53 protein-coding genes, 3 tRNA genes, 1 other RNA gene and 2 pseudogenes (1 of these 59 cut by a window edge) are annotated in these 55,882 nt (G+C 74.2%); 27 read left to right on the top strand and 32 right to left on the bottom strand.

The genetic code is table 11. From position 1 onward, the window contains the following. The 5 genes from ACFQH9_RS26090 to topA all read left to right on the top strand — a co-directional run. On the top strand, positions 1–1,409 hold the 3' portion of the coding sequence (locus tag ACFQH9_RS26090) for a sodium-translocating pyrophosphatase (protein WP_379569971.1). Its footprint begins 889 nt before the window's first position; only the last 1,409 of its 2,298 coding nucleotides appear in the window; its start codon lies beyond the left edge, outside the window; it ends in the stop codon at positions 1,407–1,409. Between the two features lie 242 nt (positions 1,410–1,651). Beyond that, complete coding sequence (locus tag ACFQH9_RS26085; protein ID WP_379569969.1) at positions 1,652–2,206, top strand: hypothetical protein; 555 nt, start codon at positions 1,652–1,654, stop codon at positions 2,204–2,206. A 71-nt stretch (positions 2,207–2,277) separates the two neighbouring features. Next, positions 2,278–2,874 carry a hypothetical protein gene (locus ACFQH9_RS26080; RefSeq protein ID WP_379569967.1) on the top strand — a complete coding sequence of 199 codons (597 nt, stop codon included), beginning with the start codon at positions 2,278–2,280 and terminating at the stop codon, positions 2,872–2,874. A gap of 102 nt (positions 2,875–2,976) precedes the next feature. Further along, positions 2,977–3,966 (top strand): hypothetical protein, encoded by a 990-nt coding sequence (locus ACFQH9_RS26075; RefSeq protein WP_379569965.1) that lies wholly within the window; start codon positions 2,977–2,979, stop codon positions 3,964–3,966. A 251-nt stretch (positions 3,967–4,217) separates the two neighbouring features. Then, positions 4,218–7,067, top strand: coding sequence for a type I DNA topoisomerase (gene topA / locus ACFQH9_RS26070; RefSeq protein WP_379569963.1), 2,850 nt, complete (start codon positions 4,218–4,220; stop codon positions 7,065–7,067). A gap of 128 nt (positions 7,068–7,195) precedes the next feature. Here the strand turns inward: topA and ACFQH9_RS26065 are convergent, their stop codons facing one another. After that, positions 7,196–7,663 (bottom strand): GatB/YqeY domain-containing protein, encoded by a 468-nt coding sequence (locus ACFQH9_RS26065; RefSeq protein WP_379569961.1) that lies wholly within the window; start codon positions 7,661–7,663, stop codon positions 7,196–7,198. A gap of 46 nt (positions 7,664–7,709) precedes the next feature. Here ACFQH9_RS26065 and ACFQH9_RS26060 point away from each other — a divergent pair, with 46 nt between their 5' ends. From ACFQH9_RS26060 to ACFQH9_RS26050, 3 genes are all read left to right on the top strand, one after another. Beyond that, positions 7,710–8,645: a metallophosphoesterase gene (locus ACFQH9_RS26060; protein ID WP_379569959.1), complete on the top strand. Its 936-nt coding sequence runs from the start codon at positions 7,710–7,712 to the stop codon at positions 8,643–8,645. 35 nt (positions 8,646–8,680) lie between these two features. Then, positions 8,681–8,754: transfer RNA gene (locus ACFQH9_RS26055), tRNA-Pro, on the top strand. 83 nt (positions 8,755–8,837) lie between these two features. Continuing rightward, the gene (locus tag ACFQH9_RS26050; protein ID WP_379569957.1) at positions 8,838–9,032 is read left to right on the top strand and encodes a hypothetical protein; all 195 of its coding nucleotides are present in this window, start codon (positions 8,838–8,840) and stop codon (positions 9,030–9,032) included. Between the two features lie 95 nt (positions 9,033–9,127). Here ACFQH9_RS26050 and ACFQH9_RS26045 read toward each other — a convergent pair whose 3' ends face one another. The 3 genes from ACFQH9_RS26045 to ACFQH9_RS26035 form a co-directional block, all read right to left on the bottom strand. Next, complete coding sequence (locus ACFQH9_RS26045) at positions 9,128–9,958, bottom strand: excalibur calcium-binding domain-containing protein (protein WP_379569955.1); 831 nt, start codon at positions 9,956–9,958, stop codon at positions 9,128–9,130. Between the two features lie 134 nt (positions 9,959–10,092). After that, a complete protein-coding gene (locus ACFQH9_RS26040) occupies positions 10,093–11,100 on the bottom strand; it encodes a 2Fe-2S iron-sulfur cluster-binding protein (RefSeq protein WP_379569953.1) in 1,008 nt (335 codons plus the stop codon). A gap of 1 nt (position 11,101) precedes the next feature. Continuing rightward, positions 11,102–12,325 carry a cytochrome P450 gene (locus tag ACFQH9_RS26035; protein ID WP_379569951.1) on the bottom strand — a complete coding sequence of 408 codons (1,224 nt, stop codon included), beginning with the start codon at positions 12,323–12,325 and terminating at the stop codon, positions 11,102–11,104. A 153-nt stretch (positions 12,326–12,478) separates the two neighbouring features. On the opposite strand from ACFQH9_RS26035, the gene ACFQH9_RS26030 reads away from it, so the two are divergent. After that, complete coding sequence (locus tag ACFQH9_RS26030; protein WP_379569949.1) at positions 12,479–13,417, top strand: AraC family transcriptional regulator; 939 nt, start codon at positions 12,479–12,481, stop codon at positions 13,415–13,417. On the opposite strand, the gene ACFQH9_RS26025 is transcribed toward ACFQH9_RS26030, so the two are convergent. Further along, entirely contained in the window at positions 13,414–14,190 is a 777-nt protein-coding gene (locus ACFQH9_RS26025) for an ArsR/SmtB family transcription factor (RefSeq protein WP_379569947.1), read from the bottom strand. The two genes, ACFQH9_RS26030 and ACFQH9_RS26025, sit on opposite strands and share 4 nt — an antisense overlap. 116 nt (positions 14,191–14,306) lie before the next feature. Then, positions 14,307–15,482, bottom strand: coding sequence for an LLM class flavin-dependent oxidoreductase (locus tag ACFQH9_RS26020; protein ID WP_379569945.1), 1,176 nt, complete (start codon positions 15,480–15,482; stop codon positions 14,307–14,309). Between the two features lie 255 nt (positions 15,483–15,737). On the opposite strand from ACFQH9_RS26020, the pseudogene ACFQH9_RS26015 reads away from it, so the two are divergent. Together ACFQH9_RS26015 and ACFQH9_RS26010 are read left to right on the top strand one after the other, a co-directional pair. Continuing rightward, positions 15,738–15,815, top strand: a pseudogene (locus tag ACFQH9_RS26015) (TetR family transcriptional regulator); the annotation flags it as partial. Positions 15,816–15,874: 59 nt separating this feature from the next. Then, positions 15,875–16,318 carry a TetR family transcriptional regulator C-terminal domain-containing protein gene (locus ACFQH9_RS26010; RefSeq protein WP_379569943.1) on the top strand — a complete coding sequence of 148 codons (444 nt, stop codon included), beginning with the start codon at positions 15,875–15,877 and terminating at the stop codon, positions 16,316–16,318. A gap of 60 nt (positions 16,319–16,378) precedes the next feature. On the opposite strand, the gene ACFQH9_RS26005 is transcribed toward ACFQH9_RS26010, so the two are convergent. Continuing rightward, a complete protein-coding gene (locus tag ACFQH9_RS26005; RefSeq protein WP_379569941.1) occupies positions 16,379–16,813 on the bottom strand; it encodes a DUF1707 SHOCT-like domain-containing protein in 435 nt (144 codons plus the stop codon). A 197-nt stretch (positions 16,814–17,010) separates the two neighbouring features. Between ACFQH9_RS26005 and ACFQH9_RS26000 the strand changes: the two genes are divergently transcribed. Further along, positions 17,011–18,891 carry a S9 family peptidase gene (locus ACFQH9_RS26000; protein ID WP_379569939.1) on the top strand — a complete coding sequence of 627 codons (1,881 nt, stop codon included), beginning with the start codon at positions 17,011–17,013 and terminating at the stop codon, positions 18,889–18,891. 74 nt (positions 18,892–18,965) lie between these two features. Next, positions 18,966–20,033 (top strand): GNAT family N-acetyltransferase, encoded by a 1,068-nt coding sequence (locus ACFQH9_RS25995; RefSeq protein WP_379569937.1) that lies wholly within the window; start codon positions 18,966–18,968, stop codon positions 20,031–20,033. A 41-nt stretch (positions 20,034–20,074) separates the two neighbouring features. Here the strand turns inward: ACFQH9_RS25995 and arsC are convergent, their stop codons facing one another. Further along, positions 20,075–20,440 (bottom strand): arsenate reductase (glutaredoxin), encoded by a 366-nt coding sequence (arsC, locus tag ACFQH9_RS25990; RefSeq protein WP_379569935.1) that lies wholly within the window; start codon positions 20,438–20,440, stop codon positions 20,075–20,077. Between the two features lie 23 nt (positions 20,441–20,463). On the opposite strand from arsC, the gene ACFQH9_RS25985 reads away from it, so the two are divergent. Both ACFQH9_RS25985 and ACFQH9_RS25980 read left to right on the top strand, forming a co-directional pair. Continuing rightward, a complete protein-coding gene (locus ACFQH9_RS25985; protein ID WP_379569933.1) occupies positions 20,464–20,871 on the top strand; it encodes a thiol-disulfide oxidoreductase DCC family protein in 408 nt (135 codons plus the stop codon). A gap of 204 nt (positions 20,872–21,075) precedes the next feature. After that, entirely contained in the window at positions 21,076–22,161 is a 1,086-nt protein-coding gene (locus ACFQH9_RS25980) for an endonuclease/exonuclease/phosphatase family protein (RefSeq protein ID WP_379569931.1), read from the top strand. Positions 22,162–22,210: 49 nt separating this feature from the next. Here ACFQH9_RS25980 and ACFQH9_RS25975 read toward each other — a convergent pair whose 3' ends face one another. The 3 genes from ACFQH9_RS25975 to ACFQH9_RS25965 form a co-directional block, all read right to left on the bottom strand. Continuing rightward, positions 22,211–22,705 carry a beta-class carbonic anhydrase gene (locus ACFQH9_RS25975; protein ID WP_379569929.1) on the bottom strand — a complete coding sequence of 165 codons (495 nt, stop codon included), beginning with the start codon at positions 22,703–22,705 and terminating at the stop codon, positions 22,211–22,213. 147 nt (positions 22,706–22,852) lie between these two features. Further along, a complete protein-coding gene (locus ACFQH9_RS25970; RefSeq protein ID WP_379569927.1) occupies positions 22,853–23,932 on the bottom strand; it encodes an aspartate-semialdehyde dehydrogenase in 1,080 nt (359 codons plus the stop codon). Position 23,933: 1 nt separating this feature from the next. Then, a complete protein-coding gene (locus tag ACFQH9_RS25965) occupies positions 23,934–25,202 on the bottom strand; it encodes an aspartate kinase (RefSeq protein ID WP_379569925.1) in 1,269 nt (422 codons plus the stop codon). Between the two features lie 277 nt (positions 25,203–25,479). On the opposite strand from ACFQH9_RS25965, the gene ACFQH9_RS25960 reads away from it, so the two are divergent. Further along, positions 25,480–26,772: a hypothetical protein gene (locus ACFQH9_RS25960; RefSeq protein WP_379569923.1), complete on the top strand. Its 1,293-nt coding sequence runs from the start codon at positions 25,480–25,482 to the stop codon at positions 26,770–26,772. Positions 26,773–26,787: 15 nt separating this feature from the next. On the opposite strand, the gene ACFQH9_RS25955 is transcribed toward ACFQH9_RS25960, so the two are convergent. Beyond that, entirely contained in the window at positions 26,788–27,090 is a 303-nt protein-coding gene (locus ACFQH9_RS25955) for a hypothetical protein (RefSeq protein WP_379569921.1), read from the bottom strand. A gap of 280 nt (positions 27,091–27,370) precedes the next feature. Here ACFQH9_RS25955 and leuA point away from each other — a divergent pair, with 280 nt between their 5' ends. Continuing rightward, the gene (gene leuA / locus ACFQH9_RS25950; protein ID WP_379569919.1) at positions 27,371–29,176 is read left to right on the top strand and encodes a 2-isopropylmalate synthase; all 1,806 of its coding nucleotides are present in this window, start codon (positions 27,371–27,373) and stop codon (positions 29,174–29,176) included. 229 nt (positions 29,177–29,405) lie between these two features. Here leuA and ACFQH9_RS25945 read toward each other — a convergent pair whose 3' ends face one another. The 7 genes from ACFQH9_RS25945 to ACFQH9_RS25915 all read right to left on the bottom strand — a co-directional run bounded on the left by ACFQH9_RS25945 (position 29,406) and on the right by ACFQH9_RS25915 (position 36,540). Beyond that, on the bottom strand, positions 29,406–30,539 hold the full coding sequence (locus ACFQH9_RS25945) for an ABC transporter ATP-binding protein (protein ID WP_379569917.1): 1,134 nt from the start codon (positions 30,537–30,539) through the stop codon (positions 29,406–29,408). Further along, positions 30,536–31,537, bottom strand: coding sequence for an ABC transporter ATP-binding protein (locus tag ACFQH9_RS25940; protein ID WP_379569915.1), 1,002 nt, complete (start codon positions 31,535–31,537; stop codon positions 30,536–30,538). The genes ACFQH9_RS25945 and ACFQH9_RS25940 overlap by 4 nt, the downstream gene beginning before the upstream one ends. Continuing rightward, the gene (locus ACFQH9_RS25935; RefSeq protein WP_379569913.1) at positions 31,537–32,463 is read right to left on the bottom strand and encodes an ABC transporter permease; all 927 of its coding nucleotides are present in this window, start codon (positions 32,461–32,463) and stop codon (positions 31,537–31,539) included. Before ACFQH9_RS25935 ends, ACFQH9_RS25940 begins: the two co-directional genes overlap by 1 nt. Then, positions 32,460–33,464, bottom strand: a complete 1,005-nt coding sequence (locus tag ACFQH9_RS25930) for an ABC transporter permease (protein ID WP_379569911.1) — start codon at positions 33,462–33,464, stop codon at positions 32,460–32,462. The genes ACFQH9_RS25935 and ACFQH9_RS25930 overlap by 4 nt, the downstream gene beginning before the upstream one ends. Positions 33,465–33,606: 142 nt before the next feature. Then, complete coding sequence (locus ACFQH9_RS25925) at positions 33,607–35,256, bottom strand: ABC transporter substrate-binding protein (RefSeq protein ID WP_379569909.1); 1,650 nt, start codon at positions 35,254–35,256, stop codon at positions 33,607–33,609. Positions 35,257–35,461: 205 nt separating this feature from the next. Then, positions 35,462–35,647 (bottom strand): DUF397 domain-containing protein, encoded by a 186-nt coding sequence (locus ACFQH9_RS25920; RefSeq protein WP_379569907.1) that lies wholly within the window; start codon positions 35,645–35,647, stop codon positions 35,462–35,464. Positions 35,648–35,658: 11 nt separating this feature from the next. Next, positions 35,659–36,540, bottom strand: coding sequence for a helix-turn-helix domain-containing protein (locus ACFQH9_RS25915; protein WP_379569905.1), 882 nt, complete (start codon positions 36,538–36,540; stop codon positions 35,659–35,661). A gap of 396 nt (positions 36,541–36,936) precedes the next feature. Here ACFQH9_RS25915 and ACFQH9_RS25910 point away from each other — a divergent pair, with 396 nt between their 5' ends. The 3 genes from ACFQH9_RS25910 (at position 36,937) to ACFQH9_RS25900 (ending at position 38,460) form a co-directional block, all read left to right on the top strand. Next, positions 36,937–37,131, top strand: coding sequence for a hypothetical protein (locus tag ACFQH9_RS25910; RefSeq protein WP_379569903.1), 195 nt, complete (start codon positions 36,937–36,939; stop codon positions 37,129–37,131). A 156-nt stretch (positions 37,132–37,287) separates the two neighbouring features. Further along, positions 37,288–37,587, top strand: coding sequence for a hypothetical protein (locus ACFQH9_RS25905; protein WP_379569901.1), 300 nt, complete (start codon positions 37,288–37,290; stop codon positions 37,585–37,587). A 57-nt stretch (positions 37,588–37,644) separates the two neighbouring features. Then, a complete protein-coding gene (locus tag ACFQH9_RS25900; protein ID WP_379569899.1) occupies positions 37,645–38,460 on the top strand; it encodes an alpha/beta fold hydrolase in 816 nt (271 codons plus the stop codon). On the opposite strand, the gene recR is transcribed toward ACFQH9_RS25900, so the two are convergent. Next, complete coding sequence (gene recR / locus ACFQH9_RS25895; protein ID WP_345383142.1) at positions 38,457–39,077, bottom strand: recombination mediator RecR; 621 nt, start codon at positions 39,075–39,077, stop codon at positions 38,457–38,459. The genes ACFQH9_RS25900 and recR overlap by 4 nt on opposite strands. Before the next feature lies 1 nt (position 39,078). Beyond that, a complete protein-coding gene (locus ACFQH9_RS25890) occupies positions 39,079–39,423 on the bottom strand; it encodes a YbaB/EbfC family nucleoid-associated protein (protein WP_345383196.1) in 345 nt (114 codons plus the stop codon). Between the two features lie 70 nt (positions 39,424–39,493). Here ACFQH9_RS25890 and ACFQH9_RS25885 point away from each other — a divergent pair, with 70 nt between their 5' ends. Together ACFQH9_RS25885 and ACFQH9_RS25880 are read left to right on the top strand one after the other, a co-directional pair. Then, entirely contained in the window at positions 39,494–40,288 is a 795-nt protein-coding gene (locus tag ACFQH9_RS25885; protein ID WP_379569896.1) for an N-acetylmuramoyl-L-alanine amidase, read from the top strand. A 21-nt stretch (positions 40,289–40,309) separates the two neighbouring features. Continuing rightward, the gene (locus ACFQH9_RS25880; RefSeq protein WP_379569894.1) at positions 40,310–42,025 is read left to right on the top strand and encodes a S9 family peptidase; all 1,716 of its coding nucleotides are present in this window, start codon (positions 40,310–40,312) and stop codon (positions 42,023–42,025) included. Positions 42,026–43,605: 1,580 nt separating this feature from the next. Here ACFQH9_RS25880 and ACFQH9_RS32210 read toward each other — a convergent pair. Next, a pseudogene (locus ACFQH9_RS32210) lies at positions 43,606–45,174 on the bottom strand (DNA polymerase III subunit gamma and tau); the annotation flags it as partial. Positions 45,175–45,220: 46 nt separating this feature from the next. Further along, positions 45,221–45,317: signal recognition particle sRNA small type (ffs, locus tag ACFQH9_RS25870), an RNA gene on the bottom strand. Positions 45,318–45,390: 73 nt separating this feature from the next. Here ffs and ACFQH9_RS25865 point away from each other — a divergent pair. Continuing rightward, a tRNA-Ser gene (locus tag ACFQH9_RS25865) sits at positions 45,391–45,478 on the top strand. A 58-nt stretch (positions 45,479–45,536) separates the two neighbouring features. On the opposite strand, the gene ACFQH9_RS25860 is transcribed toward ACFQH9_RS25865, so the two are convergent. The 4 genes from ACFQH9_RS25860 to ACFQH9_RS25845 all read right to left on the bottom strand — a co-directional run bounded on the left by ACFQH9_RS25860 (position 45,537) and on the right by ACFQH9_RS25845 (position 47,841). After that, the gene (locus tag ACFQH9_RS25860; protein WP_379569890.1) at positions 45,537–46,520 is read right to left on the bottom strand and encodes an ornithine cyclodeaminase family protein; all 984 of its coding nucleotides are present in this window, start codon (positions 46,518–46,520) and stop codon (positions 45,537–45,539) included. 87 nt (positions 46,521–46,607) lie between these two features. Further along, a tRNA-Ser gene (locus ACFQH9_RS25855) sits at positions 46,608–46,695 on the bottom strand. 79 nt (positions 46,696–46,774) lie between these two features. Next, a complete protein-coding gene (locus tag ACFQH9_RS25850) occupies positions 46,775–47,242 on the bottom strand; it encodes a nucleoside deaminase (RefSeq protein WP_379569888.1) in 468 nt (155 codons plus the stop codon). An 80-nt stretch (positions 47,243–47,322) separates the two neighbouring features. Beyond that, positions 47,323–47,841, bottom strand: a complete 519-nt coding sequence (locus ACFQH9_RS25845) for a tRNA adenosine deaminase-associated protein (RefSeq protein ID WP_379569886.1) — start codon at positions 47,839–47,841, stop codon at positions 47,323–47,325. 78 nt (positions 47,842–47,919) lie between these two features. Between ACFQH9_RS25845 and ACFQH9_RS25840 the strand changes: the two genes are divergently transcribed. Genes ACFQH9_RS25840 through ACFQH9_RS25830 form a run of 3 tightly spaced genes read left to right on the top strand, consistent with a single transcriptional unit; the run spans position 47,920 to position 51,442 of the window. Next, positions 47,920–49,125: a M20 metallopeptidase family protein gene (locus ACFQH9_RS25840; RefSeq protein WP_379569884.1), complete on the top strand. Its 1,206-nt coding sequence runs from the start codon at positions 47,920–47,922 to the stop codon at positions 49,123–49,125. A gap of 21 nt (positions 49,126–49,146) precedes the next feature. Beyond that, a complete protein-coding gene (locus ACFQH9_RS25835) occupies positions 49,147–50,460 on the top strand; it encodes an amidase (protein ID WP_379569882.1) in 1,314 nt (437 codons plus the stop codon). A 40-nt stretch (positions 50,461–50,500) separates the two neighbouring features. Next, positions 50,501–51,442, top strand: coding sequence for a prephenate dehydrogenase (locus ACFQH9_RS25830; protein ID WP_379569880.1), 942 nt, complete (start codon positions 50,501–50,503; stop codon positions 51,440–51,442). Between the two features lie 27 nt (positions 51,443–51,469). Here the strand turns inward: ACFQH9_RS25830 and ACFQH9_RS25825 are convergent, their stop codons facing one another. From ACFQH9_RS25825 to ligD, 4 genes are all read right to left on the bottom strand, one after another. Continuing rightward, positions 51,470–51,859 carry a VOC family protein gene (locus ACFQH9_RS25825; protein ID WP_379569878.1) on the bottom strand — a complete coding sequence of 130 codons (390 nt, stop codon included), beginning with the start codon at positions 51,857–51,859 and terminating at the stop codon, positions 51,470–51,472. A 35-nt stretch (positions 51,860–51,894) separates the two neighbouring features. Next, positions 51,895–52,503, bottom strand: coding sequence for a putative glycolipid-binding domain-containing protein (locus ACFQH9_RS25820; RefSeq protein WP_379569876.1), 609 nt, complete (start codon positions 52,501–52,503; stop codon positions 51,895–51,897). A gap of 62 nt (positions 52,504–52,565) precedes the next feature. Continuing rightward, positions 52,566–52,709, bottom strand: a complete 144-nt coding sequence (locus tag ACFQH9_RS25815; RefSeq protein ID WP_379569874.1) for a hypothetical protein — start codon at positions 52,707–52,709, stop codon at positions 52,566–52,568. Positions 52,710–52,747: 38 nt separating this feature from the next. Then, positions 52,748–53,662, bottom strand: coding sequence for a non-homologous end-joining DNA ligase (gene ligD, locus ACFQH9_RS25810; protein ID WP_379569977.1), 915 nt, complete (start codon positions 53,660–53,662; stop codon positions 52,748–52,750). 73 nt (positions 53,663–53,735) lie between these two features. Between ligD and ku the strand changes: the two genes are divergently transcribed. After that, complete coding sequence (gene ku / locus ACFQH9_RS25805; protein ID WP_379569872.1) at positions 53,736–54,698, top strand: non-homologous end joining protein Ku; 963 nt, start codon at positions 53,736–53,738, stop codon at positions 54,696–54,698. Between the two features lie 51 nt (positions 54,699–54,749). Here the strand turns inward: ku and ACFQH9_RS25800 are convergent, their stop codons facing one another. After that, complete coding sequence (locus ACFQH9_RS25800; protein WP_379569870.1) at positions 54,750–55,724, bottom strand: LCP family protein; 975 nt, start codon at positions 55,722–55,724, stop codon at positions 54,750–54,752. Between the last annotated feature and the right edge of the window lie 158 nt (positions 55,725–55,882).

The raw sequence follows: 55,882 nt of genomic DNA, 5'->3' as shown, positions 1-55,882 counted from the left end.
CCCTCAAGGCGATCAACCGCAGCTTCTACATCTCCGCGGTCTTCGCCGGCGTGCTGTCGATCATCGCGGCGTGGTTCTACCTGCCGGGCAGCTTCGCCGACCTGACCAACCCGACGGACGCGTCGGTCACCACGCTGACCCAGGACCCGCGCCTCATCGCGTCGGTCGCCGTGGTCATCGGCATCGTCCTCGCGGGCGTCATCCTCTGGCTGACCGGCTACTTCACCGGCACCGAGGACAAGCCGGTGCAGGACGTCGGGCGCTCCTCGCTGACCGGCCCGGCCACCGTGATCCTGTCCGGCATCTCGATCGGCTTCGAGTCCGCGGTCTACACGGCGCTCGTGATCAGCGCCGCGGTCTACGGGGCGTTCCTGCTGTCCGGTTCGATCGTCGTCGCGCTGTTCGCCGTGGCCATGGCGGGCACCGGCCTGCTGACCACGGTCGGCGTCATCGTCGCCATGGACACCTTCGGCCCGGTCTCCGACAACGCCCAGGGCATCGCGGAGATGTCCGGCGACGTCGAGGGCGAGGGCGTCGACATCCTCACCGAGCTCGACGCCGTCGGGAACACCACCAAGGCGATCACCAAGGGCATCGCGATCGCGACGGCGGTGCTGGCGGCGACGGCGCTGTTCGGGTCGTACCGCGACGCCTTCACCCAGGCGCTCCTCAAGGCCGGGGTCGCGTTGCAGGACGCGGGCAACACGTTCACCGCGGAGGTGTTCAGCCCGAACACCCTCGTCGGCGTGATCATCGGCGCCTCCGTGGTCTTCATGTTCTCGGGCCTCGCGGTGAACGCGGTGACCCGGGCCGCGGGCGCGGTCGTCTACGAGGTGCGCCGACAGTTCGCCACCAAGCCCGGGATCATGGACGGCACGGACCGTCCGGAGTACGGCAGGGTCGTCGACATCTGCACCCGGGACTCGCTGCGCGAGCTCGCCACCCCGGGCCTGCTGGCGATCTTCGCCCCGATCGCCGTCGGGTTCGGCCTCGGCGTCGGCCCGCTGGCCGGCTACCTGGCCGGCGCCATCGCCACCGGCACGCTCATGGCGATCTTCCTCGCCAACTCCGGCGGCGCGTGGGACAACGCCAAGAAGCTGGTCGAGGACGGCAACCACGGCGGCAAGGGCTCCGACGCCCACGAGGCGACGGTCATCGGCGACACCGTCGGCGACCCGTTCAAGGACACCGCGGGCCCGGCCATCAACCCGCTGATCAAGGTCATGAACCTGGTCTCGGTGCTGATCGCGCCCGCGGTCGTCGTGTTCACCGTCGGCGACAGCGCGTCGGCCCCGATCCGGATCGCGATCGCGATCGTCGCGGTGATCATCATCGTCGCGGCGGTCACGGTGTCGAAGCGCCGCACGTCCTCCATCCAGGAGACGCCTGCGGACAGCCCCGTGGCCTGATCCGGCCGCGCCGACCGGGCATCCGGCCGGGAGATCGACAGGGCCGGGCCGATCGGCCCGGTCCGGTCGCCCGGGCGTCGGGCCCTCTCGGCGATCCAGGAGGCCGCTCGTCCCCTCCGGGGGCGGGCGGCCTCCTGCGTCCGCGCCGGGCTCGCTACCGTCTCAGCGCCCGGCACGGGGGCGACGGCGCAGGACCGGCGTGCGGGGATGACCAGCAGGGCCGACGTGGAGGACGGATGAGGATGCCCACCAGGGCCACCCGGCGGCGCGCCGCGGCGGTGGCGGCGGTCGCGACCGGGCTGCTGCTCGCCGGCTGCGGCGGCGCGAGCGAGCAGGAGACGGTCGACTGGACCAACGGCCTGTGCAGCTCCTACGCCACCTTCCGCGAGGCGGCGGTCGTCGGTCCGCAGCCGGCGCCGGACCTGCCCGCCCAGGCCCGCAACCTCTCCGCCTACCTCGGGAACACCGCCGCCTCGCTGGACAAGGCGCTGGCCGACCTCGACGGCCTCGGCGCTTCGCCCGTCTCCGGCGGCGACCAGGCCGTCACCAAGTTCCGCGACCAGCTGAGCAGCTACCGCTCGGCCTTCCAGCGGGCCAGGACGCAGGTCGACGCCCTCGACCTCGACTCGCGGACGCTGCAGCGGGACATCGAGGGCGCGGTCGCCCCGGTCCTGCAGCTGCAGGACACGACCCAGGACCCGTTGTCGGGCCTCGACCCCGCGGTCACCGACGCGGCGGCCAAGGCCCCCGCCTGCCAGGACCTCGGCCGGCCCGCCGGCCCCGCGTCCGGCGGCTGAGCAGGGCAGGACCCGCGGTTCGCGTACTGTCGGTCCCCGGCCCCGCTCCCCTCGCCCCCAGGAGGCGCCCCGTGCCTCGCCCGTCCCGGCTCGCCGTCGCCGTGGTGCTCGGCGGGCTGCTGTCCGTCAGCGGCTGCGCGACCGTCGTCGCGGGCACCCCGACCGCCGACCCCGCGCCGCGCCCGGCCGCCGGCCGCGGCGCCGACCCGGTGGCCTGGGTCGACAAGGTCTGCGGCGCGGTCCTCACCTACACCACCCCGGTGCTGGCCCAGCCGGCCTTCGACGGCGCCGACCTGCCCACGATCAAGCAGCGGCTCTCGGACTACCTCGGGGCGAGCCAGACCGGCCTGCAGCAGAGCCGTGACCAGCTCGGCACGGTCGGGGCCTCGCCGGTCGGCGGGGGCGACGACACCGTCGCGCGCATCTCCGCGGGCCTGGAGAAGCTGCAGGCGGACATCGGCGCCGCCAAGGCGAAGGTCGACGCCGCCGACCCGGCGAACGTCGACGCCTTCCGCGCGGCCCTCGACGAGACCAACACCAATCTCAAGCAGCTCACCGCGCCCGACGCGCTCGGCGACCTCAGGACCTCGCCGCGCCTCGACAAGGCCGCGCAGCAGGCGGGCAACTGCACCACGCTGGCCACCCTTCCCGGCGCCGCACCCCGGTAGCAGCGGGCCGGCACGCGTGTCGCCCGGCGTGTCGGCCTCCGGTCGGGCGAACCCGGCGCGCCACGCGATCATCGCTCGAACACATGTTCTAGGGTGCGCGACGTGTCCCAGCTCTCGCTGTTCTCCGCGGACGCCCGGCCGCCGCGGCTCGGCGATCTCGCCGGGCTGCTGTGCGGGCCGGCCAGGATCACCCGGTTCGGCGCGGGGGACACCGCGCGGATCAGCCTGCTCGTCGCCGACGCCGGGCGGGCGGCCGCCGTCCGGGCCGCGGCGGCGCGGTTCGGCATCCCCTTCGAGCTCGGCGAGCGGAGCTGCACGGGCCGCGAGCTGCGCACCGCCTACCGCCGGGACCTGGCCGGCCTCGCCCGGGCCTGGACGGGCCGCGACCGGCGCAAGACGGTGCCGACGGACTTCCAGCTCGACGGCACCGCCCTGCGGCTCTGGGTGCTCGCCTGCGGCCGCGCGGACGGGCGCGGGGGCTACCTCCTGCCCCTCGACGGCGCCGCGCCCGGGACCCACGACGCCCTGATCGCCGCCGCCACCCGCCTGGGCCTGCCGCCCGCCCGGATCGCCCTGCCGCCCTGCGCGGCCTGCCGGGAGCGCGCCGCAGCTCCGACGGTCGAGCCCGGGGACGGGACGCCGGCCGCCGCGGACGCCCAGGCGGACCCCGTCGCGGACGCTCCTGCGGAACCCCTCGCCGCGCACACCGCCGTGGCACCCGTCGGGGCGGAGACCGCCGTGGACACGGGCGCGAGGACCGGCACCGAGGCCCGTCCCACCGACCCCGCGCACGGCGCCCGGCACGACCTGCCCGCCCCGCCGTCGTCCTCCCGCACGAGCCGCCCCGCCTCACTGCTCCTCACGGACGGCACCACCGCCCTCGACCTTCCGGCGGAGCCCGTCCGGGCGCACTGCCGCAGCCACCATCTCGCCCTCGTCCCGGCCGTCGGGCCGGAATGCCCCGCGGCCGGGCCGGCGTTACGGATCACAGGAGCACGCCGCCTGCAACGGCTCGTGGAGCTGGTCGGCCCCGCCCCCGACGACGTGGACACCGCCGAGTGGCCCAGGTACTGGGGTCGGAGCGGGGCTTGACCCGCGGGCTACGCTCCCCCGGTCGATCCGGCGGCCGCGACGCGGTGTGACGGATGCGACATGCTCGGTCGATGTGCGACCGTGGCGGCGGGGGTCGGCGGTGGGGCAATACTGTCGATCCCGGGTCGAAGGGGAGTGACGAGGTGACCGGAGGTAACGGTCGGGCGCCTCACCCCGGACGAGACGCCCGGAAGTCGGACGCGGACCGGTGATGGCCGGCGACGCGGCCGGAGGGATGGAGTAGGACCAACGTGGTAACCCGAACGACGAGCACCGACACCGACGCGCCTGCCGGGAGCAACGGCACGGCCGCCGGCACCCGCACGCGCCGCAGCGCGGCCGGCGGCGGGCGTCGCAACGGGAACGGCACGGCCACGTCGGCCGGCGGGCGCGTGCGCCGCCTGGTGATCGTCGAGTCCCCCACCAAGGCCAAGAAGATCCAGCCGTACCTGGGCAACGACTACGTCGTCGAGTCGTCCGTCGGGCACATCCGGGACCTGCCGCGCGGTGCGGCGGACGTGCCGGCCAAGTACAAGGGCGAGCCGTGGGCACGGCTCGGCGTGGACGTCGACAACGAGTTCCACCCGCTCTACATCGTCACGCCGGAGAAGAAGTCGAAGGTCTCCGAGCTCAAGGACCTGCTGAAGGACGCCGACGAGCTCCTCCTCGCCACGGACCCCGACCGCGAGGGCGAGGCCATCGCCTGGCACCTGCTCGACACGCTGCGCCCGAAGATCCCGGTGCGCCGGATGGTCTTCCACGAGATCACCGAGCCGGCGATCCGCGCGGCCGCGGAGAACACCCGCGAGCTGGACCAGGACCTGGTCGACGCGCAGGAGACCCGCCGCATCCTCGACCGGCTCTACGGCTACGAGGTCTCCCCCGTGCTGTGGAAGAAGGTCATGCCGAAGCTCTCGGCGGGCCGCGTGCAGTCGGTGGCGACCCGGCTGATCGTGGAGCGCGAGCGCGAGCGGATGGCGTTCGTCTCCGCGGGCTACTGGGACATCGCCGCGACCCTCGACGCGGGCGCCGAGGCGACCCCGCGCCAGTTCGGCTCGCGGCTGGTCTCCGTCGACGGCAGCCGGGTCGCGGCCGGCCGCGACTTCGGGCCGGACGGCAAGCTCAAGAACGCCGACGTCACCGTGCTCGACGACGCGAGCGCCCGCCGGCTGGCGGAGGCGCTCGAGGGCCGGGACCTGACCGTCGCGTCGGTCGAGTCGAAGCCGTACACCCGCCGTCCGTACGCCCCGTTCATGACGTCGACGCTGCAGCAGGAGGCCGGCCGCAAGCTGCGCTTCTCCGCGGAGCGCACGATGCGCAGCGCCCAGCGGCTGTACGAGAACGGCTACATCACCTACATGCGTACGGACTCGACCACGCTGTCCGAGTCCGCGATCCAGGCCGCCCGGGCGCAGGCCCGCGAGCTCTACGGGGACTCGTACGTCGCGCCGTCGCCCCGGCAGTACACCCGCAAGGTGAAGAACGCCCAGGAGGCGCACGAGGCGATCCGCCCCGCCGGCGACACCTTCCGCACCCCCGGCGAGATCGCTCGCGAGGTCGACGGGGACGACTTCCGCCTCTACGAGCTGATCTGGCAGCGGACCGTGGCGTCGCAGATGGCCGACGCGCGCGGCACCACGGTGTCCGTGCGCATCAACGGCACCGCGGCGACCGGCGAGGACGTCGTGTTCGCCAGCTCCGGCCGCACGATCACCTTCCCGGGCTTCCTCAAGGCCTACGTCGAGACGATCGAGGAGGGCTCCGGCGGCCAGGCGGACGACGCCGAGTCGCGGCTGCCGCAGCTGACCGAGGGCCAGGCCCTCACCGCCGCCGAGCTCACCCCCGAGGGCCACTCGACGAACCCGCCGGCGCGGTTCACCGAGCCGAGCCTGGTGAGCAAGCTCGAGGAGCTGGGGATCGGCCGGCCGTCGACGTACGCGTCGATCATCAAGACGATCCAGGACCGCGGGTACGTCTGGAAGAAGGGCTCGGCGCTCGTGCCCTCGTGGGTGGCGTTCGCCGTCGTCGGGCTGCTGGAGCACCACTTCGGCCGGCTCGTCGACTACGACTTCACCGCCGCGATGGAGGACGAGCTCGACGCCATCTCGTCGGGCAACCTCACCCGCAACGCCTGGCTGACCGGTTTCTACTTCGGCGACGGCGCGGGCTCGGAGGGCTCGGTCGCGAAGGCGGGCGGGCTGAAGAAGCTCGTCGGCGTGAACCTCGAGGAGATCGACGCCCGGGAGATCAACTCGATCCCGCTGTTCACCGACTCGCAGGGCCGCGAGGCCGTGGTGCGGGTCGGGCGGTACGGGCCGTACATGGAGCGCCCGACGGGCGAGCTCGACGCCGAGGGCAAGCCGAGGACGCAGCGCGCCAACCTGCCCGAGGACCTGCCGCCGGACGAGCTCACCGAGGAGATCGCCGAGAAGCTGTTCTCGGTGCCGCAGGAGGGCCGCTCGCTGGGCACCGACCCGGTGACCGGGCACGAGATCGTCGCCAAGGAGGGGCGGTTCGGGCCGTACGTCACCGAGATCCTGCCCGAGGACGCCCCGAAGAAGACCAAGCCGCGCACGGGCTCGCTCTTCAAGGACATGTCCCTGGAGACGATCACCCTCGACGACGCGCTCAAGCTGCTCTCCCTGCCGCGTCTGGTGGGCACGGACCCGGAGTCCGGCGAGGAGATCACCGCGCAGAACGGCCGGTACGGGCCCTACCTCAAGAAGGGCACCGACTCGCGCTCGCTGACCAGCGAGGACCAGTTGTTCACCGTCACGCTCGACGAGGCGGTGGAGATCTACAAGCAGCCCAAGCAGCGCGGTCGGCGCACCGCCGCCGCCACGCCGCCGCTGCGCGAGCTGGGCGAGGACGCCTCGACCGGCAAGAAGATGGTGATCAAGGACGGCCGGTTCGGCCCCTACGTCACGGACGGCGAGACCAACGCCTCGCTCCGCAAGGGCGACTCGGTCGAGGAGATCACGGACGAGCGCGCCTCCGAGCTGCTCGCCGAGCGCCGCGCCAAGGCCCCGGCCAAGAAGAAGGCCCCCGCCCGCAAGCCGGCGGCGAAGAAGGCCCCGGCGCGGAAGGCCCCGGCCAAGTAGCCCCGTCCGACTGCTCGAACGGCGCTTCCGCTCGGTCCACGTGAGCGGGAGCGCCGTTCGTGCACCCGCAGGCCATTCTGCGTGAGCGGTGCTGTCGCTCACCAGGTGTGAGCGAGAGTGCCGTTCGCTCAGGTGAGCAGGGACTTCACCGCCGCGGAGAGGCGCTTGCCGTCGGCGCGGCCCTGGGCGGCGGCCTGCGCCTTCTTCATGACCTGCCCCATCTGCCGCGGGCCGGGCTTCTCGCCGGTCTCGGCCTCGACGTCGGCCACGGCCTGCTGCGCGAGGGCGGCCAGCTCGTCGTCGCCCAGCTGCCGGGGCAGGTAGCGGGCCAGGACCTCGCCCTCCGCCTTCTCCTGCGCGGCCAGCTCCTCGCGACCCGCCGCCGAGAACGCCTCCGCGGACTCGGCCCGCTTCTTGGCCTCCTTGCGGATCACGCCGAGCACCTCGTCGTCGGAGAGCTCCCGGTGCGCCTCGCCGGCGACCTCGGCGTTGCCGATCGCGGTCAGGGTCATCCGCAGGGTGCCCTTCACCAGCTCGTCGCGGGACTTCATCGCCGCGGTCAGGTCCTTCCGCAGCTGCTCCTTGAGGGTGCTCACGGGCGTGCACGCTAGTCGAACGGCGAGGGTCCGTACCCTGGGACACGTGAACAGCCTCGCTCGCCTGGCCATCGGCGCCGTCACCACCGGCGCCGCGGGGATCGCCTACGCGGCCGGGTACGAGCGACGTCGCTGGACGCTGCGCGAGGCCACCGTGCCGGTCCTGCCGGAGGGCAGCCGGCCGCTGACGATCCTGCACGTCTCGGACCTGCACCTCACGCCGGGCCAGGAGAGCAAGAAGCGCTGGGTCGCCGAGCTGGCCGCGCTGGAGCCGGACCTCGTCGTCGACACGGGGGACAACCTGGCGCACCCGCGGGCCGTGCCCGGCGTCCTGGCCGCGCTCGGGCCGCTGCTCGAGAAGCCGGGCCTGTTCGTGTTCGGCAGCAACGACTACTTCGGCCCCACCCCGAAGAACCCCGCCCGCTACCTGCGCAGCTCGGACCGCCGCATCCACGGCGAGCCGCTGCCCTGGCGGGACCTGCGGGCGGCGTTCGTCGAGCGCGGTTGGCAGGACGCGACGCACCAGCGGCTGTTCCTCGACGTCGACGGCCGGCGGATCGGCGTCGTCGGGGTCGACGACCCGCACCTGTCGCTGGACCGCTACGACAGCGTCTCCGGCCCGATGACGGCCGACCTGCGGCTCGGGCTGACCCACTCCCCCGAACCGCGCGTGCTCGACGGGATGGCGGCCGACGGCGTCGACCTCGTCCTGGCCGGCCACACGCACGGCGGGCAGCTGCGCCTGCCCGGGTACGGCGCGATCGTCACCAACTGCGGGATCGACCGCTCGCGCGCCCGCGGCGCCTCCCGCTGGGGCGCCCACACCTGGCTGCACGTCTCGGCCGGGATGGGCACCTCGCCCTACGCGCCGGTGCGCTTCGCGTGCCCACCGGAGGCCAGTCTGCTGACCCTCGTGCCCCGCCCGGCCGGCGCCGACGCCGCAAGGGCCACCCCCGCGCAGGCCGCCGGAACCGTCGGGTAGAGTTCACCACGGCTCAGCGGGAAGCCGCGGGCCCTCGGGGTGTGGCGCAGCTTGGTAGCGCGCTTCGTTCGGGACGAAGAGGTCGCAGGTTCAAATCCTGTCACCCCGACAGAAGTCGAAGGCCCAGGTCGGCAGACCTGGGCCTTCGTCATTGTTGACCTGAAGTCCGGTCGAGCTCGTAGCGTCGCCGGCATGACCGAGCCGGGAGCCCGCGCGGCCGCGCAGGCGGCGCACGAGGCGGCGGGCTTCGACCCCGCCGCCTTCTTCGCGGCCGCGGGGATCGAGGCCGCCGGGGGTTGCGCCTTCCCCGGCTGCGATCCCCCCAGCTGGATCGACCTGGATCGAAGACCGCGACGAAGACCACCCCTCCTCCAGCCGGTCGGCTGACCCGCACGACACCGGTCTGCCTGCCCGACGGAGCGCTCCGCGGACGCGGACGACGGAGGCCCGAATCCGTGGATCCGGGCCTCCGTGTCGAGGGCTCAGCTCTCGCAGGCCACACCGTCGCCGTCGCGGTCCAGCCCGCTGCGGTAGCCGGGCTCTCCGGCGTGGAGCGGGGCGGCGCCGGCAGCCTTGGCCGCGGAGCAGTTCGCGTAGTAGGCGGAGCCGCGCGACGACGGCGCCTCGACGACCGGTGCCGGGGCAGCGGGTCGCGGCGCGGCCACCAGCGGGCGCGGCGCGTCGACGCGCGGCGCGTCCGCCACCGGCTCCTCCACGACAGGAGGAGCAGCAGCGGGGGCGGCGGCGGGGACCGGCGGGGCGTCGGCCTCACCGAGCACGATCGGGTCGCCGGCGGCCGCCAGTGCCGCGGCGCCCGGCAGCTGCGTGGTCACGGTCCCGGCCGCCACGCCCGCGACCGAGCCCGTCGAGGGGCCCAGCACCACGTTCGTGAAGCCCGCGGCCGCGAGCACCTCGCGGGCCTGCGGATCGGCCATCCCGACCACGTTCGGCACGGTGAGCAGGGCCGGCGCGACCGGCCCCGGGGCGGCGGGCTGGACCACGGCCGCGGGCTGGGGCGCGCGGGCGGCCCCGGTGAGGGCGAACACGGTCATGAGCACGCAGATCACCGTGCCGATCCCGCCGAGCACCAGGCCGGCGCCGCTGCGGCCCGCCGTGACCGCGCGGCCGTCGCGGAACCGCGCGCGTCCCGTGCGGGAGAGCAGCAGGGCGGGCACCGTCACGAGCAGCCCGACGATCGGCGCCCACCCGACGACGAGACCGACCAGGCCGAGCACGAACCCGGCCGTCGCGGGGCGGTTGCCCTGCCGGGGCGGGGTCGGTGGCATCGGGGTCCACGGCTGCGTCGCGGTCATCGGGGTCCTCTCCGGGTCCTGGAGGTGCGAACGGCGGTGTGCCGCACCACTGAACGGACCATCGGAGGAGTCGCGACGCCGTTACCGAACGTCATCAGAAATGACGACGGCCNCCTCCCGCTCCGTCCCGGAACTCACCCCAGAGCGTCGGCCGGGGTGAACTTCTCGCGGTGGATGTGCCGCGGGGCCATCCTGCGGCGCTTGAAGGCCTTGACCCCCGCCTCCACCATCGCCGGCGGGCCGCACAGCCAGCCCGACCAGCCGCGGGCGCTCGGGACGTCCTCGACGAAGGCGTCCGTCGGGAAGCCCGAGCGGTGCTCCGGCGCCGGCTCGTCGGACAGCACCGGTACGAAGCGGAAGTTCGGGTGCTCCTCGGCGAGCTCGGCGAAGCGGTCCCCGTCGTAGAGGTCCGCCGCACCACGCACGCCGTGGTAGAGCAGCACCTCCCGCGAGGGGTGCCGGGCCAGCGCGGTGCGGGCGATCCCGACCAGTGGGGCGAGGCCGGTGCCGCCGCCGACGAGGACCATCGGGCCGCCGTCGTCGTCGGCCTCCGGCGGGAGGTGGAAGTCGCCGAGCGGGCCGGCCGCCTGCACCTCGTCGCCGACCGCCAGCGCGTCGAACAGCCAGCCCTCGGTCGCCACCCCGCCCGGCACCCGCCGGACGTGCAGCTCGAGCACCTTGTCCTCGTCCGCCGTGTTGGCCAGCGAGTACTGCCGGCGGGCCCCCGACCCCGGGACGACCAGCTCGACGTACTGCCCCGCCGAGAACTCCAGCGGCTCGGGCAGGCCGAGCAGGATCCGCCGCGTGTCGCGGGCGATGTCCGCGACCTCCAGCACGGTGGCGGTCAGGTCCCGCAGCGCGTGGGTCGTGCGGTCACCGGCCCCGCCCACCTCGACGTCCGACCGCGGGCGGGCCTGGCACGCCAGCGCCAGACCGGCCGCCCGCTCGTCGGCGGTCAGGGTGTCGAACGGGGAGTCGCGGTGGTCGACCTCCCCGCCGACGACCTGCAGCTTGCAGGTGCCGCAGGTCCCCTGGTTGCAGGAGTTCGGCATCCACAGCCCGGCGCGCAGGCACGCGTCGAGCAGGCTCTGGTCGGCGGCGCACTCGACCCGGCGGCCGCCGACGGTCACCGCGAAGCCCATCTCAGACCTCCCAGGTGACGTGCAGGCTCGTCGGCCCGCGGAAGCCCCAGCCCCAGAAGTCGACGCCCTCGCCGGTGTCGCGCTCGAGGTTGGGGATCGCCTCGAAGAGCTCCTCGAGCGCGATCCGCATGACGTGGTTGGCGAAGTAGATGCCCGCGCACGCGTGGCTGCCGGCGCCGAAGGCCAGGTGCGGCAGCGGCGGGCGGTGCAGGTCGTAGGTCGACGGCGCGTCGTAGAGGCCCGTGTCGTGGTTGGCCGACCCGTAGGACAGCATCACGGGGGTGCCGGCCGGGATGTCGACGCCGGCGACGGTGACGTCCTTGGTGGAGATGCGCGCGGTGGCCGACCAGATCGGCGAGGTCCAGCGCATGCCCTCGGAGATCGCCCGCGGGATCAGCGTCGGGTCGTCGACGACCTCCTCCATCTGCTCGGGCCGGGAGAACAGGCCGACGAGCGTGGAGGCCATGCCGTGGCCCGGCTCCTGCATCGCGCCGAGCAGGTAGACGTAGATCGTCGGGTAGATGTACTCGCGGTCGCGGGTCTGCCCGGGCGGCATGCCGTCGTGCAGCCAGTGCGAGATCGCGCTGTCGTCCGGCTCGACGATCCACTTGTCGATCAGCGGGTCGACGATCGCCCGGATCTCGGCCTTGGCCTCGTCGCCCTCGCGGAAGCCCTCGGGGTTGGCGAACTCGCCGTCCTCGGTCATCGCGGCGTTGGTGAAGGAGCGGTTCAGCTTGGCGAACCACTCGCGGAGCTTGTCGGAGTCGACCGACTGCAGGCCCAGGAGGTCGCCGAGCGCCCGCACGCTGACCGGCTCGCAGAACTGGGAGACGAGCTCGGCACGGCCGTCGTTCTCGAACTGCTCGAGGTAGCGGCGCGCGATCGGCCGGACCAGGTCGTCGATCCAGCGGTCCACCTCGACGGGCTGCAGCGCCGGCTCGACCATCGACCGCAGGTCCGCGTGGATGTCGCCGTTGACCCCGATGATCGCCGGGTGCCCGAAGGTCCGCCCACCGGCCGGGGTGATCACACCCTCGAAGTCGGGGCTGGTCGCGACCTCGCGGCACACCTCGGCGGTGGAGGCGACGTAGGACCCCAGCACCGGCACGTAGGCCAGCGGCGCCTCGGCCCGCAGCCGCTCGTAGACCTTGTAGGGGTTGCGCTCGAGCTGGGTCATGGTGACGTCGTCGAGCCAGGACAGGTCGGGCTTCTCGGTGGTCGTCATCGACCGTCTCCTCCCACAGCGGTGTCCGGGTGGCGTGTCCGGGTCGGACGGGAAGGTAGGCAGCGACCACGGCCGACGGCGACACTCCTCGCGCGGAGCCGGGACGGATCGCGCGACGAGTTCGCGAGGTCACTCTCAGGTACGCTCGGCCCCATGTCGGCACGGCGTCGTGCAGAACCCCGGGACTGGGACCAGGCCTCCCGGGCGGTGGCGCAGGCGTACTTCCCGCACGAGCTGACGCCGCTCGGCGGGGGCCGCGACCCCCGCCTCACGCTCACCACGCTCGATCTCGGTGCCGTGCTCGTCGGGCACGTGGGCTGGGGCGCCGACGTCCGGATCGCGTGCGACTACCCGGGCTCCTACGAGATCAACCTGCCGCTGACCGGGCACCTGGAGAGCCGCGGCCGGCACGGCCCGGTCGTCTCGCTGCCGGGGCAGGCCACGGTCTTCCGCGCCGACACGCCGTCGCTGATCAGCCACTGGGACGCCACCTGCACGGTCCTCGGCGTGAAGTTCGACCAGGCCTGGCTCGACCGGGAGGCCGAGCGGGTGCTGGGCGACGACCGGGTGACGGTCCGGGGCCTGCTGCCCGACCAGGTGAACCTGGCGGCCGGGCCGGGGCGGTCGTGGCGCCAGCTCGTCGGCAGCCTGGCCGCCCACCTGCGCGGCCCCGACCTCTTCGGCGGCTGCGGCCCGGTGAAGGAACAGCTGGCCGGGGCGATTGCCGCCGGCTTCCTCCTGGCGAGCTGCCCGGACGCCGGCGCGGGCGCGCCCGCGCGCCCGCGGATCGTCGGGCGCGTGATCGACCAGCTGCACGACGACCCGGGCCGGGCCTGGACCGCCGGGGACATGGCGGCGGTGGCCGGCACGAGCGTGCGGCGCCTGCAGGAGGGCTTCCGGGAGTGGGTCGGCTGCACGCCGACCGAGTACCTGACCGGGATCCGGCTCCAGCGCGCCCGCGCCGACCTGCTCGCCGACCCCGCGCTCACCACCAGCGAGGCGGCCGCCCGCTGGGGCTTCTCCAGCGCGAGCCGGTTCGCCGCCGCCTACCGCCGCCGCTACGGCCACCCGCCGTCGCAGGCCCGGGGCTAGAGCTCCCCGGTCTCCAGCAGGGTCTTGAGGTCCGCCAGCAGCCGCGGCCAGCCCTGCCCCACCATCTCGACGACCCGGCTGCCGGGCTCGAAGTCCGCGTGCACGACCGTCAGCCGGACGACGTCGCCTTCCGGGTCGATCTCGAAGGTCACCCGCGAGCGGCGCTCGGCGGCGATGCGGGCCCGGGTCTCCTCGTCGATCCCGGCGGCCGCGGCCCACTCCGGGGTGAAGGTGTGCCAGGTGTAGGCGAGCCGGCGCGGCGGGTCCGCCTCCAGCACCACCTGCTCCGGGTCGACGGTCTCGCGGCCGTTCTCCTCCCAGACCATCGGCGCCCCCTTGCGCCACTCCGTGCGGAACGCCACGCCCCAGTACCGCCGGGTGAAGGCGGGATCGGTGAGCGCCTCCCACAGGCGCTCCGGGGTGGTGCGGACGTAGGTCGTGTACGTGAACTCGGTGGGTGACACGGGTGCTCCCTCCAACGCCTCGCGGAGGTCGGCGACGGCCCGGACGCGCTCCCGGGCGTACCGGCCGATCCACCGGTCGGCGATCAGGTCGATGGGTGCGGCGTCGAGGTGGTGCAGCTTCTCCCGTCCCCGGCGCCGGGTCGTGACGAGACCCGCGGCCTCCAGCACCGCGAGGTGCTTGGTCACCGCCTGCCGGGTCATGTCGAGCCCCGCGCACAGCTCGCGCAGCGTCTGGCCGTTGCGCAGCCGCAGGCGGTCCAGGAGCGCCCGGCGGTGCGGATCGGCGAGCGCGCGGAACACCTCGTCCATCCCCACCTCCACGAGCAACCCTGAGGTTGCCCGTTATAGGCAACCAAGCAGTTGCCTGTCAAGAGCGGGAAGAGGGGGCGGGCGCACGGCCCGCCCCCTCGGTCCGCGAGGAGGGGTCAGCCCTTCTCGGCCAGCTCCTTCTCGTACTTCGCGGTCATGTGGTCGACGGCGGCGAGCTGGGTCGCGGCGTGCTCCTCCCGGGTGTCGAGCGCCCGCTTCTTCGCCGCGAGGGTGCTCTCGGCCTGCCCCTGGAAGTGCGGGAACACCTGCTGCGCGATGAGCTCGTAGGAGCGCCTCGTGGCCTCCGGGTTCGCCCAGTCGTGCCCCAGCAGCAGCATGCAGCCGAAACCGCCGTTGCTCTGGTCCCACAGCCGCTGGACCTGCGCGCGGGCGTCCTCGACCGTGCCGATCGCGCCGATGCCGGCCTCGTTGATGAAGTCGATCATGCCCTTGATGTCCGTCGAGTCGCCGACGTCCATCTGCGGGAAGGCCGCGACCTTCTGGAAGTAGTTGAACCAGGGCACGATGCCGAACTCGACGTCGCGGTACGCCTGCTCCTTGGTCTCCGCGATGTGCATCAGCCCGACGAGCCGCCAGCCCGAGCGGTCCGGCGTCGGCTGGCCGAAGTGCGCGGCCCGCTCCTCGACGACGCCCCAGTGGTGGGCCAGGGCGTCGAACCCGTCCTGGGTGAGCGTGGCGCCGATGGACAGCAGGCCGGTGCCGTAGCGGCCGGCGAGCCGGGGACCGGTGGGCGAGGCGACCGCGGCGACGGCGACGTCGAAGCGCGGGTCGGTGTACGGGCGCAGCTGCAGCTGGGCGTCGATCAGGTTGTGGGTCTTCGTCTGCTGCGTGACGGACTCGCCGGCGAGCAGCCGCATGATGATGTCGAGGTTGACGTCGAGCAGCTCGCGCGTGTCGGTCGGGTTCAGCCCGATCATCGCCGAGTCGGTGGGCAGCGAGCCGGGGCCGACGCCCAGCATCGTCCGGCCGCGGGTCAGGTGGTCGAGCATGACCATGCGGTCCGCCACCCACAGCGGGTTGTGGTAGGCGATCGAGGTCACGCCGGTGCCCAGCTTGATGTTTCGGGTGCGCTCGGCGGCGGCCGCGATGAAGATCTCGGGCGACGCGATGATCTCGCTGCCCGCGGAGTGGTGCTCGCCGATCCAGGCCTCGTCGTAGCCCAGCCGGTCCAGGTGCGTGACGAAGTCGAGGTCGCGCTGCAGGGCGAGCGTCGGGTTCTGTCCGGGCACGTGGAAGGGGGCGAGGAAGGTGCCGAACCGCAGTCGGGTCACGGGATGCTCCTGATCGTCGTCGATCCTCACTGCTCGCACCGCGCAGGGGGGCGCGGGGAGGGGCACCGTCGATCGTGCGGTGCATCACGGGTCGCACCGTGTCCGAGAATCGGACACCCCCGGGTCACCCCGACCCCGGCACTCCCCCGGGTGACGGCGCGCCGGCCTCGGCGGCGGAGGGTGACCGCGGAGTGACCGACACGATGGACACCCGTCCCAGACGGGTGTCTTGATCGTCCACTACTGTCGCCGCCCATGGGACATCGCGAGGACCTGCTGGACGGCGCCGCCGACTGCCTGTACGAGAAGGGCTTCGGCCGGACGACCGCCCGGGACGTCGTCGCCGTCTCCGGCACCAACCTCGCCTCGATCGGCTACCACTTCGGCNCGCGGTGCGCAGCACCGCGGCCTGGGAGGAGGCGCTCGACCGGGCGCTCGCCGGGGTCGACCCGACCTCCTCCCCGGAGGAGCGGGTCGCCCAGACGTGGACCGCCGTGGTGGACCTGTTCACCCGTGAGCGACGACTGTGGGTCACCTACGTGGAGTCCCTCGCCGAGTCCGCCCGCGCGCCCCGGCTGCACGACGCGCTCGTGGGCGCACAGCGCCGCACCCGCGAGGAGCTGGCGTCGATGTTCCACGCCCTGCCGGAGGACCCCGCCGAGGCCGACCACCGCACCCGCGTGCTCGGCGGCTTCTACCAGGCGCTGCTCACCGGGCTGATGGTGCAGTGGGTGGTCGACCCGGAGGACGCCCCGTCGGGTGCCGACGTCGCCGAGGCGATCGGAATGCTCGTCGGCTCCCCCGAGCTCGCCGCCCCTGAGCCGGCGAACATCTGAGCCGGGCGGGCACGGCGCCCGTCGGCGCCCGTCGGCGCCGGTCGGCGCCGGTCGAGGCGGTCAGCGGTCCGGCCGCCCGATCCCGAAGGCGTAGAGCACCCCGAGCGCCGCGAGCGGCGGCAGCCCGGTCCACAGGAACCACGGGTAGAGCAGCTCGCCGGTGGTGATCGAGACGATCCCCCACGCGACCAGGTTCACGACCGCGATCGTGGTGAAGATGATCGTGAGGACCCGCATCGCCGTGCCGCCGCCGGTGTCGGAGAAGACCCGCCGCCGGGCTCCCGCCTCGGGCAGCCGGGCCGGCGCCACCGGCAGGTCGCGGACCAGCCGGTCCAGGTCCCCGCGGGTCCTGGCCTCCCACACGTCCCGCGAGCGGGTGTCGTACTCGCCGAGGTCGAGCAGGCCCTCGCCCTGCGCCCACTGCAGGTGCCGCGCGGCCCGTGCGCGGTCGGCGTCGGAGACACGCATGTCCTCGGGGCGCACCGGCTCGCTCACGACTCCATGCTGCCCGTCCGGGCGGTGTGCGGGATCAGGGATCGCCCGGATGCGCGCCGCCGCCCGGCCGGCGCCGACGAGCCGTGCTCCGCGAGCGGCCGGCCGACACGCCCGAGGAGGAGGCCGGCGCACCTGCGCCGCGCTCGCCGCGATCGACCGCCTGCGGCCCACCGGGCTCATCGTGCAGGATCGGTGAGGTGAGTACGGCAGTCCCGGACCATCCCGCCGCCCCCGTCCCCGAGCGGCTCTTCGACGACGAGCGCGAGCAGCGCTGGCGCGCCCGCTTCACCGCGGTCCGCATGTCCCGGCCGGCCTGGGCGCTCGACGCGCCGGACCGCAGCGTGTACTCCTCGAACGCCAGCGGCACGACGCAGGTGCACACCTGGGACCGGGCGACGGGCCTGCACCGGCAGGTCACCGACCGGCCCGCCGGCACCCACTTCGCCACGCTCCCGCCGGACGGCGAGCACGTCTGGTGGTTCGCCGACACGGACGGTGACGAGTTCGGCCACTGGGTCGCCGAGCCCTTCGCCGGCCTGCCCGCGGGCGACCGGCCCGCGAACCCGCTGCCGGGGGTCGAGGACGGCTACCCCGCGGGCCTGGACATCGGCCGCGAGCTCGTCGTCGTCGGCACGTCGACGGACGCGGGCACCTCGATCTGGCTGCACCGGCGCGGCTCCGCCGAGCCCGCGACCCGGATCTACCACCACGCCGAGGACGCCGGTGTCGGCGGCCTCTCCGAGGACGAGACGCTGGTCGCGATCAGCCACTCCGAGCACGGCGACTCCCGGCACCCCGCCCTGCGGGTCGTGACCGTCGACGGCGGCCTCGTCGCCGAGAAGTCCGACGGCGCGGGCAAGGGCCTGAGCCCGATCACCTTCGCCCCGGTGCGCGGCGACCAGCGGCTGCTGGTGGGCCACGAGCGCCGCGGCCGCGAGGAGCTGCTGATCTGGGACGTCGCCGCGGACACCGAGACCGAGCTCGACCTGGGCCTGCCGGGCGAGGTCGACGCGGACTTCTACCCGGACGCCTCGGCACTGCTGGTCTGGCACACGCACGCCGCGCGCACCCGCCTGCACCGCTACGACCTGGCCACCGGCGCCCTCACCGAGCTGCCCACCGCGCCGGGCTGCGTCGGCTCGGCCGACGTCCGGCCCGACGGCACGGTGGAGTACTCCAGCTCGTCCGCCGCCACCCCGTCGGCCGTGCGGGCGCTGCACCCGGACGGCACGGACCGGCGCCTGCTCACCCCGCCCGGTGAGCCCGCACCGGGGTCCGTGCCGGTGGAGGACCTGTGGGTGGACGGGCCGGGCGGGAAGGTCCACGCGCTCGTCGCCCGTCCCGTGCCTTCTCCCACCCATCCCGAGGGCCCCTTCCCGGCGGTGTTCGCGCTGCACGGCGGCCCGCACGCCGCGGACGAGGACCGGTTCTCCGCCGCCCGCGCCGCCTGGGTGGACGCCGGGTTCGCCGTCGTCGAGGTCAACTACCGCGGCTCCACGGGCTACGGCTCGCTCTGGCGGGACGCGATCGAGGGCCGGCCGGGCCTCACCGAGCTGGAGGACGTGGCCGCGGTGCACGACGCCGTCGTCGCCGCCGGGCTGGCGGACCCCGCCCGCACGGTGGTCGAGGGCTGGTCGTGGGGCGGGTACCTGGCGCTGCTCGCCGCGGGCACGCAGCCCGAGCGGTGGGCCGCCGCGATCGGCGGGGTGCCGGTGGCGGACTACCTCGCCGCCTACGCCGACGAGATGGAGCAGCTGCGCGCCTTCGACCGGGCCCTCTTCGGCGGGGCGCCCGAGGAGGTGCCGGAGCGCTACCGGGAGGCGTCGCCGCTGACCTACGTCGGCGAGGTGCGTGCCCCGGTGCTGGTGCTGGCCGGGGAGAACGACCCGCGCTGCCCGATCCGGCAGATCGACAACTACCTCGACGCCCTGCGCGAGCGCGGCGACCTGCCCTACGAGGTGGCGCGCTTCGACGCCGGGCACGGCTCGCTCGTCGTCGCCGAGACGCTGCGGCACGTGGCCACGGAGATCGACTTCGCCCGACGGGCCCTGGAGAGGATCACGGTCGCGCGCACCTAGGCGTCACGTCCGTGTAGCGGTCCCGTAACGCGCCGCCGCCACGATGGGGGCGAATCGGCAAGGAGGCGGTCGCGGTGGCGCTCTGGCGCGTGCACGTGGAGCTGGAGGACCGACCCGGCCGGCTCGGTGAGCTGGCCACGGCGGTCGGCCGCTCCGGGTGCAACATCCTCTCGCTGCACGTGGTGGGGGAACCGGCCGACGACGGGTCGGTCACGGACGAGCTGCTGGTCGAGGTCCCGGACGGGATCGACCCGGCGAGCGTGGTGGCGGCACTGGAGCGGGCCGGGATCCCGTGCACGCTGCTCGTGCGGGCGGACGCGACCGAGCTCGCCGACACCGCCACCACCGCGCTCGCCCTGGCCCGGATGGTCGCGGCCGATCCGGGCAGTGCGCCGCAGGCCGTCGCCACGCTGCTGCGGGCGCGGATCGTGGAGTTCGGCGCGCCGGTCCGCGGCGGGCACGTGCACACGCTGCGGGTCGGTACCGCGCAGGTGCACCTGGGCCGCTCCTGGCCCTTCACCGCCACGGAGCTGTCCCGGGCCGCCGCGCTGCTCGAGCTCGCGGCGCAGCTCTCGCTCGTCGGGGCACCCGCGCGGGTGGTCGCCCACCAGGACCCGATCCTGCTGCTGGTCGACGGCTCGGAGGTCCGGGTGCGGACGGCCGCGCCGGCCGACGGCCCGCTGGTCGCGGCGCTGCACGCCCGCTGCTCGCCGGAGACGCGCAGCGCCCGGTTCCTCTCGGCGTCCCCGCGGCTGGACCCGGACGAGCTGGACACCCTCGTCGGGGCGCCGCACACGACGTTCGGCCGCGGGGCGCAGCGCACGGTCCTCGCCCTCACCACGGACGGCGGCAGCGCGGTCGGGATGGTCAACGTCGAGCGCACGGCCGCCGCCGCGGCCTCGTTCGCCGTGGTCGTCGAGGACGCCTGGCAGGAGCGCGGGCTGGGCACGGCACTGGTCCGCCGCGCCGCCGAGGTGGCCGTGGAGCAGGGCAGCGAGGAGCTCGTGGCGACCACGCCCACGCGGAACATGCGGGTGGTCACGCTGCTGCGCCGGGCCGGTCTGCGTCCCACCGCGGAGCTCACCGGCGGGATGCTGCACGTCCGGGCCGCGCTCAGCCCGGTCGTCACCCGCGTCGGCTGAGGCCCGTGAGCGGCGTGCGATCATCGCCGCCCACGACCGCGTCAGAGCAGGTCGAGGACCTTCTCCGGCGGACGTCCCACCACGGCCCGGTCGCCGACGACGACGATCGGCCGCTCGATCAGGATCGGGTGGGCGGCGAGGGCGTCGAGCAGGGTGTCCCGGTCCGCGTCGGCGAGGCCGAGCTCCTTGTACAGCTTCTCGCCCGTCCGCACGATCGTCCGCGGGTCGTCCGTGCCGAGCTGCGCGAGCACGCGCTCCAGCGCGGCCCGGTCCGGCGCGTCGTCGAGGTACCGCACGACGGCCGGGTCCACGCCGCGCTCGGCGAGCAGCGCCAGCGCACCGCGGCTCTTCGAGCAGCGCGGGTTGTGCCAGATCGAGACGGCCTCCTGGGGCCCGGCGTCGGTCATGCGCCGAGCCTAGATTGACCGGCATGACGCCTCCCACCACCGGCGTGCTGGTCTTCGACGGCCGCTGCGGCTTCTGCACCCGCACGGTCGGCTGGCTGCGCCTGCTCGACCGGGACGCGCGGATCACCACGCTCCCCTACCAGCAGGCGGGCGCCCCGGAACGGGCGGGCGCGACGACCGCGGCGTGCGCCGAGAGGGTCCACTTCGCCGCCGGCGGGCGCACGGTCACGGGCGCCGCGGCCGTCAACGCCGCGGTGGCGGTCGCGCTGCGCACCGACCTGCCCGAGCGGCTCTACTCCCGCACCGCGCCGGTGCAGGACCGGGTGTACGCCTGGATCGCCAGGCACCGCGGGCGGTTCCCGGGCATCACGCCCTGGTGCGAGCGGTACCCGGAGGCGTGCTCGGATCCGAGCCGCAGTAGGGAACCATGACGCGCGAAAACCTGCACCGTTTTCGCGTTATGGAACCATGATGCGCCGAAACAGGCTCGAACTCGACACTGTGGAACCACAATGCGAGCGAGCGACTGGCATCCTGAAGCCACGCTGAGTGAGCGACCCGGCGGCGGCCGGTGCTCGGGCAGACTGGGGCGCGATGAGCGAGATCCCGTCCCCGCACCGCTCCGGCGGGTCGCGGTGAGCGCGCCCCCGGGGCCCTTCCCGCCCGCCGTCCCCACGGCCCGTCCCGGCTCCGGTCCGCCGCCCCCGCGCACCCCCGAGCCCGGCGACAGCGGGCGTCGCCCGCGGCCCCGGCGCGGGCCGGGCGCGCGGATCCTCGGCGCGGTCCTGCTCGCGCTCGGCGCCTCGGTCTTCACCGTGCCGGACCTGTGGTTCGGGCTCGACCGGTGGAGCCCGTTCACCCAGATCGTCGCGTTCCGGGCGATCCTGCTGGTGGTCGTGACCGTCGTCGCGCTCGCGCTGGTGCTCGTCACCTTCGGGATGCGCCGCGCCTGGCCCTTCCCGCTGGCCATGCTGGTCGTGGTCGCCGTGACGGCGTCGACCATGGTGCCGCGGCTCGCCGCCGACCCGCTCCCGACGGCAGGCACCCCGGTGACGGTGCTCTCCTTCAACGTCTACACGGGCGACGCCGACGTCCGCGCCCTCGCCGACGTGATCCGTCGGGAGCGGCCGGACCTCGTCGCGCTGCCCGAGGCCGGGGAGCGCTACCGGCAGAAGCTCGCGCCGCTGGTCGAGGACCTCGGGTACCGCACCGAGGCGTCCGTCGACCGCCGCTCGCAGGACGTCAACGGCGTGGTCGCGGCGGTGTCGCCGCGGTTCGGCGACGTGACCTTCGACATCGGGAAGATCACCCCGGACTCGCCGTTCCCGTACGTGCAGGTGTCCGGCGGCGAGATGGGCGGGCTGACCTTCGTCGCCTTCCACTCGGTCGCGCCCACCGCGGGCTCGGTCCCCCAGTGGCGGCAGGACCTCGACGGCGTGGCGCAGTGGTGCTCGGCGGCCTCGCCCGCGATCGTCGCCGGCGACTTCAACGCCACGCTCGACCACTCGGTGCTGCGGGAGGCCACCGCGAACTGCGGCGACGCGGCCTCGCAGCGCGGCTCGGCCCTCACGGCGACCTGGCCCACGTCGCTGCCGCGCTGGCTGGGCACGGAGATCGACCACGTGTTCGCCAACCAGGGCGCGACGGCCGACTCGTTCGAGGTGCTGGACCTGCCCGGCAGCGACCACCGGGCGATCCTGACCACCCTGCGGCTGCCCTGAGCGGGTCCCGTACGGCCGGGCGCGGCGATGGTGACGCCCGGCCCCGGGGTCACACCGGCTCGAGGTCGAAGGTCCCCAGGTCGAGGACGAAGCCCCTGATCTCCATGTCCGGCACCGTGAACGGGCTGTCCGTCAGGCGCGCCACGCCCTGCCGCACGCTCTCGGCCGGGTCGGCGAAGGAGCCGGGCGCCCACTCGGGGGCGGCGCCACACTCCTCCCGCAGCTTCGCCACGAACTCCGGGTCGGTGAACGTGGCCATGCCGCAGCCCTTGTGCTGCACCACGTAGACGGTCCGGGTGCCCAGCTCGCGCTGGCTGATCGTCACCGACCGCACCACGTCGTCCGTGACGATCCCGCCGGCGTTGCGCAGCACGTGCGCCTCCCCCGGCCGGATACCGAACAGCGCGACCGGGTCGATGCGCGCGTCCATGCAGGTCACGATCAGGGTGTGCAGCGAGGGCGGGGCGGGCAGACCCTGGGCGGCCTCGGCGCAGGCGGCGGCGCCCCCGTCGGCGTGGCGGGCGAGAAGCTCGTCGTTGCTCACGACACCCATGATCCGGGACGAGCCGGGGACGGGCGAGGCGTGGCGCCGCATCTCACGTCCCCGGATGTGCCTTCGCGGATGCACGAACGGCACTCCCGTGCGGGAGGTCCGCACAGGAGTGCCGTTCGTGCCGGGAAAGGCGCCGGATCAGACCTGGTCGGCGATGGTCTCCGCGATCTCGTAGGTGTTCAGCGCGGCGCCCTTGCGCAGGTTGTCGCCGCAGACGAACAGCTCGAGGGTGTTCGGGAAGTCCAGCGCCTGCCGGACCCGGCCGACGTGCGTCGGGTCCTGCCCGACGACGGCGGCGGGCGTGGGCCACACGCCGGCGGCCGGGTCGTCCTCGAGCACGATCGTGGGCTGCGCGGACAGCACCTTATGCGCCGCCTCGACCGTGACCTCGCGGGAGAAGGTGGCGTGCACGGCGAGCGCGTGCGTGGTGACCACGGGGACGCGCACGCAGGTCGCCGACACCCGCAGGTCCGGGATGCCCAGGATCTTGCGGGACTCGTTGCGGACCTTGAGCTCCTCGGAGGACCAGCCGTCGTCCTTGAGCGAACCGGCCCACGGCACCACGTTGAGTGCGAGCGGGGCCGGGAAGGGCGAGTCGCCGCCGAGGCCGGCCACGGCCTCCGCCACGTCGCCCGCCCTCTTGCCGACGTCCTTGCCCGCCACCGCGGACAGCTCTGCCTGCAGCCGGTCGATCCCGGGCTGCCCGGCGCCCGACGCGGCCTGGTACGAGGCCACGACCAGCGCCTCGAGCCCGAACTCGCGGTGCAGCGCGCCCATCGCGGCCATCATCGACAGGGTGGTGCAGTTGGGGTTCGCGACGATCCCCTTGGGCCGGTGCGCGGCGGCCTCGGCGTTGACCTCGGGCACCACCAGCGGCACCTCGGGGTCCATCCGGAAGGCGCCGGAGTTGTCGACGGCCACGGCGCCGCGGGAGGCGGCGATCGGGGCCCACTCCGCGGAGACCTCGTCCGGCACGTCGAACAGGGCGATGTCGACCCCGTCGAACACCTCGGGGGCGAGGGCCTGCACGGTGACCGCCTGCCCGCGGACCTGCAGCACCTTGCCGGCGGAGCGCGGGGAGGCGACCAGCCGGATCTCGCTCCACGGCACGGACTCGCGCGCGTCGATGATCTCGATCATGGTGGTGCCGACGGCACCGGTGGCGCCGACGATCGCGAGGACCGGGCCCGCGGCGTTCTCGGCAGCGTTGTCGGCCATGTCAGCGCCCCGTCCCGGCCGCGACGACGGCCTCTTCCTCGGAGTCGAGCTCGAACGCGGCGTGCAGCGCGCGGACGGCGCCGTCGAGCTGGTCGGACCTGCAGATCACCGAGATCCGGATCTCCGAGGTGTTCATGGTCTCGATGTTGATCCCGGCGTCGGACAGCGCCTCGCAGAACTTGGCCGTGACGCCCGGGTGGTTGCGCATCCCGGCGCCGACCAGCGAGACCTTGCCGACCTCGTTGTCGTAGACGAGCTCGGCGTAGCCGATCTGCTCCTTCGACTTCTCCAGCGCCGCGACGGCGGCGGGGCCGTCCGCCCGGGGCAGGGTGAAGGTGATGTCGGTCTTCTTGTCCGAGGCGTTGGAGATGTTCTGCAGCACCATGTCGATGTTGATCTCGGCATCGGCCACGACACGGAAGATCCGGGCGGCCATGCCGGGGGTGTCCGGCACGCCGGTCACGGTGATCTTGCCCTCGGACCGGTCGTGCGCGACCCCGGTGATGATGGGGTTCTCCAACGGAATCTCCTCGATCGAGCCGGCGACGAGCGTGCCGGGCTTCTCGTTGTACGAGCTGCGGACGCGCAGCGGGACGTTGTAGCGGCGGGCGTACTCGACGGCCCGCAGGTGCAGCACCTTCGCGCCGCACGCGGCCAGCTCGAGCATCTCCTCGTACGTCACGGTCTCGAGGTGGCGCGCCCGCGGCGCGATCCGCGGGTCGGCGGAGAAGATGCCGTCGACGTCCGTGTAGATCTCGCAGACGTCCGCGTCGAGCGCCGCGGCGAGCGCGACCGCGGTGGTGTCCGAGCCGCCGCGGCCGAGCGTCGTGATGTCCTTCGAGTCCTCGTTCATGCCCTGGAACCCGGCGACGAGCACGATCTGCCCCTCGGCCAGCGCGCTGCGCAGCCGGTGCGGGTTGACCTCGACGATCCGCGCGTCGCCGTGCTTGTTCGTGGTGAGCATGCCGGCCTGCGAGCCGGTGAACGAGCGGGCCTCGGCACCCAGCGAGTGGATCGCCATCGCGACGAGCGCGTTGGAGATGCGCTCGCCCGCGGTGAGCAGCATGTCCATCTCGCGCGGTGGCGGGGCTCCGGTGGAGACCTGCTCCGCGAGGTCCGTCAGCTCGTCCGTCGTGTCGCCCATGGCGGACACGACGACGACGACGTCGTGACCCTCCTTGCGGGTCCGGACGATGCGCTCGGCGACCTTCTTGATCCGCTCCGCGCTCTCGACCGACGATCCGCCGTACTTCTGCACGACGAGGGCCACTCCGACCTCCTGTCCGGCACCGGTCCGGTGCCTCGGTCCTCCGCCTCGGGGCGTGTTCGCACCGCTCTCCGGGCGCTGGTCGGAAGCCGAGGATACCGGCTGCGACGTGCAGGGCTCAGGTGTTCGACCGGTGTTTGACCGATACCACAGAGGCCCACGCCACGTTTGGCCCCGGGACCCGGGGGCAGAGCGCGGGCCCGTGCGGGAAACCACACCGTCGCATGCCGATGGGCAGGGGTCCGACGTGGCGGGGGATCCGGCAGGAGATCATGCACCGGTGAGCGCGACGGGCGGCGACGGGGGCGCGGAGGTGGCCGGGGGCCGGCCCGGGCCGCTGTCCGCCGAGCACCCGACCGAGCCGCTCGGGAGGGTGCACGCGCGCCGGCGCGCCCTCCCCGGGGTCACCCCCCGGGCGGTTTCCTGGGCGCCCTCCTGGGCAGCGGTGGGTCGTGCCCTGCTCCCGGCCGCGGTGTTCGTCGGCGTCCGCGCGGTCGGGATCGTGGTGCTCGCCATGGTCGCGACCCGGCAGGGCACCCGGCTCGGCGAGGAGCTCGGCTCGTGGGACGGGCAGTGGTTCCTCGGCCTGGCCCAGGGCGGCTACGACGGCGTGCCCGCCGGGCTGACCGACGCCTACGGCCACCGCAGCGGCGAGACCCCGCTCGCCTTCTTCCCCGGCTACCCGGCCACGGTCGCGGTCGTCCGCTTCCTCACCGGGCTGCCGCTGCTGCCGGCGGCGCTCACGGCCACGACGCTCGCCGGGATCGCGGCCGCCCACGGCGTCGCCCGGCTCGGCGAGCTGGTGCCCGGCGGGTCCCGGCGGGTGGGCCTGGTCCTGGTGGTGCTGCTCGCGAGCACCCCGATGGGCGTCGTGTTCTCGATGGCGTACTCGGAGGCGCTGTTCTGCGCGGCGGCCGTCTGGTCGCTGGTGTTCCTGCTGCGCCGGCAGTGGATCGCCGCGGGGCTCGCGGCGGCCGCGGCCTGGCTCGTCCGGCCGACGGCGGCGGCGCTGGTCGCGGCGGTCGGGCTGGCCGCGCTCGCCGCCGTCGACGCCCGGCGGGACGGGCTGCGCCCGTGGCTCGCCGCCCCGCTCGCGGCGGCCGGCCTCCTGGGCTACCTCGGCTACGTCGCCACCCGCACCGGCTCGCTCACCGGCTGGTTCGCCCTGCAGCAGCGCGGCTGGGACTCCCGGTTCGACGGCGGGCGGGCGACCGCCGCGTTCGCCGCCGAGGCGCTGGCCGACGCCCGCTCGGTCATGGAGGTCGCCACCGTCGGGATCCTGCTCGGGGCGATCGCGCTGCTCGCGGTGTCGGTGGCGCAGGCCGTGCGGGGCCGGCTGCCGTGGCCGTTGGTCGCCTACTCGGCCGTGGTGCTGCTGATGGACGTGGGCAGCAACGGCCTGATGGGTTCCAAGGCGCGGCTGCTGGTGCCCGCGTTCACCCTGCTGCTGCCGGTCGCCGTGGGCCTGGCGAGGCGCACCCCGGGCACCCGCGTGACCGTGCTGGTCGCCGCGGTGCTGGTCTCGGCCTGGTTCGGGGCCTACGCGCTGGCCGACTGGCCCTACGCGATCTGACCGCCCGGGCGGCGCTCAGCCGATCCGGCGGATCAGCCGCGTGACGACGGCGGTGATGATCCCCCAGATGATCGCCGCGGTGCCGTAGTTCAGGGTGACCGCGAGCTTCGGCTCCGCGGGCAGGAACAGGTTCCCGAGCCCGAGGTTGAAGTACTCCGCCAGGTCGGCGACGAAGATCGTGAAGCCGTTCTCGGGGTTCGCGTCGAGCAGGGTCAGCACGATGTGGACCACCAGGACCGCCACGATCAGCATCCCGACGATCCGGACCAGGGAGGCCAGCAGCCCTGCTCCGCGACGCACGGTCGTTCCCACCGCCATTGTGTTCCCTCCACGGCACGAGTTGCGCGCATCCTCTCAGAACGGGGGCCGTTCGGGCCGGTCGGCGCGCTCCCCCTATCGGGTGGCCCGAGGTCACGGGATGTGGCCGCCGTCATCGTGAGGGGGGCGGGGTTGCCGTGTCCCCAGGGTCGGGGGTTACAGTCGACGCATGGCGCGCCTGCTCCTTCGCCGCCGCGGCGGGGTCTGACCGACCGGCCCCTCGTCGCGGGTCTCTGGCGTGCCGCCGGTCGACACTCCCGGTAGCACCCCCAGAAGGAGCATGATCCCCGTGTCCATGTCGCCCGACGCCTACACCGCCTCCTCGGCCAGCAGGATCCGCACGCCCTCCGTACCGGCGCCCGCGGACCAGCCCGTGTGGAACCCCCAGAAGGGCTCCCATATGCCGATCGGGCGGTACAAGCCGTTCCACGAGCTGGTGGAGCCGGTCTCGCTGCCCGATCGCACGTGGCCCGACAAGCGGATCACGAAGGCCCCGCTCTGGTGCGCCGTCGACCTGCGGGACGGCAACCAGGCCCTGATCGACCCGATGAGCCCCGCGCGCAAGCGCCGCATGTTCGACCTGCTGGTCCGCATGGGCTACAAGGAGATCGAGGTCGGCTTCCCGGCCGCGAGCCAGACCGACTTCGACTTCGTCCGCGAGATCATCGAGCAGGACGCGATCCCGGAGGACGTCCGGATCCAGGTCCTGACCCAGGCCCGCCCCGAGCTGATCGAGCGCACCTTCCAGGCCTGCGAGGGCGCGCCGCGCGCCGTCGTGCACCTGTACAACTCCACCTCGGTGCTGCAGCGCCGCGTGGTGTTCCGCTCGGACCGCGCCGGGATCACCAAGATCGCCACGGACGGCGCCGAGCTGGTCCAGCAGTTCGGCGAGAAGTACCCCGACACCGACTGGCGCTTCCAGTACTCGCCGGAGTCCTACACGGGCACCGAGCTGGAGTACGCCGTCGAGGTGTGCAACGCCGTCAGCGAGATCTGGCGGCCCACGCCGGAGAACCCGATGATCGTCAACCTGCCGGCGACCGTCGAGATGGCCACGCCGAACGTCTACGCGGACAGCATCGAGTGGATGCACCGCAACCTGGCCCGCCGCGAGGGCATCATCCTGTCGCTGCACCCGCACAACGACCGGGGCACCGGCGTCGCGGCCGCCGAGCTGGGCTACCAGGCCGGGGCGGACCGCATCGAGGGCTGCCTGTTCGGCAACGGGGAGCGCACCGGCAACGTCGACCTGGTCACCCTGGGCATGAACCTGTTCACCCAGGGCATCGACCCGCAGGTCGACTTCTCCGACATCGACGAGGTCCGCCGGACCGTCGAGTACTGCAACCAGCTGCCCGTGCACGAGCGGCACCCCTGGGGCGGCGACCTGGTCTACACGGCCTTCTCCGGCAGCCACCAGGACGCGATCAACAAGGGCTTCGACGCCATGAAGGCGGAGGCCGCCGAGGCCGGGCACCCGGTGGACGAGCACCCGTGGGAGGTGCCGTACCTGCCGGTCGACCCGAAGGACATCGGCCGCACCTACGAGGCCGTGATCCGGGTGAACTCGCAGTCCGGCAAGGGCGGCGTCGCCTACATCATGAAGACCGAGCACCAGCTGGACATGCCGCGCCGGCTGCAGATGGAGTTCTCGAAGGTGGTCCAGGAGGTCACCGACTCCGAGGGCGGCGAGGTCTCGCCCAAGGAGATGCGGGACGTCTTCGAGACCGAGTACCTGACCCGCGAGACCCCGCTCAAGCTGATCCGGCACCGGCTGACCAGCGACGGCGAGGGCCGCGACGAGATCGTCGCGACCGTGCGCGTCGAGAACGACCTGCACGAGATCACCGGCAGCGGCAACGGACCGCTCGCCGCGTTCGTCGACGCGCTGGCCGGCATCGGGTTCGACGTCCGGGTCCTCGACTACCACGAGCACGCGATGGGCGGCGGCGACGACGCCCGCGCGGCCGCCTACGTCGAGTGCGCCATCGAGGACACCGTGCTCTGGGGCGTCGGGATCGACTCGTCGATCGTCGCCGCCTCCTTCAAGGCGCTGGTCTCGGCGATCAACCGCGCCCTCCGCTGAGCCCGGCGCGGGGGGCCCGTTCGGGCGCCCCGCCGGGCTGCGGACCGCCTCCGTGGCGTTCCCCGTGGACGCCCTCCCCGCCCTGCCGCGTGACCCCGCGGCCGGGCGGTGCGACGGCGGCGTGGGCGGCGACGATCTCGCCGTCCACGCCGCGGCCCGAGGGACCGGGGCGTCACCCGCCCGTCCCGGGCCTCCGTCCTCCCGCACCCCGACCGGACGTTCCTGTGTGTCAGCGGCCGAGGATCTCCGTCACCGAACCCGCGTGCTCCGGGGTGCCGACGGCCGCGCCGGCGGCCTCGTCGACCATGTCCGCGTCGACGTGGTGCGGGTGGATCCGGCCGTCGCGGATCTGCTCGGCCCAGTGGCAGGCCACCCGGTGACCCGGCGCCGCGCCCTCGAGCTGCCGCAGCTCGGGCCGCTCGGTGTCGCACCGCTCCGCCTGCTTCCACGGGCAGCGGGTGTGGAACCGGCAGCCGCTCGGCGGCGCCGCGGGCGAGGGCAGGTCACCGGCCAGCAGGATCCGCTCCCGCCGGTCCTCGGCCTCCGGGTCCGGCAGTGGCACCGCGGACAGCAGCGCCCGGGTGTAGGGGTGCTGCGGGTCGGCGTAGAGGTCCGTCGACGGTGCCTCCTCCACGATCCCGCCCAGGTACATCACGCCCACCCGGTCGCTGACGTGCCGGACCACCGCCAGGTCGTGGGCGATGACCAGGTAGGTCAGGCCGAGCTCGTGCTGCAGCCGGGACAGCAGGTTGAGCACCTGGGCCTGCACGGACACGTCGAGCGCGGACACCGGCTCGTCGGCCACGACCAGGTCCGGCTCCACGCACAGCGCCCGCGCGATCCCGATCCGCTGCCGCTGCCCGCCGGAGAACTCGTGCGGATAGCGGCGCAACGCCCCCTTCGGCAGCCCGACGGCGTCGACCAGCTCCCGCAGCCGCCTCCGGTCGGCCTCCGGGCCCTGCGACAGCCCGTGCGCCTTCATGCCCTCGGTGAGCAGCGACTCCACGGACTGCCGCGGGTCCAGGCTCGACATCGGGTCCTGGAACACCATCTGGAACCGGCGCCGGCGCCGCCGCAGCTCCTCGCCCTTCAGCTCGGCGATGTCCTCGCCGTCGAACCGGACCTGGCCGCGGGTGGGCTCGGTGAGCCTGAGGATCGCGCGGCCCAGCGTCGACTTGCCGCACCCCGACTCGCCGACGAGCCCGTACGTCTCGCCGCGGCGCACCGTGAGCGAGACGCCGTCGACGGCGTACACGTGCCCCACCGTCCGGCCGCGGAACACGCCCTGGGTGATCGGGAAGTGGACGGCGAGGTCCTCGACCTCCAGCAGGGCCGGGGCCGTCCCGTCCGCCTGCTCGCTCATGCCGCTCCCTCCGCGTCGGGGACGGGGTTGTGGCAGCGCAGGAGCCGGGTCCCGGCCTCCTCCGCCGCCGGGGTCACCCGGGCACACACGTCGAGGGCCCGCGGGCAGCGCGGCGTGAAGGCGCAGGCCCCGCCGTCCGGCGACGCCCAGGGCAGGTTGTCGTTGACCGAGCCGCGGATGGCGGCCAGGTCCTCCCCCGGTGCCCCGTCGAGCCGCGGGATCGAGCCGAGCAGCCCGTGCGTGTACGGGTGCCGCGGCTGCCGGAACAGCTCGTGCCGGTCGGCCCGCTCCACGATCCGGCCCGCGTAGAGCACGTTGACCCGGTCGCACAGCCCGGCGACGACGCCGAGGTCGTGCGTGATCATCACCAGGGCCGTCCCCGTCTCCGCGACCAGCTGCTCGAGCAGGTCGAGGATCTGGGCCTGGATGGTGACGTCGAGGGCGGTCGTCGGCTCGTCGGCGATCAGCAGGCGGGGCGTGCAGGCCAGTGCGATCGCGATCAGCGCGCGCTGCCGCATCCCGCCGGACATCTGGTGCGGGTAGGAGTCGAGCCGCCGCGTCGGGTCGGGGATGCCGACCCGGTCCAGCAGCTCGGCGGCCTCCCGGCGCGCGGCGTCCTTCTTCATCCCACGATGCCGGGTGAGCACCTCGGTGACCTGCAGGCCCACCGGGATCACCGGGTTCAGCGAGGACAGCGGGTCCTGGAAGATCATCGACAGGTCGCGGCCGCGGCGCTCGCGCATCGCGGAGTCCGACAGGGCCAGCAGGTCCTCGCCGTCCATCCGGATCGAGCCGGTGACCCGGTTGCCGCGCTCGGGCAGCAGCCGCATCACCGCCAGCGAGGTCACCGACTTGCCGCAGCCGGACTCGCCGACCAGCCCGACGATCTCGCCGGGCTCGACGTCGAAGCTCACCCCGTCCACGGCGACCGTGTCCGGCTCGCCGCGGCGGGTGAACGCGACCCTGAGGTCCTCGACCTCGAGCAGGGCGCTGCTCATCAGCGCCTCCCCTTCGGGTCGAGCGCCTCGCGCAGGGCCTCGCCGAGCAGCGTGAACCCGAGCGCGACCAGGATGATCGCGATCGCGGGCCAGAACGCCAGCGCGGGCCGGACGTCGAGGTAGGTCTGGGCGTTGGCGAGCATGAGCCCCCATTCGGCGCGGGCCGGGTCGCCGTCGCCCAGCCCGAGGAAGGACAGCGCGGCCGCGTCGAGGATCGACGTCGCCAGGGTCAGCGTGGCCTGCACGATCACCGGGCCCAGGGCGTTGGGCAGCATGTGCCGCAGCACGATCGAGCGGCGCCGCACCCCCAGCGAGGTGGCCGCGAGGACGTGGTCGCTCTCCCGCTGCGCGAGCATCGAGCCGCGCAGCAGGCGGGCGAACACGGGCACGCTGACCAGCGCGACCGCGATGATCACCGTCGTCTGGCTGGGTTTGGCGGCCAGGGCGGCGATCGAGATCGCGAGCAGCAGCGACGGGATGGACAGCAGCACGTCCGTGACCCGCATGAGCACGGTGTCGGCCCAGCCCCCGAGGGCCCCGGCGAGTGCGCCGATCAGCACGCCGAACACGAGGCCGATCAGCGTCGCGAACACGCCGACCAGCAGCGTCTGCCGGGAGGCCAGGATCATCCGGGAGAAGAAGTCCCGGCCGTTCTGGTCGGAGCCCAGCGGGAAGCCGGGCTGGGCGCCGGGGATCGAGTCCGGCCGCAGCGTGCGCTGCAGCTCGGGGAAGGCGGTCGCGGCGTCGTGCGGCGCGATCCACGGCGCGAGGATCGAGACCAGCACGAACAGCCCGACGATCACGGCCCCGACGATCGCGACGGGGTTGCGCCGCAGCCGGAGGAAGGCATCCGCGGTGAGGCTGCGTCCGCTCGCCTCGGCGAGCTCGTCGACGCGGCGCCGGCGGCGTTCCAGGAGGGACGTCATCGCACCCTCACCCTCGGGTCGATGATCGCGTACGACAGGTCGACCAGCAGGTTCACGATCACGTAGACCAGCGCGCCGAGCAGCACCACGGCCTGCAGCCGCGGGTAGTCGCGGCGTTCGATCGCCTGGGCGAGCAGGGTGCCCAGCCCGCCCCACACGAAGACCTTCTCGGTGAGCACCGCGCCCGCCAGCAGCAGGCCGGTCTGCAGGCCGATCGTCGTCGAGACCGGGAGCAGGGCGTTGCGGAGCACGTGCCGCTCGCGGACCGTGCGCGGGGCGAGGCCCTTCGAGTTGGCCGTGCGCACGAAGTCCGAGCCCATGACGTCGAGCACGGAGGCCCGGGTGATCCGCACGATCACCGCGAGCGGGATCGTGGCCAGGGCGACCGCGGGCAGCACCAGGTGCACCAGCGCGTCCCAGCTGGCGTCGAACTCGCGGGTGAGCAGCCCGTCGAGCACGGCGAAGCCGGTGACGTGCGTGGCGTCGATGTCCACGGCCTGCCGCCCGGAGGGCGGGAACCAGCCGAGGTCCACGGCGAAGACCTGCTTGAGCAGGTAGCCGAGGAAGAACACGGGGACCGCGACGCCGACGAGCGTCGCGATCACGGTGGTGGTGTCGAGCGGGCGGCCGCGGTAGCGGGCGGCGATATAGCCGAGCGGGATGCCCAGCACCACGGCGAGCAGCAGCGCGGCGATCGAGAGCTCGACGGTCGCGGGGAGGGCGCGGGCGATCTCGGTGGTGACCGGCTCGCCGGTGATGAGGGAGTTGCCGAAGTCGCCGGTCACGGCGCGGCCGAGGAAGCGGAAGTACTGCACCGGGACGGGCTGGTCGAGCCCGAGCACGGTGTTGAGCTGGGCGATCTTCTCCGGGGTCGCCTTGTCGCCGAGCAGCGCGGCCGCCGGTCCGCCGGGCAGCGAGCGCAGCCAGGCGAACAGCAGGAGGGACAGCAGCAGGAGCGTCGGGACGACCTGGATCGACCGCCGCACGATGAAGCGCAGCATGGTGGCCTTTCACCCCGCCACCCTGAGCGCGTCATGGTTCCACAACGCGCTCAGGGCGGCCGGTTGGGCGCATTGTGGAACCATGATGTGGTCGGGACGATGAATTCGACCCATTATGGTTCCAGAATGCGAGTCGGTCTGATCAGCTCTGCGTCTTGCTGACGGTGTTGAAGCGCTCGTCCGTCAGCGGGCTGGGCACCAGGCCCTGGATCGCGCCGGAGACGACGATCGCGGGCGGGCTGCTGCTGATCGGCACGGCCGGCAGGTACTTCGCCATCAGGTCGCGGTTGGCCTGCTGGTACGCCGCGGCGTGCTTGGCGGGGTCCGGCTCGGCGTCGGCCGCGTTGATCTGCGCGTACATGGCCGGGTCCTCCGGGCCGAACTCCGGCTTCTCCCGGCCGAAGAAGGTGCCGATGAAGTTGCCGGCGTCGTTGTAGTCCCCGGTCCAGCCGAGCAGGTGCAGGTCCTGCTTGCCGGCGGTCTGGACGTCGTCCTTGAAGCCGCCGTTCCACGGCCGCGGCACGGCGTTGACCGTGATCCCGACCTGCCGGAGGTTCTCCGCGATCAGCTGGAAGAGGTCGGTCGGGTTCGGCATGTAGGGCCGGCTGACCTCGGTCGGGTAGTAGAAGTTCAGCGTCAGGTTCGACGCCCCGGCCTGGGCCAGCAGGTCCTTCGCCTTCTGCGGGTCGAACGGGTACTGCTGGACGTCGTCGGCGTACCCGGCGACGGTCTTGGGCATGAACTGCGTGGCGACCTCGGCGCCCTCGGGGAGCTTGGTCTGCACCAGCGCCTGCCGGTCGATGGCGTAGGCCAGCGCCTGGCGCACCCGGATGTCCTTGAGCGCAGGGTTGTTCTTGGTGTTGATGCCCATGTAGAGCACGTTGAACGGCTGCCGGATCAGCACCTGCTGGCCGGCCTGCTTGAGGGCGTTGTAGTCGGCCGGCGACGGGTAGTCGTAGCCGTCGATCGTGCCGGCGGTCAGCTCCTGCTTGCGGGCGTTCTCGTCCGGAATGATCTTGAACACGAGCTTGTCCAGCTTCGCCTTCTCACCCCAGTAGTCGTCGTTGCGGACCAGGGTGATCGTGTTCGCGGTGCGGTCGTAGCTCTCGAACCTGAACGCGCCGGTGCCGGTCGGGTGGTCCGTGGCGTAGGCGGGGTAGGAGAACGAGTCGCCGCTCTGGGTGACGTCGTCCGCGTCGTACTGCTTCAGCGCGGCCGGGCTGGAGATCGACAGCGAGGTCAGGCCGAAGGCGGCGGGGAAGGCGCCCTTGTACTTGCTCAGGGAGATGGTGGCCTTGTCGCCGTTCGCCTGGCAGGACTGGTAGATCCCGCCGGAGTTCTTGAAGCCCTCGAAGACGTCCGCGTAGTAGATCATGTTGCTCTGCGCGGCCTCGCTGGACGTGTTGGCCCAGCGGTCGAAGTTCGTGCAGACGGCGGCGGCGTCGAGCGGGGTCCCGTCGTGGAACTTCACGCCCTGGCGGATCGTGAAGGTCCACTGCTTGCCGTCCGGCGACGACTCCCACGCGGTCGCCAGGCCCGGCGCGAGCTCCGTGGTGCCCGGCTTGTACGTGATCAGCGTGTCGTACATCTGACGGACCGGGCGGAAGCTCTCGCCGTCGTCGTTGAAGATCGGGTCGAAGTTCTTCGGTGCGCCGGCCGCGCCGAAGACCATCGTCCCGCCGGTCGCGCCGGCCTGTGTGGCGCCACCTCGTTCGGAGGTCGCGCACGCGGCGAGCGAGACGGCGAGCGCGCCAGCGGCGATGGTGGCGAGCAGACGTCGTGTGGTGGGCATTCTCAGGGCACCTCGAGGTCGTCGGGGTTCGAGCGATGCCCGGAGACGCTAGTCAAGGCGTTTACCCGTCGGTAGCCCGCAACGTCACAGTTGGGGCACAGCTACCTCAACACAACCTCAAATGCGTGAGGCGGACGTAACACGCTCACGCTCCGTCGGCCGACCTCCGCCGACCGGGTGGGGCGTTCCGCTGTGAACGGTCCTCTCAGGACGGGTCGAACTCGCCCGCCTTCACGCCCGCCACGAACGCCGCCCACTCCTCGCGGGTGAACACGAGCGGCTCGCCCTCGCGGGACTTGCTGTCCCGCAGCAGGAACTCGCCCGACGCCGACCGTCCGATCTCGACACAGTCGCCGAGACTGCAGAAACTGCTGGTCCTGAACTCGGTCAACGCCCGCCCCTTCATCCCGTGTGGCGGCGAAGATAGCGGAGCACGAGGTCGCGGGAGGCCGCAGGGTCGGCGGCACGCGCGGACACGTCGGCGTGAATCTCCTTGTAGAGCTTCACGTCGGCCGGCGAGTCCAGGTAGGAGTCTCCCGCGGCACCCTCGATGTAGACGACGTCGGCCAGCCGGTCCCGCAGCTCGAGCACGGTGAAGGGCCCGGCGAGGGCGCGGTGCAGGCCGGCCTCGAACGGGAGCACGCGGAGGTCGACGTTGTCCCGCTCACCCAGCTCGACGAGGACCCGGAGCTGGCGCTCCATGACCTCGCGGTCCCCGACCTGCCGGTTCAGCAGCGCCTCGTCCAGGACCGCGGCGAGCCGCAACGGCTCCTCCTCGCGCAGCAGGGCGCGCTGCCGCTGCATCCTGATCTCCACGAGCCGCTCGATCTCCGCCGTGCCGTGGTGCGGCAGCATCTCGGTCATCAGCAGCGTGGCGTACTCCCGCGTCTGCAGCAGCCCGTGCAGGAAGGTCGTGGTGAACGGCCGCACCACCACCGCCTCGGTCTCGAGGGCCGGGTAGCGCCCGGGCGAGTCGAGCACGAAGCGCTCCGGGGGCACGCCCTCGACGTACGGCTCCCACCATCCCTGCGTGCGCCCTTCGCGGACCAGCCGGCGCAGCATGTCCTGCTCGGCGTCGGAGGCCACGCCGTAGATCCGGATCAGCTCGTTGACGTCGGGCAGCTTGGGGATGCCCTTGCCCGTCTCGAGCCGGCTGATCTTCGACGTCGAGCACGTCATGCGCTCGGCGACCTCGTCGAGCGTCATGTCCGCGTTGAGCCGCAGCCGGCGCAGCTCGGCGCCGAGCCGCCGCCGCGGTCCCGCCGGTCCCTGAGCTGGTGCCATCTCCCCCACCGTCCCGGTTCACCGTGCGGAGCCGACCGGATGCTCCGAGCAGGTGATTCGCCCGCGGCGCCCTCCGTGCAATTGCACAGTGGGCTGTCCTGCGGCAATCTAAGCACAGCTGGACCCGGAGTGGTTCGCGTCACCTCCACTCGGGGTCCCCGTGGGAAGGAGGGCGCCCGTGCTCGCCACCACCGGCTCGCGCCCCGCCCCTCGCGCCCGCCGCCGCCGTCCCCGCGCGGGCGTCCCCGCTCCCGGGGAACCCACGACTCCCGGCGCCCGCCGGGGAGGAACCCGAGTGGAAGGTGCAGTTCCGATGATCTCTGTCCGAGCCGTTCGCACGCGTGCCGGATCCCCGTCCCGCAAGGTCGCCCGCCGTCGGTCCGGGCGGTGGTCACCGTGATCGGCCCCCTTGCCGTCGTCCTGGTCGGGTTGGGTGTCCTGGCCGTCCTCGGCGTGGTCGTCGGCGTCCTCGACGCCGCTCGGTCCCGCGCATGGCGGAGGATCGCCGCCGAACGCCGTCGCAACTGGGAGAACCGCCAGGCAACCCTCGGGGGCCGGCCGTCCGACTCCTGGGGCGACGACGACGAGTGAGAACCACTCGGTCCCCACGTCCGGGGCCCTCGGACGAGGGGGGATCCGCCGATCGGTTCTCGGCTGCGCAGTGCCGGGGGGTTCCTGCGCACACCGGCTCCACCGCACCGCGGACAGGGCCGTTGCCCCCAACTCGACAGGTCGGGAGGAGGACCCGTGTTTCCGATCGTCGTGGCCGTCGGGCTCGCCGCCCTGATCGGCCTCAGCGTCGCCGTCGGCGTCGGCGCGGCGCGCGAGGAGGTCGACAAGGAGCGGGAGCGGCTGCGGGGCCTCGAGTGGGATCTCTGGATCCGCGAGCAGGAGATCGTCTCATTGGCCGAGGTCACCGGCTGCCGGTCCTGCGAGCTGCTCCGGAGGCGGGCCGAGCTGCACTCGGCCCCGCCGGACCGAGCGGCGGGACCACGGCCCGGCCTCGCGTCGCGCGGCGTCGGGCCTCTCCGTTCTCCGCACCGATGAGTTCTCGCCCCGCCCGCGGTCACTCCCCTGCCGGCCCCGAAAGCCCAGGAGGAACCCGTGACCGCAGTCCACACGCTCGACGTCCCCGGCGCCCGCCTGCACTACGAGGTCCGCGGCTCCGGCCCGGTGCTGGTCGTCGTGGGATCGCCCATGTCGGCGGCGCACTTCGCACCGCTCGCCGAGGCCCTCGCCGGGCACCACACCGTCGTCACCACGGATCCCCGCGGGATCGCGAACAGCCCACTGGAGGACCCGCAGGTCGACGTCCCGGTGGAGCAGCGCGCGGACGACGTCGTCGCGATCCTCGACGACCTCGGCGCGGGCACCGCGGACCTCTTCGGCTCCAGCGGCGGGGCGATCACCGGGCTCGCGCTCGTCGCCCGGCACCCCGAGCGGCTGCGGACCCTCGTCGCCCACGAGCCGCCGCTGCTCGAGCTGCTCCCGGACCGCGAGGCCCGGCGGGCCGCCACCGAGGACGTCGTCGCGACCTTCCACGCGCAGGGCCCCGGCCCGGCGTTCGCCAGGTTCATGGCCAACGCGGGCTTCACGGGCGGTGACGAGGGCGCGCCGGCCGGGCCGCCGCCCGGCCCGCCGCCGTCCGAGCAGGACATGCGCGACGCGGCCCGGTTCCTGGCCCACGACCTGCTGGTCACCACCCGGTACGTGCCGGAGGTCGAGGCGTTGCGGGCGGCGCCGACCCGGATCGTCGTCGGGATCGGCGAGGCCTCGGGGCACCTGCTGACGCACCCGACCTCGACGGCCCTCGCCGAGCGGCTCTTGGTGGCGCCGACCTTCTTCCCGGGCGACCACGGCGGCTTCCTCGGCGCCCCGGCGGAGTTCGCCGAGGTGCTGACGAAGGTGCTCGCGGGTTAGGAGAGGGCGCGGCGACCGGCGAGGGCGCGGCCGAGGGTCATCTCGTCCGCGAACTCCAGGTCGCCGCCCATCGGCAGGCCCGAGGCCAGCCGCGTGACGCTCAGCCCCGGGAAGTCCTTGAGCAACCGGACCAGGTAGGTCGCCGTCGCCTCGCCCTCGGTGTTCGGGTCGGTGGCGATGATGACCTCGCCGATCTCGCCCTCGTCGGTCGCCGGGCCGGTCCCGCCCAGCCGGGCGAGCAGCTCGCGGATGCGCAGGGACTCCGGCCCGATGCCGCCGAGCGGGTCGAGCGCGCCGCCGAGCACGTGGTAGCGGCCCTTGAACTCGCGGGTGCGCTCGACCGCGAGGACGTCCTTGGGCTCCTCGACCACGCACACGACGGTCGGGTCGCGGCGCGCGTCGGAACAGAAGCGGCAGCGCTCCTTCTCCGAGACGTTGCCGCACACCTCGCAGAACTGCACGCCCTGCTTGACCTTCTGCAGGACCTCCTGCAGCCGGGTGACGTCCGCGGCGTCGGCGGCGAGCAGGTGGAACGCGATGCGCTGCGCGCTCTTCGGACCGACGCCGGGCAGGCGGCCCAGCTCGTCGATCAGGTCCTGGACCGGTCCCTCGAACACGTCAGACGCCGGGGAGGCCGAATCCGCCGAGGTCGCCCAGGCCGCCGGTCAGCGGGCCCATCTTCTCCGCCTGCAGCTCCTGCGCGGCGCGCGCGGCGTCCTGGATGGCGCCGACCAGCAGGTCCTGCAGGGTCTCGACGTCCTCGGGGTCCACGATCTTCGGGTCGATCTCGACGCTGCGGACCTCGCCCGCCGCCGTCTGGGTGACCCGCACGAGCCCGTTGCCCGCCTGACCGGTCACCTCGGTCTCCGCGAGCTCCTGCTGCGCCGTCATGAGCTGTTCCTGCATCTTCTGCGCCTGCTGCAGGATCATCGACATGTCCGGCTGACCACCCGGTTGCACCAGAACACTCCTCGAGGTCTTCGCCCGCGTGTGCGGGCTCGCGACCCAGGGTAGCCGTGACACGCTGTCCGGCGTGTCCGCCCCGCGTCGCGCCCTCGTCCTGACGCCGGCCCTGCTCCTGCTGGTCGCCTGCACGGGGGCCGGGCCCGCGGCGCCCGCACCCCCGGTCGCGGTCCCGACCAGCAGCGTGGCCGCGTCGCCCGCCCCCGCGCCGGCGCGGACCGTGGTCCTCGACCCGGGGCACAACGGCGGCAACGGGTCCGCCCGCGCCGAGGTCACGCGGCAGGTCCCGGACGGCCGCGGCGGCACCAAGGCCTGCAACACCACCGGCACCTCCACCGACGCCGGCTACCCCGAGCACGCCTTCACCTGGGACCTGGCCGGGCGCGTCCGCACGCACCTCGAGGCCGCCGGCGTCGCCGTCGTGCTCACCCGGTCCTCCGACGACGGTGTGGGGCCCTGCGTCGACGAGCGCGGGAGGGCGGGCCAGGAGGCCGGCGCCGACCTGGTGGTCTCGCTGCACGCCGACGGCGCCGCGGCCTCCGGGCACGGCTTCCACGTCGCCTACTCCGCGCCCCCGCTCAACGCGGCGCAGTCCGGCCCCGCGGTCGACCTCGCCGGCGACCTGCGGGACGCCCTGCGTGCCGGCGGCTTCCCGACCAGCGACTACACCGGCCGGGACGGTCTCGCGCCGCGCTCCGACCTGGGCGGGCTGAACCTCGCGACGGTGCCCGCGGCACTGGTGGAGTGCGCGAACATGCGCAACGCCGAGGAGGCCGCCGTGGTCTCGGCGCCCGAGGGCCGGGAGCGCTACGCGGCCGCGATCGCCGCGGGGATCCGCACGTTCCTCGCCGGGCTGCCGGCCTGATCCTTTCGTAAGGTCGCCGCGGTGCACGCCGAACAGCTCTTCGCGCTCCCCTCCTGGCGGGCCTTCGACGTCGACGACGCCGGCCGGGTCCTCGCCGGCGGCGACGCCTCCGGCTCCGTCCAACTCGTCGAGCTCGCCCCGGACGGCGCCGCCACCCCGCTCACCGGGTTCGACGGCCCCTGCCGCGGGCGGTACGTCCCGGGCGCGCGGCGGGTCGTCGTCGAGCACGACCGGGGCGGCGACGAACGGCCCCAGCTGAGCGTGCTCGATCTCGGCTCCGGCGAGCTCGCGCCCCTGGTCGAGGACCCCGAGCACGTCGACGTGCTGCTCACCGTGCTGCCGGGGCGGGTGGTGTACGCGACCAACCGGGCGGACGACGTCGGGTTCGACGTGGTGATCCACGGCGTCGACACCGGGGCCGAGGAGACCGTGCTGACCGGGTGCGGGCCGATCGGCGAGGTCGCGGCCGACGCCGAGGGGCGCCGACTCCTGGTGACCGTGCCGGGCGAGGCGGCGCTGACCGACCGGCTGCTGGTCGTCGACACGATGCCGGAGATCGAGGGCGAGCGCGTGCACGTGCTCGCCGAGGGCGCCCGGTTCCTGCGGCCGCAGTTCGCCGGCGACCGCGTGGTCGTGAGCACGGACGCGGGCCGGGACCGGATCGGCGTCGCGCTGCTCGAGGAGGCGTGGCTCGCCGCCGAGGACGACGCCGACCTCCTCGGCCTGCTCAGCCCGGACGGCCGCACGCTGCTGGTGGTGCGGTCGGCCGAGGGGGTCGACACGATCCGGCTGCACGACGCCACCACCGGGGAGCCGCGGTCGACCGTCGCGCTGCCGGTCGACGGGGTCGTCACCCGGACGCCGCCGGTCTTCTCCCCGTCCGGGCGGTACGCGGCGCTGTCCTTCACCGCGCCGGACACGCCCGGCGACGTCGTCCTGCTCGACCTGGTCTCGGGGCAGGCCACACCCCTGACCGGCACCGTCGCGGCGTGGGAGGGGCCCCCGTTCGTGCACCCCGTGGACGTGCGGGTCCCGACCTCGGACGGCGAGCAGGTGCCGTGCGCGGTGTACCGGCCGGCCGAGCCGGACGGGTCGGCGGTGGTCGTGCTGCACGGCGGGCCGGAGAGCCAGGCGGTGCGCAGCTTCGACCCGGTGGTGCAACTGCTCGTCGCCGCCGGGCACACCGTCCTGGTGCCCAACGTCCGCGGATCCACCGGGTTCGGGAAGCGCTGGTACTCCGCCGACGACCGGGAGCGGCGTCTCGACGTCCTGTTCGATCTCGCCGCGCTGCACGACGCCCTGCCGCGCCTCGGCTGCGACCCCGCCCGCGCCGCGCTGTGGGGCCGCTCCTACGGCGGCTACCTGGTGCTCCTCGGCCTGGCGTTCCAGCCGGGGCGGTGGGCGGCAGGGGTGGACATCGCGGGCATGTCCAGCCTGGTCACCTTCCTGGAGCACACCGCGCCGCACCGGCGGGCGTACCGGGCGCGGGAGTACGGCGACGACCCCGCGTTCCTCGCCGCCGCCTCCCCCCTGACCCGAGCCTCCGAGATCCGTGCGCCGCTGCTGGTGGTGCACGGGGAGAACGACCCCCGGGTGCCGGTCTCGGAGGCCCGACAGATCGCCGAGGCCACGGGCGCGGAGCTGCTGGTCTTCGCCGACGAGGGCCACGGCCCCGACAAGCGGCAGAACAAGATCACCGCCTGTGCGCGGGGGCTGGAGCTGCTGGCCAGGTTGTGAGAGCGGTGATCAATCCGAGCGACACGCTGCGGGCTCCACGAACCGCGCTCCTGTCACATTCGTGGTGATCGTGTTGTGCGGCGGCTCATCGTCCGGCGGGTGGGCGGATACTCGAAGCTCCCGTAGTCCTCGGTGCGGAGCTGCACCGGCTCGCTCTCGTGGGTGAGCGGCGCGGGTCAGCGCTGGTCGAAGGCGCGGGCGCCGAGCTCCGAGGAGAGCAGCTCGATGGCGACCTCTTCGGGGTCGCGTCGCACGCTCCGCTCCGCGCGCGAGGCGTCGGCCTCGGCGAACATCGCTTCCTCGTCGTCCGGCGGCGGGTCGTCGGCGGGCGGCTCGGGCGGGAGCGGGATGCCGTCGTCGGTACCGCCTCCGCGGGGACGCTCCGGGCGAGACGGTGCCGGGCGCCGCGGCTCGGGGCGCTCCTGCCGCGCCGGTTCCGGGCGGCTCGGCCGGTTCTCGGCGGGGGGCTCCGGCGCCTCCCGCCGCGACGGACGCTGCGGTGCGGGCCGCTGCGACGTCTGACGGGGCGGCGGCTGAGCGGGACCGCCTCCGTCGCCCGTCTCGCAGCGCACGCGCCACTGCACCCCGAGCACGTGGTGCAGCGCGGCGACGATCACGTCCGTGTTCCGCTGCTCCGAGAGCCGCCGGGCCAGGGGCGGCGACGCGATGCTGAGGACGAGCGTGTCCTCCTGCACGGCGCGGACCGTCGCGTTGACCAGCAGCGCCTCCGTGCTGCGGCTGCGCTGGCGCGCCGCGGCCAGGATCTCGGACCACACACGCCGGACGGCGCTCGCGTCGAGACCGTGACCCGCCGGCGCGGCCTCGGCCGCAGCCGGAGCGGCGGCCTCCCTCGTGGGCTCCGTCGCGGCGGCCGGACGGCTCGAGGTCGCCGGATGCGGAGGCGCATCGGCCCGGACCGGCGCCTCGCCGCGCCCCGGCTGATCGCCGCGGTCCGCGGCCTCGCCGCCGGCGGGCTCGCGACGAGCACCCTCGCGATCAACGGCCTCGCCGCCGGCAGCCCCGCGGCCGGACGTCCCGCGACGAGCACCCTCGCGACCAGCGGCCTCGCTCCCGGCAGCGCCGCGACCGGAAGTTCCGCGACCGACGGCCTCGCCGCGGACGGCGTCGCGACCAGCACCCTCACCAGCCGCAGTTCTGCGATCGGCGGCCTCACCGTCGGAGGTACCGCGACCAGCAGTCTCGCCACCGGGGCCCTCGCGGTCGGGCTCGTCGTCCCGGCCAGGACCCTCGCCGCGTTCGACAGACGCAGCCGGGCCTTCGCCGGGCGCCGCAGCGACGCCGCGGCCGGTTCCTCCACCCCGTGCGATCGCAGCTCCGCGCTCGGGTGCGCCCGCTCCCGAGGCATCGCCGCGGGCAGAGACGTCCTCACGGGCCGCCGCGGTTCCGCGCCCGGCGACGCCGCCCTCGAGAGCCTCGCCACGACCCGATGCACCCTCGAGGGCCGCAGCGCCGCCGCTGCCGAAAGTGTCGCCGCTGCCGGAAGCATCGCCACTGCCGGAAGCGCTGCCACTGTCAGCAGCGTCGTCTCCACCGGAAGAGCCACCGCGGGCAGACGCACCGGCGCCCGAAGCGCCGCCACCGGAGGCGCCGTCGGGGGCGTCGTCGGAGCGAGCAGCGCCACTGCGGGCAGACGCGTCGCCGACGACAACGCCCTCATAAGGCGCCTCAGGGCCGGGGACCGCCGCACCGCGGCCGGCACCCGGTGCAGCGCTCACCTCGGGGGCACCCTCGGCGGCCGGGCCGCCGGTGGAGGGCGAACTCTCCTCGGCCTCCGCGCGCGCCGGAGCGCCGTCCGGGTCGGCGGAGCTCGCGCCGCCTCCCGCCGACGGCCCCCGGCTCCCATCCACCTCCGCTGCAGGAGCGGCCCCCGCCTTCCCCCGCTGCGACGGCCGGACGAACCGCGGGGCCGCCTCGACGGCGGGGGCCCCGGCCGGAGCGCCACCGGACTCCCCACCCGGCTCGCGCGCGATCGCCTGGCGCCGCTCGACCCGCTCCAGCCGCTCGAGCAGGCCCGCGTCCGACGTCGTGGCCGCGGGCAGCAGCATCCGCGCGCACAGCAGCTCGAGCAGCAGGCGCGGCGCGGTGGCCCCACGCATCTCGGTGAGCCCCGCGTGCACGATCTCGCCGTAGCGGGTCAACGTGGCCGGGCCCAGCCGGGCGGCCTGCGCGATCATGCGGGACAGCTCGTCGTCCGCCGCCTCGACCAGGCCCTGCTCGGCGGCCTCCGGCACGGCCTGCAGCAGCATGAGGTCCCGGAGCCGCTGGAGCAGGTCCGACGCGAAGCGGCGCGGGTCGTGGCCGGCCTCGACCAGCCGGTCCACGGCCTGGTAGACCGCGGCCCCGTCGGCCGCCCCCAGGGCGTCGACCACGTCGTCGATCAGGGCGACGTCCGTGACGCCGAGCAGCGCCATCGCGCGCTCGTACGTGACGCCCTCGGAGCCGGCGCCGGCGAGCAGCTGGTCGAGCACCGAGAGCGTGTCCCGCGCCGAGCCGCCGCCCGCGCGGATCACCAGCGGGTACACCGCCGGCTCGACGCGCACGCCCTCCTCCGCGCAGATCCGCTCGAGCAGGGCGCGGAGCGTGCCGGGCGGGATCAGCCGGAAGGGGTAGTGGTGCGTGCGGGACCGGATGGTGGGCAGCACCTTGTCCGGCTCGGTGGTCGCGAAGACGAAGACGAGGTGCTCCGGCGGCTCCTCGACGATCTTGAGCAGGGCGTTGAAGCCCTGCGTGGTGACCATGTGCGCCTCGTCGACGATGAACACCCGGTACCGCGACTCGGCCGGTGCGTAGAAGGCGCGGTCGCGGAGCTCGCGCGCGTCGTCCACACCGCCGTGCGACGCGGCGTCGAGCTCGACGACGTCGATGTTCCCCGGGCCCTCGGGCGCGAGCGCGATGCACGACGCGCAGACGCCGCACGGGTCCGGCGTCGGGCCCTGCACGCAGTTGAGCGAGCGGGCCAGGATCCGCGCCGACGACGTCTTCCCGCAGCCCCGCGGGCCGGAGAACAGGTAGGCGTGGTTGATCCGGCCGGCCGAGAGCGCCGTTCCCAGGGGTTCGGTGACGTGCTCCTGCCCCACCACCTCGGCGAACTTCGCCGGGCGGTACTTCCGGTAGAGAGCCAGCGCCACGCGATCGAGGCTACCCACCACCCCCGACAACTCCGGGAGGGGGAGAACGAAGGGGACCCCGCGCACCCGCCAGAGCCCGCTGACCCTTGCTGCCTTCCGGCCCTGGGGGAGTTCACAGGATGGACGCCGCGCGGGGTCCGGTGCCGAGTGTAGCCACATGCCCCGGGGAGGGTCCCGGGGCGGGGGTCGGAAATCGGGTCGCGTATCGTTCCCGCCGGAGGATTCGCCTAGTGGCCTAGGGCGCACGCTTGGAAAGCGTGTTGGGAGCAATCCCTCAGGGGTTCGAATCCCCTATCCTCCGCCACCACCGCACGAGCGCCGGGCGATGCCCGGCGTTCGGCGTTCTCGGGGCTCCTCCGGCCTCAGGGTCCCTCCGGCGCCGGCTCGTGGCCCACGCCCTTCCGCTCCGCCGCGGCCAGGACCACGGCAGCGGCCGCCGCGTCGAGCACCCCCACCCCCACCGACTTGTAGACGGTCGGCTGGTCCTCCCAGGCCCGCCCGGGCCGGAGGCCGCAGAGGACCTCCCCCAGCTCGACGACGACGTCGGGATGGATCTTCCCCCGCTCGACGAGCTCGGCGAGGTCGTTCGAGCCGACCGGGAACGGCGCGAGGGTCGTCGCCCGGTGCTCGACGACGAGCTGTGCCCGGGTCAGCAGCGCCGCGTCCACCTCGCGTCCCTCCGGGACGTAGCCGACGGAGACGACGTGCGCGCCGTCCGGCAGCCCGTCCACCCCCACGAGGGGCCGGAGGGTGCTGGTGGCGGCGCAGACGACGTCCGCGTCCCGCAGCGCCTCGTCGATCGCGCAGCCCCGCGCCGCGAGTCCGTGCCCGGCGAGGTCGTCGACCAGGGCGGCGACCTTGTGGGGGTCCCGACCGCCGATGCGGATCTCCTCGAACGGCTGCACCCGCGCGACGTAGCGGGCGTGGGCCTGCGCCTGCGGGCCCGTGCCGAGGACGGCCAGGACCCGGGCGTCGGGGCGGGCGAGGGCCCGCACCGAGAGGGCCGACGCCGCGGCGGTGCGGTCCGCGGTGACCTGGTCGCCGTCCATGAGGGCGCGCAGGGTGCCGTCCTCCGGCGCGAACACGGCGATGACGGCCTGGTGCGTGGGCCGGTCCACCGCCGCGTTGCCCGGGTAGACGGTCAGCAGCTTGGCGGCGACGACGTCGAGCGTCTGGCTGTAGGCGGGCATGGCGGCCAGCAGCCCGATCTCGCCGACCTGCGCGGCGACCCGCGGCGGGACGCACGCCCGGCCGGTACTCAGGTCGACCAGGGCCGTGGCGACCGCCTCGACCAGCGCGTCCGGGTCGAGCAGGGCCCGGACGGCGGTTCCGTCGAGCAGGCGCATCGCTCGATGGTCCTGAGGCCGCGCCCTGCCGTCAACGGCCCGGGACGACGAACGCCGGGGGGCCCTCGCGGGCCCGCCCGGCGGGTCTGGCGGTAGCGGTGGGATTTGAACCCACGGAGGCGTGAACCTCACGCGCTTTCGAGGCGCGCTCCTTCGGCCGCTCGGACACGCTACCGCCGACAAGGTTACAAGTGCGGCGACCGCGGGCCCTCACCGGGTCCTCGCGGTCGCCGCACTCCGGGTCCGGCGCGGTTTCAGGTCCCCCGGTGCCCCGCGAAGAACGCCTCCAGGAGCGCCGCGGCCTCGGCGGCCCGCACCCCGCCGACCACCTCGGGACGGTGCGTGAGCCGGCGGTCGCGCAGGACGTCCCACAGCGAGCCGGCCGCGCCGGTCTTCGGCTCCCAGGCCCCGAACACCAGCCGCGCCACCCGGGCGAGCCCCACCGCGCCGGCGCACATCGTGCAGGGCTCGACGGTCACGGCCAGCGTGCAGCCCTCGAGCCGCCACTCGCCGCGGACCCGGGCGGCCTCGCGCAGCGCGAGGATCTCGGCGTGCGCGGTGGGGTCGCCCAGGGCCTCCCGGGCGTTCGCGGCGGCCGCCAGCTCACGCCCCGCCGCGTCGACGACCACGGCGCCGATCGGCACGTCGCCGGTCCGCAGGGCACCGGCCGCGACCTCGAGGGCGCGGCCGAGCAGCACGTCGTCGGCCGGGGCGGGCAGCACCCGGCCATCCTGCCCGGTCAGCACCGGTGTCCGCTCCGCGAGCTCCGCTCAGCTGCCGGTGTCCGCTCCGCGAGCTCCGCTCAGCTGCCCACGAGCTTGGCCAGCTCCTCGCCGAAGCCGCAGCGGCGGCCGATCACGGCCAGCTGCTCGTCCGGGTACAGCTCGAAGTCGCCGGCCAGCACGTTCAGCTCCTCGGGCGGCAGCCCGAGGTCGGCGAGGATGGCGAGGTCGCCCTCGGGCCAGGGGTCGTCGTCGAGCGCGTCCTCGTCCGGCGGCAGCTCCACCCGCAGCAGGTCGAGCACGTCCGCCGCGACGTCGTAGTCCAGCGCCGCCGCCGCGTCGGACACCATCAGGGACACCCCGCCCGGTACCGGCCGCAGGAGGACGAAGAACTCGTCGTCGACGTCGAGCAGCCCGACGACCGCACCGGTGGACCGCAGCCCGCGCAGCTCGGTGATCGCCGCGTCGAGATCGACCAGGGCGTCGGGATCCAGGCGCACGCACCGCCACCGTCCCTCCTCCCGGATCGCGGCGACCGCGAACCCGGGCAGCGAGGAACCACGTGCCTCCGTGGGCGCCTCCACCGTCTGCACCGGCATACGCTCACGGTAGGCGCGATCCGGCTGTGTCACAAACCACAATTCGGGTGGACGTCGTGGCGGTGCCAGGATCGGCACGTGCCCGACCTCGCGACCGCCCCCGCCACCCTGCTGGGCGCCGCCCGGTCCCTCCAGCCCCGCGCGGTCACGCTGCGCCGGGCCCTGCACCGGCGGCCGGAGGTGGGCCTCGACCTGCCGCACACGCGGGACGCCCTGCTCGCCGACCTGGCCGATCTCCCGCTGCGCCTGCACCTCGGCCGCGGGCTCAGCTCGGTCGTCGGGGTGCTCGAGGGCGCCCGGCCCGGGCGCACCGTGCTGCTGCGCGCGGACATGGACGCGCTGCCGCTGCACGAGGACGTCGCCGTCCCCTTCCGCTCCGAGGTCGACGGCGTGATGCACGCCTGCGGCCACGACCTGCACGTCGCGATGCTGGCCGCGGCGGCGCGGCTGCTGTGCGGGCGGCGCGACCAGCTCGCCGGCCGGGTCGTGCTGATGTTCCAGCCGGGCGAGGAGGGTTTCCACGGCGCCCGGCACATGATCGAGGAGGAGCTGCTGGAGCGCCGCGGCCCCGGCGGCCGGCCCGACGCCGCCTACGCCCTGCACGTCAGCGCCACCATGCCCAGCGGCGAGGTGCACACCCGCCCGGGCCCGATCATGGCGGCGGCGGACGTCGTGCGGGTCACGGTGACCGGCCGCGGCGGACACGCCTCGGCCCCGCACCACGCCGTCGACCCCGTCCCGGCGGCCGCGGCGATGGTCGGCGCCCTGCAGACGATGATCACCCGGAAGGTGGACACGCACGACCCCACGGTGCTGACCGTGAGCCGGATCAGCGCCGGGACCACCGACAACGTCATCCCGGAGACCGCGGAGCTCGAGGGCACGCTGCGGACGATGTCCGAGAGCGTGCGCCGGGCGGTGCGCGCGGAGATCGAGCGGGTCTGCACGCACACCGCGCTCGCGCACGACTGCACCGCGCGGGTCGCGATCGAACCCGGCTACCCGGTGACCGTCAACGACCCGGCCGCCACCACCCGGTTGTCCGAGGTCGCGCGCCGGCTGCTCGGCGACGCCCGCGTCGGCACCCTCCCCACGCCGATCATGGGCGCCGAGGACTTCGCCTACGTGCTGGAACGGGTGCCCGGCGCGCTCGCGTTCCTCGGCGCCTGCCCGCCCGGCGCCTCGCCGCACGACACCCCGCCCAACCACTCCAACCGGGTGCGGTTCGACGAGTCGGTGCTGCCCGCCGGGGCGGCGCTCTACGCCGCACTGGCCCTGCTCTGAGCGAGTGGCAGGCTGGGTCCCGTGACCAGCCTGCGCGATCTCTCCCTCGCCCTGCGCTCCGGCGAGCTCTCGCCCGTGGAGCACGTCCGCGACGTCCTGGAGCGGCTCGCCGCCGACCGGCACAACGCCGTCGTCACCCTCGACGCCGAGCGGGCGCTGGCCACCGCCGAGGAGCGCGCCGCCGAGCTGGCCCGGCACGAGTGGCGCGGCCCGCTGCACGGCGTGGCGGTCGGGGTGAAGGACCTGTTCGACGTCGTCGGGCTGCCCACCCGGGCGGGCTCGGCGGTGCTGGCCGACGCCCCCGCCGCGACCACCGAGGGCGCGGTCGTGGCCCGGCTGCGCGAGGCGGGCGCGGTGATCGTCGGGAAGCTGAGCACGCACGAGTTCGCCTACGGCCCGACCGGCGACGTCTCGGCCACCGGCCCCGCCCGCAACCCGCACGACCCCACGCGGATCACCGGCGGCTCGTCGTCCGGCTCGGCCGCGGTGGTCGCGGCCGGGCACCTGCCGCTCGCGCTCGGCACCGACACCGGGGCGAGCGTGCGGACGCCGGCGGCGTTGTGCGGGGTGGTCGGGCTGAAGCCGGAGTACGGGACCCTCGCGGCCGACGGCGTGTTCCCGCTGGCCGAGACCCTGGACACCGTGGGGATCCTGGCCGCGGACACGCACTCTGCCTCCGTCGCGTGGGACGTCCTGTCGCGGCCGGACGGCACCGGCGGCGGCATCCAACCGCCCGGGATCCGCGGCGCGCACGTCGGCGTGCTGGTCGACGACTACTGGCAGGCCGCCGACCCGGTGCTGGCCGAGGCCGTGCGCGAGTCCCTGCGCCTGCTGGAGAAGGCGGGCGCGGAGATCATCGAGATCCGGACGCCGTTCGTCGGGGAGCTGGCCGCGTCGTACGCCGAGATCGTCGGGGCCGAGGCCTACGCGACGCACCGGGACTGGCTGGCCACCCGGCGGGCGGACTACCAGCCGGAGACCGTCGAGCGGCTGGAGATGGTCGCGGACCGGCCGGCGCACGCGTACGTGGCGGCGCAGCGGACCCGCAAGCGGCTGAGCGCGGAGTTCCGTGCCGCCGTCGCGGACATGGACGTGCTGGTCAGCGCCACGACCCGGCTGCGCGCGACGCCGATCGGCGAGCGCACGGTCGACGGCGTGTCGGTGCGCTCGGCGATGCTCGCGCTGACCAGCCCGTTCAACCTCACGAAGTGGCCCTCGGTGTCGGTCCCCGCGCCGGTCCCACCGGGCGAGCTGCCCGGCGGCGTGCAGATCACCGGGGTCCGGCTCGAGGAGCGGGGCATCCTTCGGGTGGCCGGGACGCTGGAGCGGGACTGACCGCGGGTACGGCCCCAGGGGTCGGCTAGCCTGCTCGCCCATGCGAGCGCTCTGCGTGGTGGGGACCGGGCTGATCGGCGGGTCGCTGCTGCGGGCGGCGACGGCGGCGGGCCGGGAGTGCTGGGGCGTCGCCGCGTCCGACGGCACCGCCGAGGCCGCCCGCGCGGACGGCTTCGACGTGACCACTGATCTCGACGCCGCCCTCCGCCGCGCCGGCGAGGCCGACGCGCTGGTGGTGGTCGCGGTCCCGCTGCCCGCGGTCGAGGGCGTGCTGAAGCGGGTCGACGCGGTGGCGCCGACCGTGCGGCTGACCGACGCCGTGAGCGTCAAGGTCGCCGTGGCCGACGCCGTCGTCACCTTCGCGCCGCGCGCCCGGTACGTGGGCGGGCACCCGATGGCCGGCACCGCCGAGTCGGGCTGGGCCGCGGGCGACGGGGCGCTGTTCCGCGGGGCCGCCTGGGTGGTGGTCGCCGACGACGGCGCGGACCTCGACGTGTGGCGGGACGTCGCCGAGCTGGCCTGGGCCTGCGGGTCCCGGGTGGTGCCGGCGGCCGCCGACGAGCACGACCTCGCCGTCGCCCGGATCTCCCACCTCCCGCACCTGTTCGCCGCCGTGCTGGCGACCGTCGGCGCCGGGGAGCCCGACGACGACCTGGCCCTCGCCCTCTCCGCGAGCTCCTTCGCCGACGGCACGCGGGTCGCCGGCACCCGCCCGGAGCTGACCCTGGCCATGTGCGAGGGCAACCGGTCGGCGCTGCTCGCCGCCGTCGACGAGGCCCTGGGCCGGCTCGGCGCCATGCGTGGTGCGCTGGCCTCCACCGGCGGGCTCAAGGCCACCGTGGAGGCCGGCTACCTCGCCCGGCAGCGCTGGGCCTCGACCCGCGAGCCGCTGGCCCTGGACGTCTCGCTCGACGACCCCGGCGCCCTCGCCGAGCTGCGCGAGCTCGGCCGCCGCGGCGAGGTCGTCGGCGGCTGGAAGTAGCCGCACCGCGAGGGCCCGGCGCCGCCCTCAGCGCTCCCAGGTGTGGTGCACGGCCTCGACGTTGTTCCCGTCCGGGTCGCGGAGGAACACGGCGTAGTACCCCGGGTGGTACTCCGGCCAGACCCGCGGCGCGTGCAGCACCTCGGCGCCCGCCTCCCGCGCGGCCTCGTGCACCGCGTCGACACCCTCGCGTGAGGGCGCGGCCAGCGCGAGGTGCACCGGCCGGTTCTCCCCGCCCTCGAGCAGCGGGCCCAGCCAGAGCTCGGGCTTGCCCTCCGGGCCCGCGAGCCCGACGACGAGCCCCTCGTCGTGGGTGAACCGCATGGCCTCGCGCAGCCCGGCGGGCCCGAACACGCGCAGGTAGAAGGCGACCGCGGCCTCGACGTCCGCGCACTGCAGCGCCAGGTGGTCCAGCATGGACGGAGACTAGCGCCGCCCACCGACGGGACCGGTCAGCTCTGCGGGGCCGGCTCCGCCCGCTCGTTCGACACGAGCGCCGCGAGCCCGGGGTAGGAGATCACGAACCCGTCCGCGTCGACCTCCAGCTCGGCCCGGGTCCCGGACCAGGAGAACTCGACCACCGCCGGCGAGTTCCCCTCGGCCGGCCGGACGGTCCGGTAGCGCTGCGTCGTGGTGCTGACCTCGAGGTGCGGCAGCGACACGAACACCATCGGGAGCTCGGCGTCGACGCGCTCGCGGTGCGCGTTCAGCCTGCGGATCGGCAGGGCGTTGAACAGCGGACTGAAGGCCAGGCCCACGTCGGCGCCGTCGTAGTCCCGGCGTGCGCTGCCCGACCCGTCGTCGAAGAGCCAGAAGCCGTCCTCGGTGCGGTTGATCGTGAGGTGCCTCTCGAACCCGGTCGTCGCGGCGCTGAGCGAGAGCCGCCCGAGCGTGCCGTCCTCGCGGACGGCCAGGCTGTACGACGCCGTGAAGTCGCCCTCCGGGTCCGGCCGGACGATCCGGCCGTGGGCGCGGAACCCGGCGGGACCGGGGCCGAAGTGCACGCGGGTGCCCTCGAGGCCCGGGCGGCCGTCGGCCTGCCAGGTGAGCATTGTCGTCATCGACACCACCGTAGGGAGCGGGGACGGACGCCTCGCGGGGCGCCCGTCGGCGAGCAGGTGATCTACAGGGAGGGCGGCTGCGCGCGGTCGCCGGTCGGCGCGACCCGGGACCTCGGCCGCCCCTCGACGCCGGCCGGTGCCCGGCCCGCCGGTTCGTTCGTCTCCACGGTGGGTGCCCCCTTCTCGAGCATCGCCGTCCGCGTCATCCAACACCTCCGTGGCGCGGGTTTCCAGACGTGTCGCATCAGCCCTCCCGCCGCACGTCGGCGGGATCGACGTCGGCCCGGACCCCGCGGAACACCGGCTGGCGCAGCCGCCCGTCGGAGGTCCAGCCGTGGTGGGCCACCTCCACGGCGACGACCGGCTCGCACCAGTGCGCCCCCGCGGCCTCGGCCCGCGGGGGCCGCCCGCGGAAGGGCGAGGCGTCCGCCTCCAGCTCCGGGACCAGTTCACCGAGCACGCGTTGCACCGCCGCCCCGGCGAGCGCCACGCCGACCCGGCCCGCGTAGACCAGGTCGCCGCCGTCGGGCACCCCGAGCAGCAGGGCCGCGATCCGCGTGCCCGACCGCTCGGGCCGCCACCCGCCGACGAGACACGTCTGGGTGTGCCGATGGGTCACCTTCACCCACGCGGGGCTGCGCCGGCCCGGCCGGTACTCGGACTCCCGGCGCTTGGCGAGGATGCCCTCCATCCCCCGCCGCCCCGTCGCCTCGAACAGCGCCCGGCCGTCCGTGTAGAGCGGGGAGAGCTGCAGGGTCGGGACCGAGGCGGTGGTCAGCCGCTCGAGGGTGGCCCGGCGCTCGTGCAGCGGACGTTCGAGCAGCGGGACGCCGTAGAGCCGCAGGACGTCGAACACCATGAACGTGACGGGCCGGGCCAGGGCACGGGTGCGCGTCACCGGCCGGTGCACCCGGTCGGCCAGCGCGGCGAAGCTCGGGACGCCCTCCTCCAGCAGGACCACCTCGCCGTCGAGCACGAGGTCGGGGGCGATCGCGGTCAGCCCGGACAGCTCCGGGAAGGTCGCGGTGACGTCCTGGCCCGACCGCGTGACCAGGCGGAGCTCACCGTCGGTGACCTCCGCGAGCAGCCGCATGCCGTCCCACTTCACCTCGTAGACCCATTCCGGCCCCGTCGGGAGCGGTCCGGGAGTGGCGAGCATGGGCTGCACACCGTCATGCTGTCACCCGACGGGCCGTCACGGACGGCAACCGGTGCGGAAGGGACGGGCCTCGATGCGCGCGATGTGGAGCGGCGCGGTGTCCTTCGGACTGGTCAGCGTGCCGATCAAGCTGTACTCGGCCACGACCAACCACGACATCCGCTTCCACCAGGTGCACGGCGCCGACGGCGGCCGCATCCGGTACAAGCGGACCTGCACGGTGTGCGGCGAGGTCGTGGAGTACGCGGACATCGTCAAGGGCTACGAGACCGAGGACGGCGAGCTCATCACGCTCGACGAGGCGGACCTCGACTCGCTCCCGGTGGCCAGCGGGCACGAGATCGACGTGGTCGAGTTCGTGCCGGCGGACCAGATCGACCCGCTGCTGTTCGACAAGAGCTACTACCTCGAACCGGAGACCAAGGCCGCGAAGCCCTACGCGCTGCTGCGCGAGGCGCTGGCCGAGACGGACCGGATGGCGATCGTGCGGTTCGCGCTGCGGCAGCGGGAGAGCCTGGCGCTGCTGCGGGTGCGGGACAAGACGATCGTGCTGCAGACGATGCTGTGGCCGGACGAGGTGCGCGAGCCGGACTTCGACATCCTCGAGCAGGACATCGAGCTGCGGCCGCAGGAGCGGCAGATGGCCGCGTCGCTGATCGAGAGCATGGGCGCGGACTTCGACCCGACGGAGTTCCACGACGAGTACCGCGACGCCGTCGTCGAGCTGATCGAGTCGAAGAAGGAGCACGGCGACACCAAGCCCGCCCCGGTCGAGCAGAAGCGCGAGGACGAGGGCGACTCGATGACCGACCTGCTCTCGGCGCTGCAGGCCAGCGTCGAGGCCGCGCGCGGCTCGTCCGGCAAGAAGGCCGCGACCAGGGCCGGCGCGCAGCCGCAGGAGACCGAGGAGCCGGAGGAGAAGCCGGCCCGCGCCCGCAAGGCCCCGGCCAGGGCGAGCACCCGCCGCAAGAAGGCCGACGAGGACAAGGACGAGGCCGAGAAGAAGCCCGCGACCCGCAAGCGCCGCACCGCCTGACCCCGTGGGTGGCGAGAGCCGCACCGGCGGCTGTCGCCACCCATCGGGGTGTCAGGGGCCGAGCGAGCTCTGCGCCGGGGTCTGGTCCTTCTGCAGCGAGCCGAACAGCGCGCCCGCCCGGGTCTTGTCCCACCGGACGACCGACTGCCCGCCGATCGTCGGGGTGCTGCCGACCGGCGCGGTCGTCGCGATGCCGCCGTTGGTCACCCCGCGCATCGCGAGGCCCAGCTGGGCGACGTTCCAGATGTGGTCGTTGTCGTCGACGGTGAGCAGGCCGGTCATGGCGTCGGCGAGCGGGACCACCCGGAAGGGGTTGACCAGCGTGCCCACGCTCGTGGCCTTCGCGATCAGGGCGGACAGGAACTCGCGCTGCCGCTGGACGCGGTCGAAGTCCGAGCCCGCCGTCGCCCGCGTGCGGACGTACCCGAGCGCGGTCTGCCCGTCGAGCTCCTGGCAGCCGGCCTTGATGTCCAGCGCCGCCTTCGGGTCCTTGATCGCCTTCGGGACGCACAGGTCCACACCGCCCACCGCGTCGACGGCGTCGACGAACCCGCCGAACCCGATCTCCGCGTAGTGGTCGATGTGCAGGCCGGTGGCGGCCTCGACCGAGCTGATCAGCAACGGCGCGCCGCCGAAGGCGTAGGCGGCGTTGAGCTTGTTGGAGCCGTGCCCCGGGATCGGGACGTAGGAGTCGCGCGGGAGGCTGACCAGCACCGATCCCGAGCTGCCGGAGTGCAGCAGCATGATCGTGTCCGTGCGCTGGCCGGCGGCGTCGCCGGTGCCGAGCCGCTCCTCGTCCTCGGCGGAGAGGTCGGCCCGGCTGTCCGAGCCGACGATGAGCCAGTTCGTGCCGGACGACTCCGCGGTGCCGTCCGCGGGCAGCGCGGCGACCCGGTTGAGGTTCTGGTCGAGGTAGACACCCCAGCCGATCAGGGCGATGAGGACCAGCGCGAGGGCGATCTTGACGCGCCGGCCCCAGCGGCCGGGCCGGTGCGTCCGGGGCTGCTTCGGCGGCCGGGTGCGCACCGGCGCCCGGTACGTCTCCCGCGCGGGCGCCGACGACGGCATCACCCGCGTGTTCGGCGGCGGCGGGCCCTGCCGCGGGGGCGGGCCCGTCGGCCGCCCGCCGGGCGGCGGCATCGGACGGCCCTGGGGCGGCGGCCCGGGGCGGCGCTGCGGCTGGG

This window comes from Pseudonocardia lutea (assembly GCF_042658055.1).
Lineage (GTDB): Bacteria > Actinomycetota > Actinomycetes > Mycobacteriales > Pseudonocardiaceae > Pseudonocardia > Pseudonocardia lutea.
Note: the sequence above shows the minus strand (reverse complement) of the source record. Positions and strands in the feature narration are given on the sequence as shown.

Bases quoted from the DNA above. Each gene is read 5' to 3' on its own strand.
- ACFQH9_RS26085 (WP_379569969.1), top strand. From the start codon at position 1,652: ATGCCCACCAGGGCCACCCGGCGGCGCGCCGCGGCGGTGGCGGCGGTC.
- ACFQH9_RS26050 (WP_379569957.1), top strand. From the start codon at position 8,838: ATGACCGAGCCGGGAGCCCGCGCGGCCGCGCAGGCGGCGCACGAGGCG.
- ACFQH9_RS26045 (WP_379569955.1), bottom strand. From the start codon at position 9,958: ATGACCGCGACGCAGCCGTGGACCCCGATGCCACCGACCCCGCCCCGG.
- ACFQH9_RS26040 (WP_379569953.1), bottom strand. From the start codon at position 11,100: ATGGGCTTCGCGGTGACCGTCGGCGGCCGCCGGGTCGAGTGCGCCGCC.
- ACFQH9_RS26035 (WP_379569951.1), bottom strand. From the start codon at position 12,325: ATGACGACCACCGAGAAGCCCGACCTGTCCTGGCTCGACGACGTCACC.
- ACFQH9_RS26030 (WP_379569949.1), top strand. From the start codon at position 12,479: ATGTCGGCACGGCGTCGTGCAGAACCCCGGGACTGGGACCAGGCCTCC.
- ACFQH9_RS26025 (WP_379569947.1), bottom strand. From the start codon at position 14,190: ATGGACGAGGTGTTCCGCGCGCTCGCCGATCCGCACCGCCGGGCGCTC.
- arsC (WP_379569935.1), bottom strand. From the start codon at position 20,440: ATGACCGACGCCGGGCCCCAGGAGGCCGTCTCGATCTGGCACAACCCG.
- ACFQH9_RS25985 (WP_379569933.1), top strand. From the start codon at position 20,464: ATGACGCCTCCCACCACCGGCGTGCTGGTCTTCGACGGCCGCTGCGGC.
- ACFQH9_RS25970 (WP_379569927.1), bottom strand. From the start codon at position 23,932: ATGGCCGACAACGCTGCCGAGAACGCCGCGGGCCCGGTCCTCGCGATC.
- ACFQH9_RS25955 (WP_379569921.1), bottom strand. From the start codon at position 27,090: ATGGCGGTGGGAACGACCGTGCGTCGCGGAGCAGGGCTGCTGGCCTCC.
- leuA (WP_379569919.1), top strand. From the start codon at position 27,371: ATGATCCCCGTGTCCATGTCGCCCGACGCCTACACCGCCTCCTCGGCC.
- ACFQH9_RS25945 (WP_379569917.1), bottom strand. From the start codon at position 30,539: ATGAGCGAGCAGGCGGACGGGACGGCCCCGGCCCTGCTGGAGGTCGAG.
- ACFQH9_RS25940 (WP_379569915.1), bottom strand. From the start codon at position 31,537: ATGAGCAGCGCCCTGCTCGAGGTCGAGGACCTCAGGGTCGCGTTCACC.
- ACFQH9_RS25935 (WP_379569913.1), bottom strand. From the start codon at position 32,463: ATGACGTCCCTCCTGGAACGCCGCCGGCGCCGCGTCGACGAGCTCGCC.
- ACFQH9_RS25930 (WP_379569911.1), bottom strand. From the start codon at position 33,464: ATGCTGCGCTTCATCGTGCGGCGGTCGATCCAGGTCGTCCCGACGCTC.
- ACFQH9_RS25925 (WP_379569909.1), bottom strand. From the start codon at position 35,256: ATGCCCACCACACGACGTCTGCTCGCCACCATCGCCGCTGGCGCGCTC.
- ACFQH9_RS25915 (WP_379569905.1), bottom strand. From the start codon at position 36,540: ATGGCACCAGCTCAGGGACCGGCGGGACCGCGGCGGCGGCTCGGCGCC.
- ACFQH9_RS25860 (WP_379569890.1), bottom strand. From the start codon at position 46,520: ATGCGCCTGCTCGACGGAACCGCCGTCCGGGCCCTGCTCGACCCGGAC.
- ACFQH9_RS25845 (WP_379569886.1), bottom strand. From the start codon at position 47,841: ATGCCGGTGCAGACGGTGGAGGCGCCCACGGAGGCACGTGGTTCCTCG.
- ACFQH9_RS25830 (WP_379569880.1), top strand. From the start codon at position 50,501: ATGCGAGCGCTCTGCGTGGTGGGGACCGGGCTGATCGGCGGGTCGCTG.
- ACFQH9_RS25825 (WP_379569878.1), bottom strand. From the start codon at position 51,859: ATGCTGGACCACCTGGCGCTGCAGTGCGCGGACGTCGAGGCCGCGGTC.
- ACFQH9_RS25820 (WP_379569876.1), bottom strand. From the start codon at position 52,503: ATGACGACAATGCTCACCTGGCAGGCCGACGGCCGCCCGGGCCTCGAG.
- ACFQH9_RS25815 (WP_379569874.1), bottom strand. From the start codon at position 52,709: ATGACGCGGACGGCGATGCTCGAGAAGGGGGCACCCACCGTGGAGACG.
- ligD (WP_379569977.1), bottom strand. From the start codon at position 53,662: ATGCTCGCCACTCCCGGACCGCTCCCGACGGGGCCGGAATGGGTCTAC.
- ku (WP_379569872.1), top strand. From the start codon at position 53,736: ATGCGCGCGATGTGGAGCGGCGCGGTGTCCTTCGGACTGGTCAGCGTG.